The sequence below is a fragment of the Streptomyces sp. NPDC045846 genome, assembly GCF_056431605.1.
In genome coordinates, this window is the sequence record NZ_JBWKKJ010000019.1 from 57,457 (window position 1) to 111,638 (window position 54,182).

The window sequence follows — 54,182 nt, forward strand, 5'->3', positions numbered from 1 at the left end:
CGGCTCATCCCCGGGCGCCCGGGCTGGACCACGAAGTACCCAAGGCCCTGATGGTGGAAGGCGGTTCATTCCCGGACCTCCGGGCTGGACGTGGTCGCTTTGACTGTCTCTGGAGAGTGGGCCGGTGCATCCCAGGATGCCTGGACTTGACACGAGCATCTGGACGGCGGACACATACGCGTACGGTCATCCTTGGGACCCGGGGTGTACAAGCCCACCTGCATGAGTGCCAGATACGGTGCCGATCCATCTCCGGAGCACCCGGGGCCAGACCTATATGTTGCCGCACCATGGCGCGTTGCCAACGGCGATCCCCGGGCTACTCCGAGCTGTAGTGGCCTGCGGTCCACGGCGTGAACATAGTCGCGAGCTCATCCCCGGAGAAACCGGGCATCACATTTCGAACGATATCGCACCAGCCGGACCGATCGGGTCATTCCCGGACACCCGGGGTTGCACCCGAAGGTCATCGCTATTCCTGAGGTGCATGTCGGTTCATCCCCGGCCATCCGGGCTGACGCATGTCGATATGACCCATGGAGGATCGCCTCCGGTTCATCCCCGGACGCCCGGGCGGATAGCCGATGAGCCGCAGTCGCAGCGATGAAAGTTGGTTCATTCCCGGACGGCCGGGGGCTGGACGCTGCCAGCATGGCGGCCGCGCCCTTCGACAGGGTTCTTCCCGGACGCCCGAGCTGCACAGGAGTAGCTGGTCGGCGGGCACGTACGCGTACGGTTCATCCCCGGACACCGGGGCTTGCCCTAACCGCTGGCGCAGACCTGAAGACGTGGATCGGTTCATCCCCGGTCGCCCGGGCTCGACCACGCAGTGAGCTTCTTGTTGAGCTCTTCGTAGGGTTCATCCCCGGTCGCCCGGGCTGGACGTCTCAGCGGGCCGCCACAGCTCGATGCCATCCGGTTCATACCCGGGCGCCCGGTCTGCACGAGCGCATGGAGCAGTCGCCGCGCAACCAGAATGGCTCATCCCCGGGCGCCCGGTCTGCACTGGACGAAGGGCAGTGGCGGCGACGCCACCGGCGGCTCATCCCCGGGCGCCCGGGCAGCACATCATTCTGGCGATCGTGGCATCGGGCATGATCGGCTCATCCCCGGGCGCCCGGGCTGCACTCTTTCTGGCCTGCGGTGTTGTGGGGGCTTTGCTCTTTGTTGGTGTGGCGGGCGAGGACGAATCCCGCTCCCCAGGCTCGGTTGTGGCCGAGGCCGGTGGCGAGCATGGTGGTGAACGCGTGGGGGTTGGTGATGGTTACGGTGGCGTGGAATTGGCGAAGTTGGACGGGTTCGTAGTGGTGTGTGGGGGTGTTGTTGCGGGTGTGGCTGTGGTAGGTCCATTCGCCGACGTGCAGGGTGATGTCGTGGGGTTGGAGGGTGCAGCCGGCTTTGGTGAGGCGTTGGTGGAGCCAGCGGGCGGAGTCTTCGGGGGTGGTGAGGTGGCTGCGGTGTTTTCCCTGGCCGTTGCGGGTGATCTGGGGGCTGGCGATGGTGCGGATCTGGGCGGTGTCGCCGGTGGTCCAGGTTTGTTCGACGAGTTGGGTTCGAGCGGTGGTGATGTCGCCGTGGTGTTGGAGGGGGGTCCAGTTGGGGGGTGAGAGGGTTTGGACGAGGAGGGCGTAGGGGCGTTGGGCGGTGAGGCGGCCGGGGCGCCTGCGGTCGGTGGTGGCGGGTTGGCGGGCTGCGGCGTAGAGGGTGCGGCCGTGGCGGTTGCCGGTGGTGGTGACGGTGCCGAGGCCGCGTTCGACGAGTTGGTGGAGGCGGTGGGCGTCGCGGCCGGCGTCGGAGGCGGTGTCGGTGAGGGTGAGGGCGCTGCGATAGACGTGGAGTTGGGCTCGTTCGGGGTGGGGCATGCCGAAGTCGAGCAGGTCGTGGGCGGTGAGGGTCACCAGTTCTCCTGGGGTGCGGGGGGTGGGGTGGTGGTGTGGCTGGTCATGGCGAGGGTGCGGTGGCCGCGGTCGGCGTAGCGGGTGGGGGGCTGTTCGGGCAGGGCCGGGGCGGTGGGGTCGAGGGTCTCCTGCCAGTACTGGGGGTGGTGGGTGGTGGCTTCGTGGAGCAGGGGGATGTGGTGGGGCCACTCGGTGTCCCAGGTGGTGGTGCCGTGGGGGATGAGGCGGGCGGGTGGGCAGCAGCGCCGTCCCAGGTGCAGGAGCCGGGCGGGCCGCAGGAGGGCTTCGTGGACGGTGTCGGTGAGCTGTTGCGGGCCGGTGAGGCCGGCGAGGAACGCGCCGTCCACGATGTAGGTCTTGTGGCCTTTGGTGGTTTTGCGTGTTGCGGGGGCCCATGAGGCTTTGGGGGGTGTTCCGGGGGTGGCTTCGCGGGGGGCTGCGTAGATGAACCGGTCGGGTTGCTGGGCCAGTTCGGGGTGGGTGTGGAGGGTGAGGGTGTCGAGGGGGAAGGTGCCGGCGCCGGCGGTGTAGTCGTCGTGTTCGAGGTGGCCGGGCCGGTCGGCGCGCACGGTGAAGTGCAGTGCGGCCAGGTGGCTGGTGTCGTCGGTGCGGTCGTGGCCCAGGGCGTTGGCGACGAGGCCGATAACGCCGGATTTGGTGGGGCGGGTCAAGGTGTCGTGGTGGGACTCGAAGGGGGTGTGGGCGGCCCAAGCCTGCATGGGGCCGGACAAGCGGAGCAGGACGGTCGGCATGGGCTCAGTCGTCCTCGGGGGCGAGGGTGGGCGGGAGCTCCGGGCAGGATTCGCCGGCGGGGGAGAGCCAGCGGGCCGTGCCGCCCAGGAGCGGGGTGTGGCGCTGGGCTCGGCGGAGGTATCCGGCCAGGCGTTCGGCTCCGGCGACGGCGGCAGGGGGCTGGATGGACTGCTCGAAGTAGGCGGCGGCGGTGAGCGGGTGGTCGGTGGTGGCGGCGATGACCAGGCCGGGCGGTACGGCTGACCCGGTGCGGGAGCGGGCGGAGGAGGGGATGGCGTAGGCGAGGGCGGTCAGGAAGAGCTGTTCGCCGAGCCGGGCCAGGTGTTCGGCTTCTTCTGCCGGGGCGCTCTGGGCGAGTTGCCGGCGCAGGGCACGGCGGTCGAGGGCTGCGTACTGGTAGAGGGTTCCGGAGGCGAGGAAGGTGGTGCCCTTGCCGGCGGCTCCGAATACGCCGAGGTCCTGCCAGTCGTCCTTGGCGGTCCAGTCGTCGCTGACCATGGCGATCGGGTCGATGCTGAGGGCGTGGGCGACCTGGGCGGCGGAGTAGAGGGCGCCGTCGGGGAGTTCGGCGAGCATGCGGCCGAAGATGGCGAGTTCGACGGTGATGCCAGGGGCGAGGGCGGCCTGGGCCCGCTTGCGCAGGGTTGCGGGGGTGCCGTCGGGGGCCTTGAGGCCCTTGTCGGTGGATCGCCTGCCGCCGCTGGAGCCCTCCTCCTCCGCTTCGGTGTCCGCGTTGCTGCCGTTCCTGGCGCTCTTGGCGCGGGCCTTGTCGATGGCTTTTTGCATGAGGCCGCGCAGGTCGGTGGTGTCGTCCCAGGTTTCGGCGCCCAGCTCGCCGAGGCGAGCGGGGGCCTGTGCGGGAACGTAGGCGATGGCCCGGGTGCGGTTGGGGGCGGTGTCGTCGACGAGCATGCCGGAGGCGGTGACCATGAGCGCGGCCTGGGCTGCGGCCTCGACTTCGTCGTAGCCGAGCTGGGTGAGGCGGCGGGCGATCTCCTGGGGCAGGAGGCGGGAGCGGGCGGCGTGTTGGGCGGTTTCTTCGGTGTAGGTGCGGAAGAAGTCGCGGGCGGCGCGGACCTTGGACTGGGCGGAGACCCGCATACGCAGCGCGTTCCCGTACTGCAGGGTCTTGGGCAGGTTGGAGAAGTCGCGGTTGAGGCTGACGCCGGCGAAGGTGGTCTGGGTGTGCAGGACGGCGAAGTTGCCGGGCTGGTCGGTGATGTCGATGAGCCGGGAGTCGGTGGTGATGTCGGTGAGGGCCATCAGGCGTGGTGTCCGATCTCGGTGAGGGGCTGGCTGGTGTAGAAGAGGGCCGCCCACCGCTCGCGGGTGGCGGGGCTCCAGGCGGTGAGGTCGTCGGCGAGCGCGGCCCAGGCGGGCGTCATGTCGTGGGCTGCGGCGTAGCGGACCAGCGTGGTCAGGGCCGGGAGCAGCAGGCGGGGGCGGGTTGCGGCGAGCATGTGCTGCATGAGGGTTTCGGTCTGCGGGTGGCGGGGTCCGTAGGAGGTACCGCTGCCGAAGGCGCGCATCAGGCGCGGCAGCGGGGCGTTGCCGTAGGGCGGGGCGTGGTGCTGGGCGTGGACCGCATACAGCGCGGCGGTGATCATCGCCGGGTCGCGCTGCTCGGCCGTGAGGCTGCGGGTGATGGTGTCGACGGCCTGGTTGGCAGGGGTGGGTGAAGCCGCCCACAGGCGCAGGCTGTTCATCAGGCCGCGCCCGTGTTCGCCGGCCCGGATGCCGTGCAGGCGCCGCTCCAGGAGCTGGCCGGGAGTGGCCTCGGTCGGGTCGAGGGAATCGGCGGTGACGAACAACGACATGGGCGGGCTTCCCTTGGGGATGAGGGCACGGTGGAAGTCGGCGCGCGCTGCGGCACGCTGCTGCGGGATGGCGGCATCGATGCGGAAGGCGCGCGCGGCGAGGCGGGCGCGCTCAGCCTGGTCGCCCTCCAGGAAGGCGGGATCGGTCAGCAAGGCCGCGCCGCACCCGTCCTCCCACGTACCGGCGCTGCCTCGGGTCTTCCAGCGCAGTGCCGAGATCCACGCGGCGGCCTCGCCCGCTGCCGGTACAGCGAGGACCTCGGAGGGAAGCGGGACGTCCCGCAGGACCAGGACCTTCTTCTTGTCGGTGGCCAGGCCCACGGCGCGCATGGCCGGCGGCGCGCATCCCGTCGGGGCGCAGGCGTCGCGGATGAGGTGCGGCAGGGTGCCCGGCCCGGCATGCCACCAGCGCTCCACCATCGAGACGGTGTCGAGGGGGGTGAGCGGGGCGGTGGCGGGCAGTTTCTTGCCCGTTGCGGTGAAGATGCGGTCGGCGGTGCCGGGCTGCCCCGGCTCCTCGGCGGTCCGCTTCCATCCCTGTACGCAGTGGGCGCGCTCGACCAGGCCGTCCGGGGTGGGCAGGAGCAGGATCCGGCGCGGCAACCAGGTCAGCGCATCCAACTCGCCCCGTGGCGCAGGGGGTCGAGTCGCGGTGCCGCGCGGGCGGTGGGTCCAGTTCGCCTCGCCGAGCTCGGTGACCGGGATGGTGCGCCAGGCGAGCTGTGTGGCGAGTGTGCCGTGCGGCTGCCAAACCAGCCCGCCGCAGGCCGGCGCCTGGCTGCCGTAGTTCGAGCCCGGCCCGTAGTCGGCACCCGATGCGCGCAGCCGGCCGCCGACCACCCACATCTGCTGGGTGAGCAGCAGCCGGGCGGCCCGGTCGGGCGGCAGCGCGGGCAGGCGAACATGGAGGTGGCGGTGGTCGGCGAGCAGCGGCCGGCCCAGCGCGGCCGCAGCCGTGAGGTCCAGATAGTGCACCGGCACCGTGCACTGCACGTTCACCTGGTGCAGCGAAGCGTCCTGGAACAGCGGACGTTCGGGATGGAACAGCGCGGCGCCCTCGGCGTGCTCCTCCAGCCAGACTCCGGCCTTCGACCAGTTGGTGGAGGCAGCCTCGACGCATCGCCACGCGTACTCGCCAGGATCGGCGGGAGCCAAGCCCGCTGCGTACGCGACGGCGGTCAGGAAACGGAGTACGGCCGCGGACTGCAGCGGGTCGGCGATGTCGAGCACCAGCTGCTCAGCACGGCCCAACGCCTCTGGGCCGCTGACGAGTTCACGGATACCCGCCAGATCACGCACCGGCAGCCACGGGTCGCGGCCAAGGGAGAAGGACAGGTCGTTCACGAGGCATCCCCGGTGATCTTCTGGGCGAGGTAGTCGAACATCGCCGCGTCACGGTCGTTCGTGTTCAGGCTCGCGGTGTTGGACAGCGACCGGAACGTCGCCGCCGTCCACTCCTCCTCACCGGTCCCTGCCGCGTACGCATAGATCACGGGAGCGATCTGGCCGTCGCGCTGCGTCCGCCCCTCCGCCTGCAGGGCACGCTTCCCGCCGGTGAGGACATCGGCGATGACGCACACCCGGGGCGTGAGCGTGGCCGAGGTGCCCTGGCCGTCGACGTTCTCCTCACCGGCCTGGGCGTTGATCCCTTCCAGCGCGTTGAGGACCATCACCAGCGCCTGACCCGTCTGGAACGCGATGCGTTTGTGTTCCCGCAGGTGCGGCTCGCGCCCGGTGATCGCCACGACCTGCTGGTTGAGACCTGCGGCTTTCAGGGCGCGGGCGATGTGGACGGCGACCTTGTCGATCGACTCCCTGAACCACATCGGCACCACCACCTGCCGGCCCTGGCGCACCTGCTCGACCACGAGCCGCGCCACGTACGGCGCCTTTACCAGCGATGCCTTCTGTACCCGCCGCAGCGCCGCGACCCGGTAGGAGCCCGGCTCGCTCCCTTCAAAGACCGTCAAGCCCTCGCTGCGCCGGAACTCCTGCCAGCTCAGGTCGTAGGAGGCACGGTCCTGCGCGGACAGCTCCAGGGGCAGCACGTCACGCTGCTGGACCGGCAGGTTGAGCTCGGACACGGTGGCTGCGGCTCCCACGCCCCCCTCGTACAGCAGGGAGCGCAGGGTGGTGACATCGAGGCGGTTGAGGCGCTGGTACCAGCGGCCCGAACGGTCCGCATTGAGCTTGAGGCCCAGGTCCATGAGCCACAACCGGTAGTCCGCACCTTCCGGCGGTGGATCGACCTTGGCGGCGTAGGCGATCAGGTCTGCCGCATAGGCGCTCTCCAGCGGGGCGGAGAACGGGGTGGCCGAGGCCCACAGCGTGAACGTGCGCCCGCCATCAGGGCGTTGCTGCAGGCGGCGCACGATGCGCGAGCGCCGGGCATCGGCGTTCACGAGCATGTGGCACTCATCCACGATGATCACGTCCCACTCCACCCGGGAGTGACCTTCCGCCGCGGCCAGGCGGGCGGCGTCCTCGACGGGCATCGCATCCAGGTTCACGCGGGGATGATCCAGCAGCCGCCACAGACGCTCCGGGTTGGTCACTACCCACCGAGGAGTACTGGTGGCGAATCGGCCAATGGCGGCGCGCCAGGCGGGGATCACCGACAATTTCGTGACCACCAGGATGCGCCGCGCGCTGCGCGTCAGCATTGCCTCGGCGCCCCGGATGGCCAGCGGAGTCTTACCCGACCCCGTAGGCAGGACCCAGATGTATCCCGGCGCACCGACCCGCCGCGCCTCCACCGGACCGCGGACAAGCTCGCGTTGATAGTCCCGTAGGGGAACAGGCCGCACGACGCGGGAAGGAGAAACCATCCCGTTGAGCTCGTCCTGGACGAAGGCCTCCCAGGAATAGGGCGGTGCCGCGTACGGTGCGAGGCCGCGGGGCAGGCCGCGCCCGTGCTTGTCCCCGAACACGTTCACCAGCCACCCGGAATCCCGCCGCACTCCCGGGTAGTAACCGCCCCCAAAGCTGGACAGGACAAACTGAGAGGGGCCGGCCGCGGGCGTCGGCAGCGTGTCGCGGCGGGTGACGGTATTCGCTCCCCGGTACCGCTGGCCGCTCTCCAGGGCATGGGCGCGGGCATGGCTTTTCCGGGCGTGGTTGGCAGTCATCGCAACGTCTCCAGGACAGAAGGGCAGTACGCGATCCTGTGAATCCGCGCGGCCATCTGCTGTCGGCACGATGCGGCAAAGGTCAAGACACGCTGATGCGAGGCACCTTGGGGAATTCCTGCATGCGCGCCATGTTCACAGGCCATGACGCTTGGAATTCGGTAGCTGCGTGAAGCCGTGCAGCAGCCTACACCCGGCGAGGCACACAGCGTGAGTTGTAGTTACACCATGTAATGATCTCTGCTGATGGTCGGGCTCCCGCACTCTGCGCCGCGGCGAGCCGAAGGCGGCGACAAGAAGCCCTGTCATAGCGGGGTCGGGCCCGCAAGAACCTCCCCATCCACGCCGCCCGCCCCTGCGTGGCGCTTCCTGGTTAACCCTCACCCGGACGCCTATGAAGGCACCGGGGTCCAGGCGGTCCACCTGGACCAGTAGCTACTCCTGCACTGCTCCCCGGGCGCCGGCGCTGGGGTTGGGTGCTGGACGCGACGGCGTCGCGTCCGCCAGGGAGAGGTACCGCGACCTGGAGATATGCGACGTCTGCGCGCCCTGGGGGAGTCTTGGCATCAGCGCCGCGCCCCCGCCCGGCCGCGACCGACACCGATGACCCGTGAACCACACCGACGAGGGGCCCCTGGCGGGCGGTGATTCCCCGAGATCAACCACGCGCGAAGGGCGCGACCAGTGAATGCGGATGCGCTCGGCCTTCTTACCGGAACTCCGGACTCGCGGAGGCAGTGCTGTACGCCCGCGCCGCACGATGCTCCGCTCACCACCTCGCTCCCGGGGTAGCGGCCTGCCGCACGACCAGGGCACATCAACGGCGGCTGGAACCTGCGCCTGTCCCCGTAGCGCGTCACAGCCCGGCTGGAGGCTCGTCCAGGACAACGGTCCGCAGGGGCCGGTGTGCGGTGCCGGTCTCGCATCCGCGTGCGTGGTCGGCCTGGGCGTCCTTCAACTCGGCTTCGTGTGTGGCGGGCTGGTGGAGGTTGGCGCTGTCGGGGAGGTTGCTGCCGCGGCCCGGGTCTTGAAGTCTTCGATGAGGTCGCGGTGTTGGTAGACGATGTCGCGGCGCAGCCGGCTCTCGGTGATGAGTCTGGTCACGGTGAGCTTGCCGGGTGCGGAGTGCAGTGCGGTGCCGGTCAGCAGCCGCTTGGCGGCGGCTTGGATGGCGGAGCGTTCAGCCGCCCGGTCACGGGGTTTGCGATCCACAGCACCCTCCCTCCGAACCAGCCCCGACAGGATAGTTGGCCTGTCCTGGCCGTCGATGGTAGTCCGCCTGGCTTGGATGCGACTGATCGGATTGCGACTGGCGGCTACGCCCCCAATAGGGAAGCCCGCACCAGCACCGTCAATGACGGTGTCGACGACCCGGCCGATGACGTCGAAGGCGACCTTCATGGTCTTCTGCATCGCCTTCGATTTGGTCGCCATGGCGACGACCTTCTCGATGAGTGGGGCGAAGAGTTCGAGCAGCATCGCGATGACGTTGCCCTTCATGGCCTTGTTGAGGCCCTTGAACTCGCCGTCGGCCTTCTTGAGCCCGCCCTGGAGCTTCCCCATGGAGACCCCGCCGGTCCCGGCGTCCTTGCCGACCTTCCCGATGGACTTGGCCGCCTGGTCGGCGGCGGTCTTCATCCCCTTGAGTTCCTTGGCGGACTGCTGGGCGGCCCCCTTGATCCGCCCCACATTGGTGTTGGCCGTACCGGCCTGCTTACCAAGCGCGCCGGCGGAGCGGCCGGCGCCGTCGATGCCTGTTTTGAATCCCTTGAGCGAGCCTGAGGCTCTGGTTAGGGATTGGACTGGTGACATGGTTCACCTTGTATGGCTCGGTGGACGGTATTTATCTGACCGATCTCAGCCCAATGCTCGTGCGAGATTGGTGACCCGCGTCTCCAAATCGCGGATGCGTGCCGCCTCGTTTCCCATCACAAGAGTGGCCGGGCGACGCGTTGCCTCGCCCGATCGGACCTGATTGCGGACCGCTTGTTCATTCCTTTCGAGTTGACTCACTCGTGGGATGACGCTGTCGTTCACGATGCGGAAAAGGCTAAGAAAGTGATTGTTTCCCTGGCGCTGGAGGTCCTCAAGTCGGTCGATCCGAATTATTTGGGCATCAAGAGGATTGGCTGCCTTCTTCCACAGGAATCCCCATTTGTTCCGCTCAAGATTGAATCGTTTTTCTAGCACGCTGTCGAAGTTGAAGAGCTTGGGCAGCCCGAACGAGAGAATGCTGGTCACTTTGGTGACGGCGATGATCGCGACCCACTTGGTCCAGTTCACCTTCCGGTCGGTCCAGTTGACCGACGGTTCGTTCGGTGTCTCGGGCGGTTTGGCGGCCTTCTTGGCCAGCTCCTTCTCGACCTTGTCGAGCCGCTCCTCGAGCTCTTTTGTGGTCATGACTGACGGTGTCCTCCTTCGGTCGGAGGGTTTGACGGGCGGAGGCTTGCGGCCTTAGTGTGAGCGTTCGCTAATTGCCGAGTCTTTAACCTAATGAGGGGGTTTCTTGTGGGTCTCGGGTGGGTGGTTCTGGCCGTTGGGTCGATCTGGCTGTTCTTTGGGGTTGTACTCGCCGTTTCGGATCTGTTTGCCTGGCAGAGGAGGGTGGTCGTGCCAGCTCGCTGTACATCGTTGAATGGGGAAGAGGGCGGCGTGGTGAGGCATCTGTTGGAACGGAGCCCGATCGGAGGTGAGGAGCCCCTCGTGCTTCTGCGAACCAAGGGGGCGCGGGTCGACGCTGGGGCTCCCGTAAAGATTTCGTACGACCCGAAAAGGCCGCATAGGGTGTTCATTGCCGATGAGCATCCACGCCTTGAGCACATCTCTGCCGTCGCCTGGTCGGCAGTTATCGGCCTGCTACTGATCCTCGCCGTGCTCATAAGCCAGGTTGCCTGAGGCGCGGTCACCGAAAGAACTCGAACAGCTGCGTCGCGGAGGGGAGGCCGACGGCATGTACGGCGTTTTCTTCCGGTGCAGGTTCACCGGACGGAGTTGACGGCGCAAGCCCCGGCCGGGGCACAGCCTCCGGATATTCCAAAGACTCCGCGTCCTCGCCCGAATTGATCGTCGCCGTCATCCAGTTGGCCACCGCCAGGTGGTCCACCGTCGCGGCGAGGAGGCGGGTGGAGGCGTTCCACTCCGCCGCCTCGCCGTGCAGGTCGCGGTTGACCGCGCTGTCGCGTGGCAGGTGCTTGACCAGGACGGCGAGGCGGCGGGACGTCAGGGTGCCGCGGTGCCAGTCGAGGAGGTCGACGGCGTAGTGGCGCAGCAGATCGGCTTCGAGAGCCTCGGCGTGTTCTTCGACGAACGCGTCGAGGCTCAGTCTTCCCCCAGGCCGAGCCCGGTCTCCTTGCCGTACGCCTCCAGGATCGCGGCGATGTCCTGCATCGTCACGTCGTGTTCGAGGAAGCGCTTGAACTGCTGCTCGCCCAGGAGCAGTCCGAGCAGCCCGTCGACGTCGCTGTCGTCGAGGTCGCGCAGGGCACGCGCCGTGCGACCGTTCTGGCAACCGGTCCTGGGTCGGGAAGTCCCGTGCGGCAGGGGGTTCTTGGTCATGGGCGGAGTTGTGCCGGTTTACGGGGACGGCAGGTGGCCGATGACGGTCAGGCCGACGCCGATGACGCACAGGGTGGGGGAACCGGTGGTCCAGCTGGCCGTGATGGCCAGGAGTCCCGTGCCCCACAGTCGGGGGTGGCGGACGTGGTGGTGCAGTCGGCGTCCCGGTATCCGGCCGAGCAGGAGCCCGTGGATGCCCAGCACCGCCAGCGCCGTCCACGCGGCGAGCATCGTCAACAGCGTCGCCCCCACGACCAGGCCCATGACCACGTGCAGCCTCCCGCCCTCTCTCCCCGTAATTGAACGCGTTCAACACTATAGGGGGTGCGTCGCGTGCCGGTCGGCCCCGGCGTCACCGACTGCCGGGGCCGCCCCGAATGCCCGCAGGCGTTTGCCCTCCCGATGCCCGCGGGAGGTCTACGCTGAGCACCACGGGCCCCCTTCGGGCTCCGGAACGCCCGTTCGTGGGGGCGCAGTTGTGGCAGTGCCGCTGGGTGCCGGGGGCGGATACTGTTTTGACTACCCGCCGAAGACTCTGACCCCGTCCAAGAGGCTGGTGGAACCTCCACCGCTCAAAGGAGACATGGCAGTCTCCGCCGTCGCGGTGCGGCCGCGGTTGTCCGAAGATGCTGCCCCGCCTCGACGAGATCGAAGTCGACCTTCTGGCCCGCCGAGCCCGAGCCGAAGCAGAGGGGTGGCTCGGTGAGATCGAAGGGATCGACTGTCCTTCCTGCGCCAAAAGCGAGACCAGACTCGTCTACTCGCCAGGGTCGCACCGGTTGACCTCGGCATACCCGGCATCGCACCGCGATCAGCGCCCAGGCGAGAATGAGGGCATGTATTGCGTGCAGGCGGTCATCGCTACTGAATCCGTGCTCCGCGAGCTGGCCGGCTCCACCATAGAGGCGTGCATCGTTCCTCTCGGCCAACACCTCTGGCTCCTGCCGATGACCGACTCGCTGTTCGATGCCGTCACGGCCGCCGGAGCATCTGAACTCAACGGGTTCTGGAAGGCTCCAGCGGGCTTTGATCGCCTGCTGACCGCGTGCTCGGAGACAGGACCGGTGGCCTACATCGAGGCCGACTACTTCGGCGGGGCAGGGACCCAAACCGCACAGGTCTGGGATGGAGGGAAGATAGCTCTCGGACCGTTGCACCTGGCCGAAGGGGAGTCGTTGCCGACGACCGGCACTCCGATCTCTCAGGCGCTGCGGCGACTCGGTGCTGCCAAGGGCAATCACGTCGACGAGTTCGCCGCAGTCGGACTCGGCCGCCACCGCGACACAGACGACTGGCTCTCGCCCAGGAACCGGTAAAGCTCCGACGAGCAGACCACTTGACTTGGTGCAGAGAAGGTTCCTGCACGCGGTCGAGGTGCCCTGGGATCGAGCGACGCGGGTGGACGCTCGGGATTTCAGCTGCTGGATCCAGCTGACGGTCAAGCCGCGCGCGACCGCGGCCAAGCGGCGGCCGACCCGCACCGTCGGCGCCCCGAACGAGGTGACCGGGGAAACCACCCTGGAGCCCGGCTATGCGCCGTCGACCGTCGCCCACAGCGAAACGGTGCTGCGCAGGTTCTACGACCTGCACCGTGATGCCGGATCCGGACCGCTGCTCAACCCGTTCCCGCTCGACCTGGCGCGTCGCTCCGGCCGCGCGCACGCACACCACAACCTCGCCGGCGCCGAAGATAAGCTCGCCCAGATCGACAGGCAGTCCCAGAAGGCCACCATCAGCCTCGGCATGCCTACGACCAGGAGTGGGGACCCTGAGTAGCGATGCGCATCGAGACGAACCGGCCCTCGATATGAGCACGTGGACGCTCGACCAGCTGCAAACGTTCATCCATGACGCCCACGGCCAGCAACTCAAGACGGCACGCTTCGCCGCGCAGGGACAGGCCTACAACTCCAGCCATCCCCTGGAAGCCCGTCGCCAGTGGACGAAGCTGTCGCTGCTCGCGAACCGGCGCATGCTCGACAACGCCGAAGGGCGCTCTGCGCGGGTGGCCCAGCAGGACTTCATGCTCCGGACGTGGGTGATCGACCGACTGGGCCCCGACGACACGGACCTCGACTGGAGTCCCGAGGCGCTGGCGTCCGACACGCTCGACACACTGACCTTCACGCCCACACAGGCCGCCGGTCTCGCCGAGGGCTGGCGCGACCTTCCCATCGAGCAGATCCGCGAGCTGAGGCGGCACAAGAACCTGACAGCCCATCTGGAAAGCCTGGTCGGCCACCTGACTCCCGGCCCGGTCCGTGAGCGACTTGTCGCCTGGGCCGCGACCCGACCGCTCCTGCCTTGACCAGCCCCCAGCAATCAGGTCGCCTGAACTGCCTGGCTTCCAAGCGAAGTTCGGATAAGCAGGCGTGCTCGTGCTAGCGGGGAGTGCTGTGGGGCCAGCCGCAGGAACCGAGCTCGACCTTGCGGCGGTCGAAGTGCCGTGCCCCTCGAACTCGGTCCACTCGTCCGAGGTGGTGTCCCGGTATTCGTCTGTGGGACGGATCTGGCGCCGGTCCGGAGCCAGATGAGGGTTGCTGCGACGGTGACGGTGCCCAGGTAGACGTATGCGCGCTTGTCGTACCTCGTGGACACAGCTCGGTAGTTCTTGGGCTTGTTGATCGCCCGTTCCACGGTGTTGCGCTTCTTGTACAGCTCCTTGTCGAAGCCGGGTGGGCGACCTCCCGCCCGGCTCCGGCGTACGCGGTTCACGGCCTGATCGCTCTTCTCCGGGATGACGTGGCGGATGCCTCGTTGCCGCAGGTAGCGGCGGGTCCGGCAATTGCTGTATGCCTTATCGGCGCTCACGCTGTCTGGTGTAGTGCGCGGGCGGCCCGGCCCGAGTCGAGGCACCCGAATGCGTTCCATGACTGGCTCGAACTGAGTGCAGTCCGCCCGCTGGCCTGCCGTCAGCAACAACGAAAGCACGCGGCAACGCCCGTCGGCACTCAGGTGCATCTTGGTGGTGAAGCCTCCTCGGGAGCGACCGAGCGCCTCGCCTCCTGCACCATCTCCGCCAGGCGGGCGCACAGTCTCACCCACGGTCTTTCGCTCTGGTGTGCCATCGCGACCGCCCCTTTTGATGCGGCAGGCGGCGGAGTTTTCCGCGCGCCGACCGCATGCTGGTGGGCACGGATCGAGGTGGAATCAACCGAGACGTCCCAGTCGGTCCCGCCCTCGGCATCGGCCTGGGCCTGCGCCTGCTGGAGTAGTCGTTCCCAGGTTCCGTCGGCCGACCAGCGCCGGTGTCGCTCGTAGACGGTCTTCCAGGGCCCATAGCGTTCAGGCAGGTCACGCCACTGCACCCCGGTTCGCACCCGGTGCAGGATGCCGTTGACTACCTGACGGTGATCGCGCCACCGCCCACAGCGGTTGTTGCCCGTGGGCAGGAGCGGCTCCAGAAGTCGCCCCTCCGCCTCTGTCAGATCCCCCCGACCAGTCACGCAAGATTCAACGAACCAGTGGGCGACATGGCTACGGTCAGCACCTGCGATACCACCACGCCAACTCCGGGTCCTCTGTCGGCTCGTGATGCGTTCGCCCGAGAAGTACCGTGTCCAGGCGCTCCACCTGCACCCGGAGTTCGCCAGCGGCCCTGGGCGGAAGCATGAACAGCGCATCCTGCAGCTTGTCCCGGGCCCAACCCTCGCCGCAGCAGGGGCAGGTGAACTCAGCCTCCCACCGCCTCCACCGGCGCCTCTTGCCGTGGACATGCACGGACCACACGCTCAGCGCCACTGCCACGGTGCCCGGAGACAATCGCTCCCGTTCGAGCACACGGACAGCGGCATTCGCCGCTCCCGACAGACCTGGGACATCGCGATACCGCACCCAGGGTCTACTCCGGCCACGTTCCCGCGGCCGGAGTGAAGCTGGTGTTCTACGAGGCACGGCCCCTTCGTATGCAAGTCATGGACGGCATCTTCCCACAATCCAAGATCGGCCGGACAGAACCCTACGCACCCGAGTTCTATGCCCTGCTCACCGACCGCTTCGGCCTGGACGGCACCCAGCACGTTCTCGACCTCGGCGCAGGCCCCGGCATCATCGCCCTCGACCTCGCCCCGCTGGTCGGTGAAGTCATCGCCGTCGACCCCGAGAAGGGCATGCTGGACGAGGGCCGCTGTCTGGCCGCCAAGCACCACATCACCAACATCACCTGGCGCGAAGGCGACTCCACCACCCTGCCGGCGATGAACACCGGCCCCGTGCTGCTCACCGTCATGGGCGCGGCCTACCACTGGATGGACCGTGCCCAGGTCGCCCGGGACCTCGACCAGATCATCGAGCCGGGCGGAGCGATCGTCCTCGCCTCCGGCGGCGCCCCCGGCGACCTCGAACCCACCCCCTGGCGCAACATCGTCGACGAAGTCCGCACCCGCTACCTCGGGCCCGAACGCCGGGCCGGCTCCGGCACCTACTCCCACCCCACCGAGCGCCACCAGGACGTCCTCGCGCGCTCCCCGTTCTCCCAGATCGACACCGCGAGATGGGATCACACCCTGACCCGCACCCTGAACGAAGTCATCGGGCTGCAGTTCTCCTACAGCTGCTCCAGCACCGTCCAACTCGGCGACCACAAGGACGCCTTCGAACGCGACCTACGGCAGGCGCTCAGCGAGCTCAACCCCGAGGGAATCTTCGACGAAGTCGTACGCACCGAAGCCATCATCGCCACCCGCCCCTGACCGTCGCGCGCTGCTCCGGCCCGCGGCTCCTCGTCACTGCCGGGCAGCAAGCAAGAACCCGTCCCGAGAACTCGGGAGCACATCACCTCGGGCCCATCACTGGCCCGAGGTTCGCCGGCCTGATCGAGCACGTCCACCGGATCGCCGGAAGACCCCCGCGCACGCACTGGTCACCTTCCATGCGTGCGACCTGAACGTCCTGTGTATCGAGGACTACCTGGTCAAGCGGGACTGACATCTCCGCCAGACTGAACCCAAGAGTGCTTTGCCCCTGCGGGAGGCGGCCAGCGCCGTGGTGCTCGACACTGACCGGCGCGTCCTGCTGCTGCGGTACGACGAGAACGGCGGCTTCTGAGCCACCCCCGGCGGCAGCCTGGAACCCGGCGAGACACATCGCGAGGCGGCCCGCAAGGGCTAGGGCGCTTCGTTTGGATCACTGATGGCGGTGGTGTCCTTGAGTCCTGCGGGTAGCCGCGCTGTCAGCACCATGGTCTACGGTGCGACCATGTCGTTTGCCCTGCCCGATGGTCTGCCTCCCGGCCGCTTCCTGTCTTCCGGCCTTGCACACGTATGGGTCTCTGACGAATTTCCTCAAGACGTCGATCAGCTGTGGCCTCGCCTGCTGAGCGAGCAAAAAGCCTGCGGCCTGGTTCCACTCCTGTGCCAGCCCGACGCCATGGGGAGGCCGCTCGGCCTGGACCACGTCGATGCCGTCCTTCTGGAGGAGGCGCTGGCCACGGACTTTGCCGAGTACCGGCGCAGGAGGCTGCCCTTCTGGATGGACCCGACACCGGCCCCGGCGCCGCAGGGAGTCGAGCCATGGCCACACGACCCCGGGCCGCCCTTCGAACAGTGGCCGGGCCTGGCACCTCAGATGCCAGCTGCGTCCGCAGGCCCGATGCCCGAGGAGGCGGCGGCAAGCCTGCTGACCTGGTTCAGCGAGACGGAAGTGTTTGGGCTGGACGAGTGTCGCCTCGTGCTCGTCCCTGCCCGTCGCGGTAGCGATGCTCTGGCGTCGATCGGCTGGTCTGCGGAGGCACCGTTGCCACTGCTGTGTGCACTCTTGCGGAGCTGGGAGGACCGCTTCGGTGCCCAGGTCGTGGTGGTGTTCGGCAGCGAGCTGCACGTGTCGGTCGCGAGGCCGCCCGCTGAAGCAGAGCACGCGAACTTGCTCGCCTTGGAGCACGTGCTCTCGACTGCGAACAACATCGTCGATGATCCGCCCACCCCGTTCCCCGAGTACGCAATGGACCTCGTGGGACGGACTTGCTGGTCGTTCTGGTGGGACTAGGCATGACGGCCGGGCTGCCCCCTCGTTGGTCCGGGCGTGCCGTTGACTGATGCGCAGTGGACGCGGATCGAGCCGTTGCTCCCGGACCAGACACCGAAACGCGGGGGCCGGTGGAGAGACCGCCGTGAAGTGATCGACGCGATCGCCTGGAAGTTTCAGACCGGCTCGCAGTGGGTGCACCTGCCGGAGAAGTACGGCAACTGGCGAGGCGTCTATAACCGGCTGCGAATGTGGGCCCGTTGACGGTACGTGGGAGCGGGTTTTCACATGCTCATCGCGCAGGCCGATGCCGAAGAAGACTTCCGCCGGGGTTGGGCGCGGGTACCCGCGAGGCGCTCCCTTCGGAAACCTGGTGGCCCCGAGGGGCCTGGGGCGAGAAGAATCTCTGGTCATGACCTTGCTCTCTCATTGGCCGCTTGCGGGCTTGCGGTTGACCACGCCGCGGCTGGAGCTGCGGTTGCCGGACCTCGATGATCTCGCAGCGTTGGCTTCGTTGGCCGTCGATGGGGTGCATGACCCGGCGGTGCAGCCGTTCACTGTGGCGTGGACCGATGTCACGCCCGAGGAGCGTGCCCGGAGTGTCCTGCAGTATCACTGGCGCTGCTGGGGCGAGTGGCAGCCGGAGAACTGGGAGCTGAACCTGGTGGCCGTGCGCGACGGCGTCGTCGTGGGCACGCAGGGCATCGGTGGCCGGGACTTTTCGGTCCGCCGTGAAGTAGGCACTGGGTCCTGGCTGGGCATGGCCCATCACGGCCACGGGCTGGGGACCGAGATGCGTGCGGCTGTCCTCCACCTGGCCTTCGCCGGGCTCGGTGCACAGCATGCCGTTTCGGCGGCATACACCGACAATGCGGCCTCGCTGAAGGTGTCGCACAAGCTGGGCTATCGCGAGGACGGCATTGAGCGTCATGCCGTACGCGCCGAGCCCGCCGTGCTGCGCAGGCTCCGCCTGACCGCGGAACAGTGGCAGCAACACCAGCTGATTTCCGTAGAGATGGAAGGGCTGACCGAGTGCCTACCCTGGTTCGGCCTGACGTGATCGTAGAGCGCCATCACCGCAGCGTCGCGGTGCCCAATCCGGGGCTATCTCCACGCCGCTCAGCAAGGCGCAGAAGCTCCTTGGCGGAACAGCCAGAGTCAAGGTCTTCTACCAGGCACAGATTGAGTCCGTGCTCGTCCCGCCGGACCTGAACGGAGAGGAGACAGGAATCCTTCGGGTCGTCGATGCTCGCGGAGATAGTGTCGCCGGTGGTGAACCTGTCATCGGCGAACATGGAACCCGCCTTGTCAGGCGAGCTGTAGAAGCTCCAGTGTCCGGTCGCGGTGTCCGGGCATGACGTGCCTCCCAACATCGCACTGTGCAGGCGTTCCCCTGTCATGGCGAGGTCCTTTCCCAGGTGAAGACGAGCGCCGCCCGGACTGCTCCACTCGCCCGTAAGCGCCGACCGGTCAACCCGCGCTAGGTCTCCACCTGCATCGGCGCAAGCAACGCAGGCCCACGCCAACACGGCGGCCAGAGCTGTCCATCGGCTCACTGAAGTGCTTATCCACATCCTGCCCCACCCCGACTGAACGCGTTCAGAATAGACACCAGGTATAGACGCTCGCACAGCGAGGTCCCTGTCGCAGGGTCAGGAGCCCAGAAGTATGCGCTGGCATAACAGGCTCTGCCGCGCACTCCCTCATGTTCATCCCGTTTACAAGGCCTACCAGCAGTACAGGCGTCAACGCCCAGAGCTGGTACGGTCTGCCAACCCGGACAGCAGGACCAGCCCCTTCAGCCGGTGTCCTGGATGTCAGTGGTCTCATCGAGACTGTCGTCCATGATCAATGCACATGAGGTCGACTGGATGACCGGACACCTGCCCGGACAGGTCTGCGGGGTCCCGGACCATCTCGAGAACATGCTCTGCCCGGACCCCGCCGTACGGGCCACGGCGTTCGAGGAGTTCTACGCAGAGGCCCATGACCAAGGAGCCGTCGACCCGTGCACCGCGATGAGCCTGCCGTTCCTGTTCGCCATGGCCGACGACCCCGCCACCCCCGACCGGGGCAGCGTCGTAAGGCTGCTCCTCAGCATCGGGCGCGAAGCCCTGGGCTGTGACCCTGACACCGTCTATTTCACGGTGAACGGAGTCGAGTCGACGGCTCACGTCGGCATCACCGCCGTGATGTCCGAGCGGGCGGATGCCTTCGTCCGCTACGCGGCGGACCCAGACCCGTTGGTGCGGCGCCCGGCCATCGAGGCCGTCGGTCTCTTCCTCGCCGACGGCGGGCGCGCCGCACGCGTCCTGGCCGAGCGCCTGCCGGCCGAAGACGGCCTCCTCGAGCGGCTGCTCGTCGTGCGAACGATGGCGCGCCTGGCCCTGCGGCTACCGGAGACGAAGACGACCGTGGCAACCTGGCTGGACGAGCTGATCGACGGCCTTCACCACGCCCCCACCGACGCGCCCGTCCAGCTCTCAGCGCTCACGCACCGGGCCCTGATCGATCCAGACCGGCACCCGGCCCATCTCGTGCCCCGCGCGATCACCCTCCTGCGGGACATCACCGCGACCCCGACCGCCGAAAAACCCTGTTCCGGATGCCGAAGATGCACAGCAACGATGCACATCCAGGGACACGAAGCAACCACCACGGAGCGCCCCGTCCACCTGGCTGTCGAGCGGTTCGATCCCGACCACCCGTGGGAGGAGCACTCCCCAATCAGCAGCGTCCTGCGTACCCTCCACACCATCCTGGGCGACCGGCTCACGGACCGCACAACGCTCCTCGTCGCCCAACTGACCAGCCCCGATGCCGCCACCCGGTACGACGCCATCGCCATGGCAAAAGACCTCCCCGGCCCCCTTCCCCGCCCCGTGCTGACCTCACTCCTCGACCTGCTTCCGGACGACTGGGCCGCGGCCCGCATCATCCAGGACGGATTCAGCGCGTGGTTGGGCGGCCGCCTCACCACCGCCCCCGAAGACACCGAACTCCTCCTCAACACCCTCCACAGCCACATGGCCGTCCTGCGCGCCGCCCACGGGCCCAATGTGTGGGCGAGCGACAACGCCGTGGTTCGCGAGGCCTACCAAGAGGCGGTCATGACCCTGGCTGACCATCGCGACCCCCGCGCGCTGCCCGACCTGATCCGCTCTCTCGAAACTCGAGTCGACGACTGGCGGGTCCTCTCGGCGTCGGCAGCTACCCGCAGGCCGCCGACCGACTTGTGCCCCTCCTCGCGAACGGTCTGCGCTGCATCGACTGGGACCGTCCGCACGCCCCCATCCCGGCGAGCCTCTACCTGTCCTGCCTGGCCGAGCTGCAGGACCCCATCGCCATCCCCGTGATCACCGACGCCCTCAGGCGGGCCGCCCGGCACCAGAAGTGGACCGTAGCCATCGACGCCCTCAACGCCCTGGCCACCTTCGGACTCGACGCACAACCCGCCCACACCTTCGTCCGCCCCCTGACCACCGCCCCCGACCACGCAGTGCGCGCCGCGGCCCAAGCCGCACTCGACGCGCTCACCTGCCCCCAAGCACCCCGGCCCGCCGGGCCGAAGCCCGCGAACAGGTATGGACAGGAACCGCCCAGCTGAACCCGCGCGACGCCACTTGCGTGTGCAGGGCATCCCAGTTGTCACTTCGGACCATCCGGCGTGCTTCGTCATATCCGGTCTCGGCACTGGTAGGCCCGCATGTTGAGGTGTCGCGTATCCTCCGGCGGTTTCCAGTTGATCATCCTGAGTGGTCGGTGGTGGGCGCGTAGGGCGGGATCGTCCAGCGCATCGTTGTCTGGCCCGTGGGACCAGGCTGAAGAGTCACGGGATAGACCTGTCCGAAGGTTCGTTCGCCGCGATGTCTCATCGAGTGGTCGCCGCTGCTCCAGTTGATCCCCAGGACGCGGCAGGCAGCGACCTCGACGGCGCCGATCCGAAGTGGGTGGGTCCAACTCGCGCGCTTGCAGCGGTGGAAGTCGGTGTGCTCATCGACTGCAACCATGACGCCCCGGCCCTGTTCATCGCCTTCCCAGTTGGTGAGGGCTTCGCCGAGTTTCTTGGCGTCACCGAGCGGGAGATCGAGCCACCCTCGCACTTGACCGGCGTGTCGCAAGATCAGGTCTCCGCCGAACTGACGATGGGCGGCCTCGGCGTAGGCTCCCCAGTAGGCGACATCGGCAAGGCCGTCGGTTGACGGATGGCCATCTCCCGTCCAGGAGTCCAAGGCAAGCGCGTCGCCGAGCACCATGCCGCAACGGTCGACCGGTAGCTCGCCAAGGATGATGGGCTCGTCCCCTGCCGTGCCGGCCCATGGCAGACCGAGATCGATCTCAAGGACCGCGATGGTCGGTCCTCCGTCGAAGGGCGACGCCGCCGTGCTGGCCCTCACCATCAACGGCCTGTCAGCGGCGGCGCGAACTGCGGCCATCTCACACATCCAGTCGTGGACGTGTCCGCCACCGATCGATGCCGCGGCACTTGCGCGCTCGGACAGCGGCCGGCCCAGCTGCGGCCAGTAGTCGATCCACGACGCCATCCCCAACACGAGGACTCCCGACGGCGCCGTCACGACTTCCAGGTCAATGTCAGTCTCAGCCATCCGGCGATTGAACCTTCCTGCTGCTCTCAGGATCAAGGTCCGGCCGGGTCAGCGCCTGTGGTCACCCGGGGCATACCGGCTGCAGGTTCCGCCAGCCTCGGTGACCAGGCGGGTGGCTGTCTGACCCAGCTTCGGAGGCGGTGACCGCGAGCGGCTGGGTCTGCTCAGCACTGGCAGAGACCACTTGTTCCTGGTGTGCGCTATTCCCCAGCATCCGGCTCTCGATCGGGGAACGCACGCAGCCTCAGCTGTGGCGCTCTGTGGTTGGCGAGCCACCGCATCCGCTTGTCATCCGCCTTGAACCCGGTGCGTGCGGTCTGGGTCCATTCCTCTCGGTCGAGGACTTCGAGGTACGTGGCCCGGAGCGCTTCCTGCTGGGCCGCAGTGCATCCCGCAGCCTCGGGAGGTTTCGTGGTCAGGTGCTGGGTGAGCGCCGCGATCGTGAAGTAGCGCTCGATGGTTGGGCTAAGCGAGCCCACATGGCGCGCATGAGCTTCCAGGACCACTGCCGAGTGGGGGTAATGAGCGAGGGTGAGTCCCATTCCCCCGCAGTCGCTCATGAGATGAAGTAGCCGACCGAGGTGGTCGACCATTTCGCTGTCGGTGTCGAGATCTGCAAGTGCCTCATGGAGTCTCGTGACTTTGGCGACCTTGCCGGCGAAGTAGCTGTTGAGGAAGTCGCCGTCGCAGGCCCTGCGGAGGAGCCAAGGCCGGGCAGCTGGGTCGTCGAGTCTGCAGAGAGCTTCGACGACATAGACACGGCCCCATCCGGTGACTCGCTCGGCGAGCCAGAGGAGGGCTTCCACTCCTGCGGGCTGACTCTCGAAAGCGTGCGCCGCCAGTGGCCCGAAGCGGTTGGACAGCAGCCCGATCGTTTGGATCAACGGTATGTCGTCAGCCGTTCCCACAGCAGCGACCAAGGCCAGTCCAACGGCGACCGAGCATCGGTCGCTGCCGTGCCGGACCAGCCAGCGGCCCGTCCGGCGGACGCGTTCTGTGTCCGCCCGCTCAGCCGCGGCGGCGATGTGCTCGTTGGGATGAATCGGGATGTGGACGTCGTGGAAGGCATCAGCCAATTCGCTGGGATGGGCTGAGGCGCTCGCGAAATGCGCGTCCAGGATGAGCGCCGCGTCCTTGCCGGCCAAGTGCCGGTCCTCAGGTGTGCGCGGGCCTTTGCGATGACGATGCAGGCCGTCATCGGGGTACGGCTCCCCGTCGCGATGAAGCGGCTTCCCGGGAGCCAGCTGATGCAGCCGGAGGGCGTGGTCGAACAGTGTCGTCGGTGGTCCGGGCAGTCCTGTCCCGGTCGTCTCGCTCATCGGCGGACGGAGGACTCGATTCTCTTGATCATGGCAGGGAGCATGCCACGACAGAAGTCGCAGCGACAAGCCCTTGACACGGCGGCGCATTGCACCAAACGCAACAGCCAGGCGTCATGCTCGCCCAGGGCGGGTGACGTCGCGTAAACCGACTGCACCCGCTTTGAACAGGCAATCCATGCCTCAGCGGCACCCAGAAAGCCCTGGACCGGGCGATCGTGCTGCATGCCATGCGGCGGGACGACAAGGTCGGCAGCCTCGACGCTTTGGCGTCCAAGCCCGTCGACCTGACGGGCGAAGAGGTCGCCGCGGCCATGCAGCTGCTGGAGTCGACGGTGAGTCCGCGATCTTGCCCATGGCGTTTCTGACCGGCAGGCTGGGCGGGCCCGCGCTGAGCTTGCCCCAACTGGCCTGGGGAGGCGCGCCCACGCGAGTAGGCCTGCGCCGCCCGGCAGTTCCCATTGCGGAGGCTCAAGTGAGTTACGACGTCTTTGTGTTCCGGTTCGTCAACGCCGAGCAAGTGAGTCTTGAGAAGGAAGCAATCCTTGATGTTCTCGGACCCTATGTGACGACGTGTGACCCGGCGCACCACTTTCTTCAGTTGACGACTCCAGGGGGTGGAGGTGGGGCAGACGTCTACCTCCGTTCTGAGGACAGTGTCATGATCAGTCATTTTGGCGGTGACGAGATCATGAGCGTTATCTACGCGTTGCTCCAGCGCCTGGAGGCTGTTCTGGTACTTCCCGGCGGGACCGTCGTCCTGAGCAGCGAAGCCGGCCGCGCCCACCTGCCCGAGGAATTCAACAACGACTGGTCTGTTGTCGTGGTCTCAACCGGTCCGGAGCTCACCCACGCGATCCGGGCATCATGAACTGACAACGCCTAAAGAGTACTTCGTGGTGAGGGAGGTCCCTGAAATGAGTTGCGGCCTGGGTCTGTACAGGTTCGTCGACGGCGATCTGGCCCAACCGGACATGGACACGGTGCGCGCGATCCTCGCCCCGTACCTGGCCGCTCCCGAAAAGGCGGACGGGGAGGACACGGGGTTCTGGATCCGTGCCGCTGACGGCAGCGAAGCCGAAGTGGATGTCGTCGGCGGTGTCATCTGCGTCGAGCGGCCGCAGGTGGGAGAAGTGTGGAAGACCATCATTGAACTGGCTGACAAGGCCGCTGGAGCAATCTTTGCCCCCGGCACGTTCCTGTGCCGGGAAGAGATGCGGGGGCACCTCCCGGACGGCATGGACAGCGAGTGTGTCTTCGTACCGAGGATCACCCTCGAAGCATTTGAGGAGATCGCGGGACCGTTCGTCCATCCCCTAACCTCGGCTTTTCGCTTGGGTGGGGACGGTCACCCGTGCTGTGAACGCGAAAGTGCCTTCTGAGCAGGGACGATGAACCTTGTCTAGGGGTTCTGTTGGTCCAAGCGGAAGGCACTTTCTACGTGCAGGCTATCGGTTCGCGTCCCAAGGTCCTGGTTACGGCGGACGGTTCGGGGGTGGTCGGGCATGCCGGCGCCCGCCTGCTCGCGGATCTCGCCGATGCGACGGGGCTGACGTCCGCGTACTCGAGCGTGCTGGGGCCGCTGCGGCCGCGTGGGACGGGGCATGATCCGGGCCGGATCGCGGCGGATCTCGCGGTGATGATCGCCGACGGCGGTGAGACGATCACTGATCTCGCGGGGCTGCGGGATCAAGGCGAGGTGTTCGGGCCGGTGGCGTCCACGGCCACCGCCTGGCGGCTGCTCGCCCAGATCGACGAAAAGGTGCTCGCCCGGCTGCGCTCAGCCCGCGCCAGGGCGAGGGAAATCGCCTGGCTGCAGGCCGCCGACAAAGGCGAGGGCATACCCGCGGTGACCGCCGGCGGACGGGAACTGCCGGGCCTGGTGCTGGACCTCGACGCCACCCTGGTGACCTGCCACTCCCAGAAGCAGCACGCCGCACCCACCTACAAGGGCGGCTTCGGCTACCACCCGCTACTGTGCTTCCTGGCCAACACCGGCGGCGCCCTGGCCGGACGGCTGCGGCCGGGCAACGCTGGCGCGAACACCGCGAGCGACCACATCGCCGTCCTCGACGACGCACTCGCCCAACTCCCCGACACCCACCGCCACGGCACCGACATCCTCATCCGCACCGACAGCGCCGGCTGCTCGAAAGCCTTCCTCGCACACATCCGCAACCTGCGCGAGCGCGGCATCCGCACGTTCTTCTCGGTCGGCCACGCGGTCACCGAACCGATCCGACGGGCCATCCGCACGGTCCCCAGCCCGTTGTGGCATCCGGCCCTCGACCAGGACGGCAGCCTCCGTGACGGCGCCGAAGTCGCCGAGCTGACCGGCATGCTCGACCTGCCGGGCTACCCGGCCGGAACCCGGATCATCGTCCGCCGTGAACGCCCCCACCCCGGCGCCCAGCTTTCGTTGTTCGATACCGTCGAGGGCCTGCGCCACCAGATCTTCCTCACCGACACCCCGATCGCCGACGGCGGCACCGCGCAGTTCCTGGAAGTACGCCACCGCGGCCACGCGACCGTCGAAGACCGAATCCGCTGCGGCAAGGACACCGGCATCGGCCGCTTCCCCTCCCGGCAGTTCAACATCAACACCGCCTGGCTCGAATTCTCCCTGGCCGCCACCGACCTGCTCGCCTGGACCAGGCTTCTGCTACTCGACGGCGAACTCGCCGCAGCCGAACCGAAGAAGCTCCGCTACCGGCTTCTGCACACCGCCGCCCGCCTCACCCGAGGCGGCCGCCGCCTGCACCTGCGCATCTCCGCGACCTGGCCATGGAGACAGCAACTGGTCACGGCCTTCCACCGGCTCGCAGCACTGCCCCGACCCGCTGACTGACCACCGCGCCCCTGACGCCCACGACCTCAAGGATTCGGAGACACCGGCCAGCGCGTCGGACCTTCAGCCTGCCCACACCACGAAGCAGCCGGAGGCACTCGCAAATTGACGTTCAGCAGCATCCAGCCGCCCCAAGCGAAAGAGCGAGGCTAATGGGACACAGCGGGCCTTCCAGTACCGGCCTGGCATCCTCGACGGCTTCATAGCCGGAATCGGCCCCTCACAGGACGTTCCGAGATTCGGCCAGGGGCAGGAGCTCGCCTCGCCCGCGGCCTCGTCATCAACTTCGTGACGCGTGGCCTGCTCCGCCGCCCGTCATGGCGGGGCGGCAGCCGGCGGGGTCGGTTCCCCGGACTGTGGCGTGCCCCTTTTACGTGCGGGGTGGCGATATCCGGTGACGCTGCCGAATGGAACGTGCCAGCGGAGCAGTCGACCACCAACGTCCTGGACACATACCGTGCTGAGGTGGACCGATCACGGGCCTTGGAAGCCGATGCCATCCTGACGGACTCAGCCCGCATTGGCGGCCGCTTCCAGCGGCCCGAAGACGCACCTACCCTCGGGCGAATCCTGTTTCACCTGCTCCAGGAGTACGCGCGGCACGTCGGCCAGCTCGATGTCGCCCGGGAACTGATCGACGGTCAGACCGGCGAGTAACCCACGTCGGGTATTGAAACTGTGCGAATGCCCCACCTTTAGTTCAGGAAGTACGCCTGCGTGAAGCGGTCGAGCGCGTCACCGGGGAGAGCGACCAGCTCACCGAGGACGAACGCGCCGAGGTTCAGCGGGTGTCGGCGTACGAACGGATGGGGCCCTGGCACGGTACGAATGAGCGTCCCCAGTTCGGTGGCTCGAATCGGAGCCGTGCGAGGATGCGCGCATGGGGACCCTCAGCGCTTTCGACCGCTGGCAGCGCCTGATCGCTGCGCTCGCCCTTCTTGGTGCGGACTCGACCGATCAGCTGGCCTGGATCGACAAGTACCAGGTCGTGACCGACGAACTGGCCTTGGAATTCGACGACGCCCTTCGCCTGGTGGCTGGCTTCCAGCAGGAAATGCCTCTGAATGAGGACGCCATGGGCAAGCTGCGGCTGATCGACTCGGTCCTCGACGAAATGAGCGGGAGGGAGAACGCCGGGCATTGGTCAAGGGAAGCACTGGCGACAGACGGCGGATGGTGCCAGGTGCGGACCCTCGCGCGTGACGCGCTCGTCGGCCTGCAGGGCGACGAGCACCTGCCGCTTCCTGACATCGTGGTTGTTCGGTGATGACTCAGGGGTTGTTCAGGCGACGTCTGACTGCTCCCTCGACGATTCCGCCGGCGATCGGCCAGCCGGCTGCCAACGCCCGGCCGTAGTGGACGTGGTCGGCATTGTTGGCCACGTAGCGGCAGGCGGTGTCCGCGGCCGCGCGTTGCTCGTCGGCGAGACGGCGGCGGTCGGAGTAAGCCCTCGAGGCCCTATGGCGGCGGCTGGAGTGCGCAGCTCGTCGTAGCGGTCGTAGCGGTCGTAGCGGTCGTAGTGGTCGTCGAGGAAGCGAGCAGGCGGCAGAGCAGCGGGCCGTCGGGGGGACACCTCCTTTTGAACACCCTCGCGGCGAGCGCCGCCACGAGCTACCTGGTCGGCCGCCAGCTCACCCCCGCGGCACGGGTCCAGGCCCAGCTCCCCAGCTAGTCAACGGCGTACTGGTGGTCGGCGGCCTTCTTCGCCCTCGGCCTCCTGGTGTCGGTGATCCTGTACCGCAAAGCCCGCCGCGCCCGGCGGTCGGACCTCGGAGGGACCCGTCCACATGTGAGAGCGCACTCTCATATGGGGCTGCCCTCACGTGGCCACCGCCCTCACGCTGCCGGCCTCACAAGGCCGAAGGCCCGCGCGTGGCCGCCCTCACGTGGCCGCCGTCGCAAGGGTCTTGTCGACGAGAGAGCCCAGATAGTGCGCGTCCAGGGTCGGAATGTGGAAGAGGGTGCGCAGGTAGATGGGCGCGAGGATGCCGTCCAGGACGTCGAGGAGGTCGAGGCGGGGCTCGCCGCGGGACACCGCACGGTCCAGCATGCTCTGGATTTCCTTACCGCGTGCGGGGAGGGGGTGCGGGATGCCGCCCGCCTCAGCGCCTGCGGTACCCCCAGCCCCTTCCGCGGCCCCTGCCTTCCCGGCGCCGCCGGTGGGCACCCCGCCACCGTCGGGCACCGAGGCGATGAGCGCGCGTAGGAGTACGGCCGCGTCCGGCCCGGTCATCGACTCGGCCGCCCGTTGCGCGTACGCGAGGAGGTCCCCGCGCAGGCTGCCGGTGTCGGGAACGGCCCACAGGGACGTCAGCCGCTCCTGCGAGAGGTCGAGAACGATGGCGTTGGTGGTGCGCCAGCGCCGGTAGATGGACGTCTGGTGGACGCCGGAGCGTTCCGCGATCTCAGCGATCGGGATGCGCTCGTGGCCCTGTTCGGCGATGAGTTCCGCCGTCGCCCCGAGGACGGCCTCCCGCACGCGGGCACTCCGGCCGCCGGTGCGTCGGCGCGGGCGACTCTCCCGCTCCGCCCTGTTCTCCCGGCCGGGCTCGTGCGCGTCGCTGGCGTCGCCGTTTTCGGTCACGTCATGGTTTCCGGTCACATCAAGAAGGTTAACGCAAGAGCACTTGCGTTAGATCTCTCGATCGCGCTACGTTCTTAACGCAAGGAAAACTTGCGTTAAGGGATGAGGGAGACCGGTCATGAAGCCGATGCTGTTCGAGGACGACCCGCAGTTCTGGTACGAGACCCTGCGCGCGCTGGGCCACGCCGCCTATGGCGGCTCCGACTTCGGCGAGGTCGTCGCGACCGCCGAGAAGATCACCGCAGGGGACTACGACAGCTGGTACGAGCAGTGGGCCGCCACCGCCGAGCGCACCGAGGCCGAGGCGCAGGCCGCGTACGACGGAGGCCACGAGATCTCGGCGCGGGACGGGTTCCTCCGGGCGAGCAACTACTTCCGCTCGGCCGAGTTCTTCCTCCACGGCAACCCCGGCGACCCGCGCATCGCCGCCTCCTATGAGCGTGCCGTCAGCGCCTTCCATGCCGCCGCCCGGCTCTTCGAGCCGAAGATCGAGCCAGTGGAGATCCCGTTCGAGGGCACGGTACTGCGCGGCTACTTCTACCGGGCCCCGGGCGAGGGGCCCGCGCCGACGATCGTCCTACACAACGGATTCGACGGCTCGGCCGAGGAGATGCACTTCTTCGGCGGCGCGGCCGGTGCGGAGCGCGGCTACCACGTCCTGACCTTCGACGGCCCCGGGCAGCCCGCCGCCCGCTTCCGCGACGGGCTGCCCTTCCGCCCCAACTGGGAGAGCGTGATCACCCCGGTCCTCGACTGGCTGATCGAAACCCGCCCCGAGGTCGACCCAGAGCGGATCGGCCTGCTCGGCCTGAGCATGGGCGGCCTGCTCGCCCCCCGCGCCGCCGCCTTCGAGCACCGCCTCGCCGCCGTCATCGCGGTCGACGGCGTCTACGACCTCGGTGATCTTGCCACGCGGAACATGCCGATGCCACGCGCCGAGGCCGAGGCTCTGCTGCGGGCCGAGCACGCCCCCGAGATCGACGCCTCGATCGAGGCCCTGATGAAGACGAACTCGACGATGCGCTGGGCGATTACGCACGGCTCGTACGTCATGGACGTCTCGACCCCTCGCCAGTTCCTGGCCTCCTACCTCGACTACACCCTCGCCGACGGCGTGGCCGAGAAGATCACTTGCCCGACGCTGGTCTGCGAGGCCGAGGACGACCTGTTCTTCGACGGCCAGCCGCAGCAGCTCTACGACCACCTCACCTGCCCCAAGACCCTCATGCGCTTCACCGTCGCGGAAGGTGCCGGCGCCCACTGCCACACCGGCGCCCAGCGCCTGGCCATGGGCCGCATCCTCGACTGGCTCGACGACACCTTGAAGCACTGACGCGGCCTCGGCATCGTGGGCAGGGCCGGCGAGAACCCGCACTCGTCCAGGGTGTGTCCCGGTGCGGGCTCAGGTGTAGCCGGTGGGCCGGGTGGTGGTGAAGCGGGAGGACACGAAGAACCTCCGGGTCAACGTGCTCGGCGCGTTAAACGACACCGGCCCCCGGCCCGAGCTCGTGTGGACCACTGTCCAGGGGAAGATCGACGCGGAGATGGTCCTCGACTTCGTCTGCACTCACATCGCTTGGCTGCCGGCGCCGACAGCCTCGGCGCACTGTCCGGCTTCCAGCGGCACCGCCCCTGCACCATCGTGCTGGACAACGCTTTCATCCACCACGCCCAGCTCTTCAAGGGGCACCGCGAGGAACTCGCGGGCATCGGGACCCATCTGTTCTACCTCCCTCCGAGATCACCGGAGTTGAACCGCATCGAATGCGTGTGGCGCTCGGTCAAGTACCAGGACACGCTCATCCGCGCCTATACCAGCCCCCGAACTGCACTCCGCCATCGACACCGCCCTGACGCGGCGAGCAGCCACGATGACCCCCGCACGCAACTCAAATACCCAGGGACCGCTTAGTGCTGAGAAGCGTCTTCGCAGGAAGGAAGACACTGCCAAGTACAGGCAAGAAAGGCATGTAGTGAGGCCGGACACGGGCACAGAGGCTGGGAATGCCCGACCGGCCTATGCTTGGCCCCGGTCGCCGGGCAGTTGGCTGTGGCTCGCACAGCAACTCCTCGCGACAGTGGCCCAAGAGCTGGCATTCCGCGCAGGTATCCCGCCTCTGCAACTCGCGGAAACGCGCGAGGACGTTGTGCGCGTCGCGATCCGCATGGCCGTGGAGCACTGCGCGAGTATCGAGGGCTCGCGCTCGTGGCATGACGCGCTCGGTCGGTAGCCAGGGCCCCGGCACTGCACCGTTCCGACCGGTCGGCGGCACAAGGGAATTGGCGGAGCGGAGCCGCTGACTCAGCCCCCGTTCGTCCCGTGCAACTCTGGCGCCCCCTGGCCAACTGCCGTGTGCCTTTGTTAGGTTGCGGCGGAACCGACCTTCGGCCACTCCCCCCTTCGGGCGTAGCGGTCATCTCTGTGATCCGCTTTCATCGTTTGGGGGAGTCATGCGCAAATTCAGAGTGTGGCACGCTGCGATCACGGGCGTCGTCGCCTTCGCTGTCGCCGCCGTGCCGACTGTCGCGTCCGGCGTTCAGGAGCGGCCCTCGTCGGCGACTGCCGGGAGCGACGCGTTCTACGCGTACGACGGCAGCAAGCCGTTGTCTTCGTACAGTCCCGGGGACGTGCTCAAGGTCCGGACGCTGCCGTACCACGTCCTGGGTATCTCGATTCCTCTCCAGGCGACGCAGCTGCTCTACCGCACCACTGACGCGCAGGGCCACCCGTCCGCAGGCGTGACTTCCGTGCTGCGCAGCCCTGGTGGCGACGGCCGCAAGGTCGTGTCGTACCAGTCGTTCTACGACTCGCTCGACCCCGAAGACGGTCCGTCCCGGGCGGTCGCGGGCGACGTCAAGCTGCCCGGCGGTTTGATCGCGAACGGCGAGTCCACGCTCGTGGCGCCGCTCCTGCTGTCCGGCTACGACGTTGTCCTCCCTGACACCGAGGGGCAGGCCGCCCACCTCGCGGCTTCCCGCGAGTACGGGTACAACACGCTGGACTCCCTGCGTGCCGCTTCCAGCGCGGCGTCGAGGACCGGCATCAGCCCCGATGCGCGCGTCGGCCTCATGGGCTACTCCGGCGGCGCCGTCGCGACCAACTGGGCCGCTTCCCTCGCGCCCACGTACGCCCCTGACGTCAACCAGCGGCTGGTGGGATACGCCGAGGGCGGGCTGCTCGTGAAGCCCTCGCACATCCTCAGGTACATCGAAGGCAGCCAGGTGTGGTCCGGGCTCATCCCGGAGTTGCTCATCGGGCAAGCGCGTTCGTACGACTTCGACCTCAAGAAGTACCTGAACGACTACGGCAAGCAGCTGGTCGACGAGCACCAGCACTCCTCGATCGCCGACGCGCTGGGCCACTACCCCGGTCTGACGTGGAAGAAGATGGCGAAGCCGGAGTACGCGAACCCGAACTCCGTACCCGAGCTCGTCGAGGCGGTCAACAAGTCCAACCTCGGCCTGGCACCGGCCCCGACCGTCCCCGGCTACATCGGTCAGGGCAACGCCGGCTTCCTGGAGGGAACCACGAGCAACATCGCGGGCATCGGCTCGGGCGACGGCATCACCGTCGCCGGGGACACACGGGCGCTGGCGCGGAAGTACTGCGCCGAGGGCGACGCCGCGGTCTGGTACCAGCAGTACGACGTCCTCAGCCACTTGACGGCGCCCACGGCCACGGTGCCCACCGCGCTCGCCTGGCTGCGCGCCCGGTTCGCCGGCAAGGAGGCCCCGTCCTCCTGCGGCAGCATCGCCGAAGGCAACTCACTTGCGGCTGACGAGACGGTGGCCGCCGGATGAGGACCTGAAGGGGGCCGCAGCGAACTTCGCCAAGACCGCTTGGTTCGACTTCGGCACCGGCGCGCATCCGCTCCATCCGACCACCGTCGGCGGTAAGCCCCCTGCGCATATCGAGACTGTGGCCTATGCGCTTGACCTTCTCTGCACCAGTGGGTAGCGCGGGCAGGCGTGTGCCTCAGGCGTGGGCGGGCTCGAAGTCGACCACGACCACCTGCTCCAGCTGGTAGCTCTCAAGGTCCGGATAGTTCCAGAGCTCACCGGGACGGATCTGGTGGAACCTGCACGTTGCGTTGGTCTCGTTCGTGGCGACGATGCAGCGGACTAGGCTGGGCTGGTTGCGCGCGCGGACGAGCCGGTCGAACTCCATGGCGAATGCGATGCCGTGGAGGAGCAGGATCCGTTGATTGTCCTCCGTGATCTGCGGAGCGTGATCGACGATAGCCACAGGAATGATCTTCCTCTTCGTCATTGGATCCGGTCCGCTCCGTGACCAAGTGGATCTTCGAGGCGCGCTTGCCCCGGTCCACAGGATTCGGACCCATCAGGTCCCCCTTTTCAACGCCCGCCTGTTCGCCGAGTCGATGGCACACCGCGACCAGTCCAACTCCCCACGGGCACTGAGCTCATCGAGGACCAGACGGTGCAACTTCGCCCACACCCTGGTCTTCGACCACTCGGCGAACCGCCGATGGAGGGAGAACAAGTGGTACGCCCCACATGAGCTGTTGACCCATGCGGTCCTGGTGACCGGAGGTGACTTCTCCGACAACCCGTACGCGGATGACACCATCATCCGCTGGACGGACGGCGAGCTGTCCCTCTACACCGACGGCGATGAGAAGAGTTTGGGCAAGGACAACCCGCTCGCCACCCCCAAGAGGTAGCGCACACGGCGCCCGGGCGAAACCTCCCGGGCACTGTGGCCCATGTTCTGATTGGACAGTCATGCACAGCCGAAGGCTCACTCTGCCGGGCGCCGTCCTGGTGTGTCTGGTGGCGCTGGACGCCTGTGACGGCGGCAACGGCGGTCACCCTGCGCAATCCGGCTCGGCGACAGCGCAGCCGCAGCCCTCCGGGGGGCCGGGTACCTGCGACGAGACGAAGCCGAGCGGGGCCGGCCCCTGGAAGACCGTACTGACGGAGTTCCGCGACCACTTGAAGGCCTCGGGGGCTACCGAGCTGACCGACCACGTCAAGGACGCCAAGCTCCGCGACTGCCCGGGCGGCGACAGGGAGGCGAACGTCCTCACGGACTACGACCCCCACCTCGAAGCACCCAACGTGGACACGGAGACGAAGAAGAGCGCGGACCGAGTCGCGCACGCATTCACATCGTGGCGGGACGAGAAGTTCCACGACGAGGGATGGGTGTACGTCATCAACGGCGCGGTGGAGACCGTCACCAAGCAGCTTTGGTGACGACGAGGACACCCCTCAGGGGGAAGTGCCCACATGCTCAGACGAAGGCCGCTCTGACGTATGCCGATTACCGAACCGAGTAATGAAGTTCATGGCGCCATGCGACCCCGGCCGTCAAAGATCAAGCGTTCGTGTGGGCGCCTGGGCGCCGGACGGGTGTGAAGACACAGGCCGCGGTCGCCATGCGCTTGCGGTTCGGCTTCTCGCCTGGCGCGAGCCGGCCGTGGTGGCCTCCAGCTGTCTTGGCGGCGGCCCGGCGGGTGGATTCCCGCGGTGCCTCCGGGCGCATGACCATGCCGTTGCCGTCCACCTGGATCACCAGCGGCATCTCGCGGTTGCACGGGACCGGGATCCTGTCCGGTAGAAGCCGTCGATGTCGACCGCGGCAGCGACCACGAGCTCTTCCAGCCTGCGCTTGCCGAGCACGTTCCCGCAGCGGCGTGTCACCGCGTCGTGGGCCTGGTCGAAAGAGCCGCGGACGGCCTGGACTCCTCCAAGCCCGCCGGATCATCGACTTGATGCTCGCGGAGCTGGCGGTGGGGAGTCGGGGCTGCCCTGACGTGCGGGTGTGGTGATCGTCTGGGAATGTGCCACAGCTCCAATATGCAAGAGCGCTTAGGGTGACGGGCATGGATGATCATCGTTTCCCGTACGTCCAGGTTGACGGGTGCGCCGTTGCTCCGGATCCGCTGCCCACGGTGTTGATGGGCGGATTCGGTCACATGACCGCGATGCAGGTCAGGTCTGGTCGGGTGCGTGGGCTCGACCTCCACCTGGCCCGTCTGGACATGGCCACCCGGGAGCTCTTTGGTCAAGGGCTGGACGGTGGCCTGGTAACCGGCCGGCTTCGCCAAGCCCTGGAGGAAGCAGCAGTCACCGACGCATCAGCGCGCATCTACGTCTACCCACCACAGGCCGGACCGCTCCCGGTGACGGTGGTCGTTGTCCGTCCTCCCGCGCCCGAGCTCGCTGGACAGCGTCTGCGGAGTGTGTCCTACCTTCGTCCCTTGGCCCACCTCAAGCACGTGGGGGTGTTTGGCCAGGCCTACCACTTGAAGCGGGTGGCCGCTGAAGGATTCGACGAGGCGCTGCTGGTGGGGCCGGACGGCATGGTGGTCGAGGGGGCCGTCACGAACGTGGGCTTCCTGAAGGGCGGCACGGTGGTATGGCCCCAAGGGCCTTCCCTGGACGGCATCACGATGCTGTTGCTGCGGCGGGAACTGGACCAGGCGGGAACCGCCTGGTGTGAGGAACCGGTGCCGTTGGCGGACATAGACCACTTCGATGCAGCCATCGTCTGCAACTCCCAGGGCATCGCCGCGGTGACCCGGATCGATGACATCCGGTATCCGCCGGACACGGCACTTGTGGGTACGCTGCAGAAGATGTACCAGGCCGTCCCATGGGACGAGCTGCACTGAGCTTGAGTCTGTCGGGGATCTTGGAGTTGCCGAGGTCAGGTGCCCAGTGTTCGCCAGGTCTTCGGCCGGGGCAGCTGGCGTTGGTCGAGGTGGTTCTGGAAGGCGGTTGGTCGGTGAGGGAGGGAGGCTTCGTCGGTTGGTGGCAGTCCGCTGAGGCGCTCGATGTTCACGGTGATGGCCGTCAGGACGTGCTGGATGTGGGCCTTTCCCTGACCTCGGTAGCGGCAGCGCCGCATGCCGTGTCCGTGGGCGAACTCGTTGACCGTGCCCTCGACTCCGGAGCGGACCGCATATCGGGCCTTCCACTCGGGCGTCTGTTGTTCAGCGCGGACGCGAAGCTGCAGCTCGCGGAGCTCTCGCGGAGGAAAGCCCACGGTGCGGACGTTGTCGGCGGTGCTGGTGCACTGCGCGCGGACCGGGCAGGGGCTGCACTGGCCCTTGGTGAACCTGGCCACGATCAGCGGCCGCGGTGGGTGAGGAGGTCGGGTAAGGGCCGTGCCAGCCCGCGCTGACCTGGCCCTGGGGGCAGGTGACCTGCTGCTTGGTGTAGTCGATGTGGAAGTCGTCCCGCGCGAACCCCTCGTTCTGGCGGTGCTGGCGGGCGGGGTTGCTCTTCAGCGGCCCCGCAACGGTGACCTGGTGCTCGCGGGCGGCCCGTTCCAGGTGGGGCAGGCAGGTGTAGCCGGCGTCGACCAGGTGCTCGGCAGGCGGCAGTCCGCGACGGGCCAGACGAGTGTGAATGCCGGGCAATACCTGGCTGCCGGGGATGGTGGCCGCGGTGGTGACCACGTCCGTGATCACGTTGGGGCCGTCGGGGATGACGTGCCCGTGGCGTGCGTAGCGGGCCGAGGTGGCGTAGGGAGAGACGACAGCGCGCAACGAGGGCGGCAGCACGGGCCCGCCTTCCTTCTCGGCGGTGCGCCGGCGCAGGCGGCCCGCGGTGCCACGGTCGTAGTTCTGCACCATGATCTGCCGCAGCGCCTGGATGCGGGGGCCGGACGTGCGGTCTGTTCCGTGCCGGTAGAGGTGTTCCAGGAGCCGCAGGACGTCGTTGCCGGTGTTGAGGATCCGGGTCTCGGGCTGGGTGGAGTTCTTCCCCCCAGGCGGACCGGCCGGCCGTAGCGGAGCCCCCAGTCCTCATCAACGAGCCCGTCCAGGAGGTGAGGGGGGATACCGGCGACTTCTTCGAGAGCGGCGCGGACCGCCTCGGTGATCAGCTGCAGGCGGGTCAGGTCCCGCACCGCGGCCAGGACATGGGTGGAATCGGTGCGCTGGGTGGTACGCTCGTGCACCAGGCCGGTCTCCTTGAGGCGGGCCAGTGCGAGGTCGAGGAGCCGGTCAACACGGTCTCCTTCGGCGAGACGATCGCGGAAATCTGCCAGCACACGGTGGTGGAAGCCGGGGTCGTCCAGCTCCATGGCCCTCGCGTACGTGAAGTCAATGCGGCAGCGGACCGCCTCGGCTGCCTGCCGGTCCGACAGACCGAGAACGAACTGCAGCACAAAGACAGTGGCCAGTTGAGCGGGCGAGAGACACGGACGTCCGTCACGCGGGTACCAGTCGGCGAAGTCCTCGTCGCGCCACAGTCCGTCCAGGCGGTCTCTCACCGACACCGCCGTGGTGCCACCCGGGTTGCTCGCCCGAGTGATCTGCACGGTCAGAAGCGGGACTTGCTCACCGGCACGGGCACGGAGGGACAACGGGCACCTCAACGACTGCACGGGCCAATGGAACAGCCCGAGCATCCCCGTTGATCATGCTCCCGCGCCGGCGAACCCCAAGATCCCCGACAGGGTCAAGCTGAGAGCCTGTGCAAGGTGTTGGGCCGTGGCTTCAGTCTTGCTGCACGGCGGGTGAAGAGCTCCAACAGGCTTTGAACGGGCAGGTGGGCTTCTGCCGGATGACAAAGCGTGCAGCACTTCAGGTGAAGGGCTTATTGCGTGTGTCGCCTCTGCCGAGCCCGTTGGGGGAGTGCAGCGAACAATCGGCTGATCGCCGCAGATGCTCCGAAACAAGCCCGGACGGCTACAGCCGCCCGCAAGCCGCCCGGCCCTTGAGTGGTCTTCCGCCGACCAACCTCTGACGCCGCTCAGATCAACAGATCGAAGAGTTCGAAGGCCTCGTCCCACTGGTCCGTGGAGGGGCGGCGGGTGTCGCGGGCAATGGTTTTGAGGGCGCGGGCGAGGGTGAGGCTGAGGCCGCCGACCAGGTCGGGCAGACGCTGCTGCGTTTCCTGGGCGACGTCCCTGCCGAGGGCGGGGCGGGTGGCGAGCTGGTCGAGCAGCGGGCGCAGTTCGATGCCCTCCTCCAGCTTTTTGAAGGCGTGGACGCTCTCCTGCAGGCCTTTGGTGACCGGGAGGTCCTGTGGCTCGATGACGTCCCGGCCGTTGGCCTTGGCGTTGGCCGTGCCGATGAGGAAGAGGTCGTAGAGCTTGGCGTCCACGAAGTCGTTGTAGCGCTTGAGGTCGTTCTTGTTGACGTCAAGGCCAGCGGCTGCGCGGAAGAAGCGCTCGAACTTGAGAACTCCCATGACGGGCATGTCGGTTCACCCTTTCGCGGCGGTGGATGGGCTGAGATCATCGGACAGTGGGTGGTCCCACCTCCCCGAGGTGTTCGTGTGCCAGGCGGATGGCCATGGCTCCCTCGCCAACTGCGGAAGCCACCCGCTTGACCGAGCCGCTGCGGACGTCGCCGACGGCGAAGACTCCTGGCAGATTGGTCTCAAGAGCGAGCGGGGCGCGGGCGAGGGGCTTCCAGATGTCCGCTCTCAGATGGACCACGTCCTGCCCGGTCGGAATGAAGCCGTGCGGGTCCAGGGCGACGGCGTCGGAGAGCCAGGATGTTCCGGGGCGCGCGCCGATGAAGACGAACAGGGCAGCGGCCGCCAGCACCTGCTGCTCGCGGGTGCGGTTGTCCTCGATGACGTCGGATTCGACCCGGTCCTCGCCGGTGACCTCCCGGACCTCGGTATGCAGCTGTACATGGATCCGGGGGTGCCGCTCGATCCGGTCGATCAGGTAGCGGGACATGCGGTGGCCGAGGTTTCCGCCGCGGACCAGCAGATGGACGGCGGGCGACTCGCGCGCCAGGAACAGGGCTGCCTGACCAGCGGAGTTGCCGCCGCTGACGACAGCTACCGGGTCAAGACGGCAGCTCCGTGCCTCCCAGAGGGTGGCGGTATAGTGGACGCCGAATCCCTCGAAGCGTTCGACGCCGGGAGCGGTCAGCCGCCGGTAGCGGGCGCCGGTGGCCACCACCACGTTGTTGGCGGCGAGTGTGCTGCCGTCGGTGAGCCGCACCATGTTGGTCCCGTCGCGCTGTTCGAGGCCGCTGCCCTCGGCGGGGACGGTGATCCGGGCGCCGAACCGGGTGGCCTGGACGACGGCGCGTTCGGCGAGCTCCGCACCGGAGATCCCGGCGGGGAAGCCGAGGTAGTTCTCTATCCGGGGGGATGTAGCGGCCTGGCCGCCGGTCGCCACCGCGTCCAGGACGACGGTGGAGAGCCCCTCGGAGGCTCCGTACACCGCGGCGGCCAGGCCACCGGGTCCCGCGCCGACCACCATCAGGTCGCACACGGACCTTGCGGAGATCTCGATCCGCAGCCCGATTGTTTGGGCGAGTTCGACGTTGGAAGGATCGCGCAGTACCGGGTAGTCGTGCCAGAGGACGACCGGGGTTTCCTCCGGAGCGACACCAAGACGCATCAGCAGCGCTTCGGCCTCGGTGTCCTTTTCCAGATCAGCCCAGCGGTGCGGGAGGCGGTTGCGGGCGGCGAACTCCAGCAGCCGTCGGGTGTCGGGGGAGAAGGCGGAGCCGATGATGAAGCCTGTGCCCGCGCCGGCCAGCATCGTACGGCGCAGCAGGTAGGCCCGCAGTATCACGTCGGCGAGCGCGGGCTCACCGCTGAGCAGGTCGCGGAGAGCGGCCGAACCGACTGCCAGCACCTCGCCGGGTGTACGCACCACTGCGCTGAGGAAGGCGGTCTGGCCTTCCAGCAGGCCGAGTTCGCCGAGGAAGCTGCCCGGAGCGTGCAACTGGACGACGTGCTCCTGGTCGCCGCGGCTTTCGAGCACGGCCACCGTGCCCGTGAGGACGACAAAGAACTCTTCGCTGGGTTCGCCCGCCCGGAAGAGCTCGTCCCCTTCACGGACCGGCCGTACCTGTCCGCAGGATCTCAGGATCGCGATCTGGTCGTCCGTCAGTCGCGGGTAGGCGCCATAGGCGTCGGCGACGTTCGGGGCATGGGCGGTGGTCACGGTTCACTCCTCTCGGCAGAAGCGGCGGCTAAGCAGATGCAGAGGCAACAGCGCGGGAGAAGCGCGGCCGGGCGAGTTCTCCGGGTTCAGACCATCGCCTCGTGCACGAAACACCACCGCCAGTCCTCACCCGGCTCGAACTACTGTACGATCGGGTGCCCCTCGGTCGCCGCGTGAGCACGGGCGTGCCGCATCGGCGAGGAGTCGCAGCAGCCGACGTGGCCGCAGGTTAGGCACAGGCGCAGATGTACCCACGGAGCCCCCAGACGCAGGCAGTCCTCGCAGCCGTGCGGTGTTCTGGGCGTGACGGGGCGGATCATGGACAGGTGTGGGTCGGGCAGAATCGGTGGTGGCAGGCCGGGACGACAGGGGGATGTAGGCAGTGGGACGGGCGGGAGAGCGGCGCTTGATGGTGCGGTACTGGGGAGAGTTCTGCAGGCAGTTGGAGGGCTCGCGCACGCTGTTGTTCTTCTGCATGCTCACAGCCGGCGGCCTCGGCATGGGAGTCAGCGGACTGCTGCACTGGTGGCGGATCGCGATGAGCCTGGTCGCGCTCGCTGTCGGGACCTTCGGGCTCCTGGGCATCGTCGGCTGGTTCGTACGGCTCGGGGAACTCGAACGGGAGCGCGCGGCGCGACGGTGTCGCTGAACGGGCGCCCTGGGAAGCCTTGTGACGCACCGCTCTTGTGGGCCGTCTCATCTTGACGAATCCTTGAGATCACCCCGGAGTAGGCTCGTCTGATCTGCCATTTGACGGGGTGTGAGCATGTCGTTCGATCAGGAGTGGGCGGGGCTCAAGGCGAAGGCCCAGGTGCGGCTGGACAGTGTGCCCAGCATGGATCCGGGGGGTTCGTCGCCTGGTGGTGCGTACCTGGTCCTCAGGTACGACGACCCGGCCCAGGACCCCCGGGTGACACCCATGTGGAAGCCCCGGCCAAAACGGGAAAGGTGAAGGACCAATGACACACTCCGCAGGCTCACCCACGCGCGGGCGACGCCGCCCGGACCTGCGGCACTGGCTGAAACCCCAAGGTCCACAGACGCTCGTCTTCGGCATCTTCATGTCCGTCGGCGGACTCGCCGGCGGCGTGCGCGCCGTGATGGACGGCAAGGGAATCGGGACGGTCCTGGCACTCCTCGGCCTGGGGGTCTTCGGCGTGCTCGTTGTTGTGAGTTACTTCGCCAACTACGAGGACCGACGAGGCCGACGCTGAGCCGCACTCCATCCGGCCGTCCGCGGACGCGGCACAGGTCTCCCCGTCCAGCACCACCCCGGCCGGGAGTGCAGCAGGAGACCGCTGTCGGTGCGCACCACGACAGCGCGGTAACCGTGGAGCTTGACCGGCCAGACGGCGCGTCTGCCCCAGATCACGCTCTCTCAACAGCCCAGGGGCTTCGCCCGTTCCGTCAGCAACCCATCACCCATCCCGTGGCCACTCTGAAAAGGCTCAGGGCGTCCAGGGCGACGTCTGCGTAGAGGCTGGTGACGACCTGCCAGCCGACGACCATACGGGAAAGACGTCGATGACGAAGGCGGTGTAGACCCAGCCGGAGAAGGTACGGATGTAGGTGATGTCCGCAACCCACAGCTGGTTGGGGGCAGTGGCGGTGAACTGCCGCTCGACCAGGTCCGCGGGCCGGCCCGTCTCCGGGACCGGGCGAGTGATGCGTGGGCTCTTGGCCCGGACCACGCCGCGCAACCCGGCCGCTCGCATGATGCGTTCGACGGTGCAGCGGGCCACCTCGCGTCCTTCGCGTACCAGGGCCGCGTGGATCTTGCGGGCGCCGTAGACGCCGCAGTTGTCGGCGTGGATGCGGTGTATCTCCTCGGTGAGGTGCTCGTCGCGCAGGCTGCGGAACGAAGGCGGGGGGCGTGGGCGGCGTAGTAGGTGCTCGACGCGATCGGGGCGTCCGTCTCGGCGAGGACGTCGCAGATCGGCTGGACGCCGAACGTCTCCTTGTACTGGTCGATGGAGGCGACCTTCACCGCAGTGGACGGTCCAGCTCCGCCGCGAAGAAAGCCAAGGCGGACTTCATATCGCGTTCGCCCGCCGCAGTTCCTTCACCTCCCGTTCCAACTCGGCGATCCGGGCAACCTCCGCGCTGGTGGTGCCGGGCACGATGCCTTCGTCGGTCTCGGCCCGCTTGACCCAGCCGCGCAGGGCCTCGGGGTGCACGTCGAGTTGGTCACCGATGCGCTTGATCGCGCCGACCCGGCCGATCGGGTCCTTACGGGCCTCGACGGCCAGACGCGTCGTACGTTCACGCAGTTCGTCGGGTACGTACGGGGCGCAGCCATGATCGGCATCCTTCCGGGTCTTGATGATCTCCATCAAACCCGGGGCGATTCATCCGAAGGCCGCCCCACCTCCACGGATTCCAGACGGTCGTGCAGGCACCCGATGCTGATCATCAGGCCGCTCGGCCGGAAGATGTGCTGCCCCCGCTCGTCGGCCGAAGACAGCTCGCTCACATCACGCATCGAGTCCAATGCGCTGCTCGCAGCCTCGTGTGACATCCCGATCTGCAGGAGGCCGATACCCATCGGCGGAACGAGCTCGAAGTGCATGCGCGCATGCTGTCACGACAGCCCCACGACATCATCGACGGCGAGCTTGTCCTCCCAAGCTTCCTCGCCGGGCTCCCACACCATCCCGGCCTCCGGCGCGTCCAGCATTTGCCGAGGCCGCTCTTGGTGCCTGTGCGGCGGAGGTTGGCGAGCGGGAAGTCCTTGGTGACGCCGGCCTCGGTCTCGGTGTCGTAGGGGACGGTTGTTCATCCGGCGCTGCGGGTTGAGGCAGACCTGGTCGCCGTGATTCCTCACTCGCGGGTTACTGGCCGGTGGCCGGCCGCACGGAGATTTCCGGCCGGTTTGAGCATGGAAACCCGTGTCGTCCGCTGCACACACCTGCGACCGTCGCTTGCCTGTGCGGCGAGAGGGGCCGCTCGCCGGCGCTCTTCGCTTTGCGAGTACTCAGCCCTGCTGTCCGCTCGCATGGCGGGCGGACGGGCTCTCCCCGTTTGGGTCGTCATCACTCCCGGCCTCGCCGGCCCATCCTCCCCAACAGCCCTACTGACCAGGCGAGAAGAGCTGGCGGGAAGGCGCTGTCCAGTATTGCCCGGTTTCGATGCGCACCCATTGGATCAACACGCCACGCACCTGAATGATTACGGAAGGCTTGCTTCCGCTCGCTTGTCCGCGTGACCTCCGACGAAAGGGCACAACCATGCCTACGGCCATGCGTAAGACGACGACCACTCCAGGGGCACGGCGGCTGGCCGCTGCGGCCGCCGCGCTGGGCATCTGCCTGGCACTCGGCGTCCCGGCGGCAACCGTCCACGCCGCGCCCGCCGCCCCGGTGCCGACCGTCTTCTTCGGCGACTCCTACACCGCCAACTTCGGCATCGCCCCCGTGAACCACCAGGACAGCGAGAGGGGCTGGTGCTTCCAGGCGAAGCAGAACTATCCCGCCGTCGCCACCCGGCGCCTGGCAGCCAAGGGCATCACGCTCAACGTCCAGGCAGACGTCTCCTGCTCAGGCGCACTCATCCACCACTTCTGGCAGCAGCAGGAGGTGCTGCCCGGTAGCGGCATGAGGGTCCCGGCGCAGCAGGACGCGCTCAAGGACGACACGCGGCTGGTCGTGGGCAGCATCGGCGGCAACACGCTGGGCTTCAACAGCATCCTCAAGCAGTGCTCCGCCAAACTCCGGGACCAGGCCCTGCTGCCCGGAGCGCCGGTGGACGCGGACTCACCGGCTGGCGAGTGCCGGGACTTCTTCACCTCCAGTGACGGAAAGGCATGGCTGGACTACAAGTTCGAGCAGGTCGGATACGAGCTGGAGGAGATGCTCCAGCGCGCGGGCTACCGCTCCCCGGCCGCCGAGCGTGTCTTGGTCGGCTACCCCAGGCTCGTGCCCAAGGACACGGCCAAGTGCCTGAAGGCGGCCCCCGGCCAGACGGAATTGCCCTTCGCTGACGTCCCCCAGGACGCCCTGCCCGTCCTGGACCAGGTCCAGAAGCGGCTGGACGACGTCATGAAGAAGGCCGCCGAGGACGACGGTGCCGACTTCGTGGGCCTCTACGACCACACCGGCAGCAACACGGCCTGCGACGGCGCCAACCGGGGCATCGGCGGCCTCCTGGAGAACTCCCAGCTCGAACTCGGTCAGCCGATCCCCTGGTACGTACACCCCAACGAGAAGGGCCGTGACATCCAGGCCGAGCGTGTGGCCGCCACAATCAAAACGGTCCTCAACCGATAGGAGCCGCATAGCCGCCGGCTAGAAACCGCCCCGCACCGTCACCACACACGGATGTGGTTTCCGTCTGAACGAAGCCCCAGGAACCCACCATCGACCTGGGGCTTCGCGGGCTCGGCACCCGACCGGGTCATCGATCCTGTAAGGCGCGGTCAGACCGTCCCACCCGTCCCAACCAAGACCGTTTGGGTGAACTGCCTGACCGTCCCCTGCCTGCTCCGTGCGTGCCGTGCGAGTGTCAAGTGCCGATGCCAGTACTGATTCGCGCCGGGAGCCCGGCGCGATTCATCGAAGGAGCACCTCCCTATGCTCACCAAAGACTTTGTCACCGGCTCGCCGAACTGGCTCGACCTGGGCAGCCCCGACGCTGATGCGGCCGCCGCCTTCTACACGGCGGTCTTCGGCTGGGAGTTCCAGTCCGCGGGTCCGGACTCCGGGGGCTACGGGTTCTTCCAGAAGGAGGGCAGAACCGTCGCGGCGCTCGGGGCCCCTCACGGAGGAGGGGGCGAGTCCGGCCTGGACGCTGTACTTCCAGACACCGGACGCGGACGCCACGGCCAAGGCCGTGGAGCAGAGCGGCGGGCGGGTGCGCAGCGCGCCGTTCGACGTCTTCGAGGCCGGGCGCATGGCTCAGTTCACCGACCCGGCCGGCGCGGACTTCGCCGTGTGGCAGCCGGCCGCGGTCAAGAGCCTGGAGAAGGCATCGGAGGCCGATGCCCTGTGCTGGGCAGAACTCCACACCGAAGACCCGGCGGGCGCCTTCGGCTCCTACACGGCGGTGTTCGGCTGGCGCTCGCAGGCGATGGACATGCCGGGCATGACCTACACGGTGCTCTCCACGGGCGAGGGCGACCAGCAGGACGCGTCCTTCGGCGGCCTCGCCGGGCTGCAGAGCGACGAGGAGGAGACCCGCTGGATCCCCTACTTCTCGGTGGACGACGTGGACGCGACCGTCACCAGGGCGCAGGGCACCGGCGGCACGGTCTTGATGCCGGCGTCCGACGTCCCCGACGTCGGACGGATGTGCTGGCTGGCTGATCCGTTCGGGGCACCGTTCGCCGTACTCAGGCCGGAGCCGCCACAGAAGTAGCCGTCTGGCGCCGGAGGCCGGGTGCCCTGCAAGCCTCCCCAGTCATGCGTCCCAGCGGACACTCTTTACGACCTGGGCGGTCACCCAGGACCGGTATCACTTCGCAGAGGTACGAAACCCGTTTGATCGTTTGACATCCAACTTAGTCGCCCCAGCTCAAGGCGCTGCGCCGGACTGGGCCGGCTGTCAAAGGACAGCCGGCCCCGTCGACATTCGCTCTCCGCTCGCACCCGCGAAGCCTCCGGGGATACCGCAACTTCCCGGGCAGCCCGGTAGCCAGTCGGTCTTGAGGGCTGTTGAGCGACCTTGAAGGCGTGCGCAAAGGCGGCATGAACGCGGTGGACGAGGCAGTGTGAAATGCCCTGGCTGACGGCGGTCCCGTCAGGTCTCCGGGGCATGGTGAACACGGTGCCGGTTTCATGCTCACGATGTCGTGCGGGTCTCGGCGGCGGCCGTCACCGATCGGAGCCGTCCGCCGGGCCACGCCTCGGGTGTGTCAGAGCCGTCTCGTGGTGAACAGGGTTGTCCCGTGCGCGGCGTCGACTTCTCTCCGCTCGGTCTCGGTGAACCCGAGCTTGGCGAGCACGCGGCGAGAAGCGGTGTTCCAGTCCCAGACCGTGGCCCACAGGCGTTCGTGCCCCGATGATCTCGCCCAGTCCAGAACTGCCGACGACGCTTCAGTCGCGTATCCCTGACGCCAAACGCGACGCAGGAGCTCGAATGCCAGTTCTGGTTCCCCTTCCGGTCCTCGCCCGCTATCAACCAGCCCGCAGTAGCCAATGACGTCGTGAGAAGCCTTCCGCTCGATGGCGAGCAACCCGGTCGACCAGACCTGGTTGGTCCGGATCGAATCCTCGAGCTCCGCAACCGTGGGGTGACCGTCCGCGTCGATTCGGCGGTGCGGCGGCACTCGTGGATCGCGTTCACTCCACAGCTCACGTTGGACGACAGCCTCGGCAACCCGCCAAGGTCTGAGTAGCAGGCGGCTCGTCTCGAGTGCGACTTCGGTGCCCGGGCTCTCGCCACCTGTCATGACGGACTCCTTCTCACATGTGAAAGCGAGCTGAGCCGGTCGCCCCAGGAGGACAGCGGATGCCGGAGTTACTGCCCGACTGCGCCTTGTACTAGCCAGTCACAGTTTGCCGGAGATTACTCTGCGCCATGTCCATCCCGCTTTGAGGACCGTGTTTTGCAGGGGGTTCTTCATGTCCGAGCTGTCGAGGTGGAATGTCTCTGTGGTCTCCAGACCGCCCTGTGGTCCTCGGCCGAGCGTCCAGCGTCGGGAAACCGTCTGGACCTGCCCGCGGGAGTGCTCAGCCGATACTGCCAGTCGGGGTGTACCTCCGACCCATGTGACATCCCACTGCCGGTCGAGAGCACGGACCTCATGGTGCGCTGGGACCAAACGCATTCGGATCTCCAGGACTCGGTTGGTCTGGGTCCGGGCGAAGAAGGTGTGCCAGGCCGGTTCCCGGATACGCCACTCCGCCACCAGGTCAGCAGTCTCCGCAGAGGTGCCGGTACGAACGGTGTACGGCACGTCGGGCCCGTTGAGCGCGAGTAGTGCCGCTCTGACATCCTCGGCGGAACGTGGCGGGACGCTGCTTGGAGGGCGCTTGGTGCCGGTGAGTTTGTCGAAGAGGCCCATCGAGTCAACCTATGGATGTTCGGCTGCTGGAGGCAAGGTCTCTCGTGTCGGTGTGACGCATCAGGATCCCGCACCAGTGTCCGGGCGGACCGTGCGCAGGAATTCCTGGAAGTCTCCCAGGACGCTGTCGTGTTGCGTGGCGGTGGCGGTCAGCACTGTCCGGATCACTGCCCGTTTGCGCGGCTCCTCGACGTCCAGCATGGACAGGTAGACGTGGGACTGGACCAGGTCGCGGCGCAGGCCGTCGACGATGGCTGTGAAGGTCACCCGCTGCGTCAGGCCGGGCGCGTCTGCAGAGCCGATCTCACGGCGGGCGGCGACGGCCACGGACTCGGCGGCCTCGCGCAGGCGTTGCACCGACTTATCGGCGATGGCGTCCAGCGGCACCGCGTCCGGCCGGTACTCCCCGTCGATGGTGATGTTGGGGGTAAATCCCGCATCCGGCGTCGAGTACAGCGCGACGAAGGCCACGCCCAGAGCACCGACCTCGTCCGGAGGTGCGGGGTGCCAGTCCTCCGGCAGGCGGAATTCAATCGGCACAGGCAACGACTTGGGCATTGCGGTCCCTCCTTCTCTGGAAACGTACATCAGTCGAGCCAGCCGCCGACGGTGTGGCCCACGGTGCTGGCGAAATCGCCCACCGCGTCGGCCGCATCGCTCACGGAGTGGGTCACCTTGCCCGGGTCGATCGTGAACTCTGCGCCGACAGAGCCGCCCAGACCGAGGGCGACGCCGACTTTGCCGCCGATGTGGAACTTGCCGTCGTCCCCCTTGCCGAAGGTCACCTTGGCCTCCGCGCCCGCCCCCGCCCACCCTTCGGCTGTCCCGCCGGCGCCGATCCCTGCAATCTCCGCGCCCCCGGCGGCGGTTCCCTTCGCCCCCGCGAACGCCTTCGCGCCGGCATTGACGCCTTCCAGGCCCACTCCGGTGCTGACTTGCGCCTCGGCCCCGGCGAATCCGTCTGCCCGTTCGTAGACACCGCCGTAGTCGCCGTACTCTGCACGGCCCTCTTCCAAGGCCCGCACTCCCGCAGAAGCTTCAGCCTTGCCGGTCACGCCCTTGTCGGTGATTCCGACGTTCGCGGAGACTCTGGCTCCCGCATTGGCGTCGGCGATCCCGGACAGTTTCATTTCCCCGTCGGTCAGCGACCCCTTCGCGGTCGCGTGGAAGAGGTCGGCATACGCCTTGGCCGAGCCTTCCTTGCCGTATTTGGGACCGCTGGCGGAAACACCGGCATCGGGTCCGGTCACCGTGGCCTGGCCGACAGGCACCCACCCGTCAGTCTTTGTGGCGGTCACGGTCGCGTCAGGCTTTCCGGCCTTCGCCAAGTCGCCCTCGGCGTGCGCGTTGAACCCGCCGAAGCCGCTACCGTCCAGCGCTGTGTTGCTGGCCGCGCGGCTCAGCGCCCGCTTCACGCTCTGGTCGGCCTCATCCACGGCCCGCACCGCCTTGGCGATGTCCTCGGTCCAGCCCTTCGCCTTGTGCTGGGCATCGGCCATCAGCGTGGGGTAGTCCGGGTCATGATGCAGGGCGTATTGCTCCTGTGCGGAGAGCTTGTCGAAGCCGACATAGGTGGCCTTGCCCGAGCTGTCGACCTTGTAGTCCTTCGTCTCGGCGTCGGCCACGAGGTCCTTCACCGACTTCTGGAGTCGGCTCAGTTGGGCGTGCGCCTCCTTCAGAAGGCTCGCAATGGCCAGCGCTTCCTTCTTGGCCGCCCCGAACTCGAACGCCGTAGCCGCAGCAGTGCTCTGCTGCGCACCGAAAGCCTGCCCCTGCCAGTTGCCGTTGGCCAGGGCGCGCTGCACGTGCTTGCCATAGTCGACTTGCAGTTCGCCAAAGCGCTCGCCCATCTTCTGCCACGCCTCGGACACGTTGGACAGTGGAGAAAGATCAGCAGTCATTACATCGTGATAGGTCAGTGACATAGCCAGCCCCGATCACATCTGGTCGAAGCTGCTGAGCGGACGCTGTGCGCCCCCTGGGGGGCCGAACTGCGCCCCGATGCGGGTGTCCTGGCCCTGAAAGAGAGTCTTCGTGGCGTGCAGAGCGTTCAGCTCCTGGTGCAGTCGGCCCAGCAGCCGGTTGGCCTGCCCTTGCCAGACGGTCATCGCCTCTGACAGTCCAGCCTCCGAAGCCCAAGCGGACAGTCCCTTCAACCCGGTGTCCGGCTTCAGCAGGATTGACGGCGGGGCTACCGGACCCACTAGCGGCGGATGAACCTGACCACCGCCTTCACCCATGCGGCTAGCGGCCTGCGTATCCGGCAGCAGATGCTGCTCCATGAACGTCGCGGCACGCCCCTTGTCGTTCGCGGAACTCGCGAACGTCTCTTCCCCACCACTCGGCCCGCCGGTATCTACCCGAGCCAACTGCAGCCGCTGCTCTTCCGAGCCCCCCGAAGCCACGGCGCCATCCCCTCTTGATTACGCCTCCCCGTGATTCAGCATCGACCGGGCGCAACACCGATGCCTGCCAGGTAGCTTAACGACTCGCCTGAAGCCAGCATGACGAGGGGCTGACCGGGGAGCCAGCGCATGCCAGGCGGCGAGGACTTCCTTCCGGGGCATGGGGGATACCGCTTCTCTCAGCATTCGCCCGGCTTTGATGGTCCATGTAAGTCAAGAGATCTCCTTGGGTCGCGCCCACAGCACAAGGCTCGCCCTGCCGGGTCAAGCCCGCCGCCACGATGGGGTCCTGGCGGCCCCGCCGCAACCGTGAAAACCTCGACAGGCCGGTGAGGCTTCAGCCTCGGCTCGCCGCTCCCAGCCCCATGATTCTGCGGTTGCCTCCAGGGAAGCGGTGCCCGGCCTCACCCGGGGCCGGGTGTAAATCTGTGCGATGGACGGAGGGTCAGGGTGTCGGGCAGGCGGTGGGCGGTTGCGTCGATCCAGGCGAGCAGCACCAGGATCCGCGTCAGGAGCAGCCAGACCACCAGCTCGGTCCGGGGCCCCGTCCGCCAGGCCAGCACACCGCATGCCAGGGCGGTAGCCGCGGAGACGGCTGGGGCCGGGGGGCCCGTATCAGCGGCGGCCGCGCGCACCGGCCGGGTTCAGGGTGGTGCAGGTCGTGCAGCCGGGCAGGGCGAGCCAGGCCGGGGCGGGGTGTCCGGCCGGGCAGACGGGCCGCCGGTCCTCGCCCGCGGGGACGGCCAGTTGGAAGACGCCGCGGGGCAGGAGCAGTCCGGTCAGAGTGCCGTAGAGGAGGGCGCAGGTTACGAGCACGCGCACGCGCACGGGCTGCGGAGTGCACCGGAGGCACAGCGTCGGACTGGCCGAGGCGTGGACCTCAGCATCCCAAGAGAGCACGGTCCAGAACCAGTTGGTGCAGTACTGAGTTCTGTCGATGCGAACGGTCCGTATGCGGGGGCGGCGGGTTAGTTTCCGGGGGAAACGCGCATCGGCCTACAGCATTCCGCGCATCGTTTATGCCTGGCTGCCCACTCGCCTGTGGCAAGTGAGCCGCATAGGTTCGTCTATTCTCTGCGCACGTGTCGGCCCGCTCCCAGGAGGCTGCCGGTGACCTGTTCGGTCTCGGGGTCCAGGGGGCACTGGTTGTCGCTGCTGTTCTGCTGGATGCGGGTGGCGCCGGTTCAGCCGACCTCGGCGAGCACGTGGCCCGGTACCTCGGTGCCGGCGTCGGCGGTCCGTTCGCCGTCCGGGTCCCAGACGCCGGCGGCGCCGCAGCTCACGCCGTCCTCGTTGTTGCCGAGAACGTTGCCGAGCACCACGTGGAGACCGAACTCCCGAGCCCGCACCGGATAGACCTTCTCGAACGAGTCGTTGTCGGCGGAGAGCACCGAGCTCGCCAGATAGACCGTGCAGCCGTCGGCGGCGGCCCGCTCGGCGAGCTCCGGGAAGCGGTTGTCGAAGCACGTGGCCAGCGCGAATCGGGTGCCCTCCAGCTCGAAGCGGCCGTCCCGCCCGCCTGCTGCGAAGACCTCCTGCTCGATGCCGTACAGGTGCTGCTTGTCGTACCGGGCGAGGAGTTCGCCATCCGGACCGATGACGAGCGAGGTGACCATGGGCCGGCCCTCCGCCGAGTGCACGGGACCGTTGACGACCGCCGCCGCCGAAACGGCGCGGCACGCCTCCCGTACGGGTTCGAGGCGGGCGTCGTCCTCGGTGAGGACGAGGCCGGGCACGTCCCGGATCAGCGTCGGCTCGTAGCCGGTCACGGCGAGCTCGGCGAAGACGACCACGCGGGCGCCGTCGGCCCCGGCGGCGCGGATCAGCCCGGCGATGGCGAGGACGTTGGCGTCGATGTCCCCGGCGACCGGGGCGAACTGGGTGGCTGCGACGATCATGGCCTACATCATCGTCGCCGACCGGGCCGCAGAAAACCCCCGGTCCCAGACGGGATCCCACTGGGTATCACTGAAATTCACCACTGCGTACAGCAGCATCGACAACTCGCGACAGTTGAATACGCTAGCCCGCCAGTACCGACCCTGGGTACGCCAGGGGAGAACTCGGCACCGAGGTGCGGGACTCCGGAGGAGTCTTCCAGGTCTGGAGCGGCGAGCTGTCGGATCTGCGGGGAGGGGTGGGAATTCGTGCTCGGTGAGCACGGCAACGAAACGTCGGTGCTCACCGGCGAGGAACTCACCCTGGCCGCGAACCCGCTGAACGACGCTCATGTCTCCGGAACCGGGGGCCGCGACGCAGGGGAGCAATGGATGCACGAGGAGGAAGACTCTTCCCGGAGCTGGTGACCGACCTCGTTGGGCGTTGGAGGAGATACGCCGTACGAGGGTGGTGAGTCGGCCCGGTTCCGGCAGACGCGCATGATCGTGCGCTCCGTGCGGCGCGAGCTCGCGGGGGGTTTCCCTGTTTCCCGTTCAGAGGGGTGACGGGAAACCCGTCGACCCGGCGGCGGGCCGGGGCAAGACTCCTGGCACACGCCGGGCCGGCCGGATGCCGGGCCCGGTGCCAACGAGTTAGTCCCGCAAGTGAGGAGAGCTCCATGAAGCCGCGTACCTGGTCCCTGGCCTGTGCCCTGTCCCTGACCGCCGTGTTCATGCCGGTGACCCACGCGGTCGCGGCCCCCGCCGCCCCGGCGGCCCCTTCCTGCACGAAGGGGTCTATCTGCTTCTACACCGGCTCCCGCTTCGGCGGGCAGAGCTGGGAGTGGGTGGCCAGCGGTGGGTACCACGACATGCCCGCCGCGTTCCACGACAACGTCGGCTCCTTCGTCGCGAGCGCCGACGGCTGCTTCATCAACTGGGATCCGAAGGAGACCCGCGCGGTGCACAGCGGCGACAACCGGATCGACTACGGCTCCGACTTCGGCGGACGGATCGACGGCGTCGGCCAGACCTGCTGACCGCCCCGGCCGGACGGACCGGAGGAGGGTGTTGGTTGGTGACGCGAGGAGTGTCCGGCCAGGATGCTCCTCAGCCCGGCGCCCTGCCCCCCGAGCCCCCTGCTACCGTCCCCGCCATGAACGACCTGTTCACCGACACCGACCAGCGGCGTATCGCCGCGGCCGCCGTACGCGACGGCCAGGAAGTCGAAGCCTGGCTGCGCACCGTCGTACGGGAACGCCTCTACGTCGAGGAAGTCGCTTTCACCGGCGCACACTTCACCGTCGCCGCCCGAACCGCCGTCGGGCACTGATCCGTCCCTCCCACGGACGCTCTGCGGCGCGTCGCCCGGAGTTGGGTTGCGACAACGGGCGAGGTAAGTCTCGTTCGCGCTCGTTGGGGGACAAACTTCCCGCTTTGCGGGGTTGCATCACCAGAACCATCACCCGCCAGGCGGGATGCACCATCCGTAGGGCTCTCGCTGATCCCCGGGAGCCCTACGATGTTGTGGGCTCAGAGCGCGGCGCGGCCAAGGGCGTTCGAGTCCAGGGTTCCACGCAGGCGGCGTGGAGCAGCGCGGTGCGGTCACGATCCCGGCCTGTCGCGACCTGGTGGGCAACAGTCACCTTGCTCCGCCCGACGTTCTCCAGCAGACCCTTGTCCTCCCGGCCCTTGCGGGTGAACCGCACTCGCTGCCCGATACGCAGGCGCGCAGCGGCCCCCGCGGTGCAGCGGCCAGTTCACGCCGCTCTTCCCGCCCCTGCTCTTCGTGCAACTGAAAATAATCCGCCAGACCGGCCGCCTCTTTATCCTGCGCCTGGCGATCTGGCGTGCGCGCTCCTCGGCCAGCCAGGGAAATCGCTCAGAGATTTCTGTGCAGACGTCACCATGCCGTTCGAGGGTGGGGTCCTGGTCGGAGTTGGTGCGCTCGTGACGGAGCCAGTTGACGACGGCGCGGGCATCGTCACTGACGGTGACTCCCGGCGACTCCGGGGAGCTGTACCTGGGCGGGCCCTGCCCCGCACTTGGCTACCTGAACCGCCCCGAACTCACGCGGGAGCGGTTCGTCGACAACCCGTTCGAGCCCGATTCGGGTCAGCTCTACCGCACTGGTGACCACGTCCTGCGTTCCCGGCGCTTCTCCACAGCATCCAGGGCGGGCCGGCCGGTATCCGAAGTTGTCCGGATGGAAAATAGGATCGACCCTTGGCACCAAGCGCGGGGTGTCAGCCTGATGCGAGTTGTTCTGCTATTTCTTTGATCCAGGCGGTGGTTTTTGCTGGGTCGTTGAGGGTGTCTGCCCAGGTTTCGGGTTCGAGTTTGTGGTGGGTGGGGCCTGATTTGAGGGCGATGAGGAGGGCCCTTGCGGAGTCTCTCATCTCGGCGGTTGTGGTGCCGGCGCCTTTAATGTCGGGGCCTGCCGCGAGGGTGTAGATCTCCCGTGCCATGGCCTGGCGTTCTCCCTTCGACACTTTCTGCCAGAACTTGAGGGCATGTTTCAGTGATTCGGTGCGGGATGAGGCCTCGGCCGGGGTCTCGTTCTCCGGCGCCCAGTGCTCGGGGTGGCGGGCTTCTTCGTAGCGCTTGGTGGCGGCGCGGAGTGCTTTGTAGAGGGTGACGCCGAGGACGAGGCCGGCCCCGGCTCCGGCGAGGCCCCATCCGACCGGGTTGCTCGCCAGCCCGGCTGTCCCCGCCGCGACCGCTGTGACGACGCCGGCGGCGGCCTTGGTGGATTCGCCCAGGGCGCCACCGATGGTCTCCTTGCCGATCTTGGTGAGCTGTTTCTTCTTGGCGTATTCCTGCACCGTGTTCAGCTTTTCCACGTCTCTTTCCGCGCGCTGGAGGCTCTCGGCGGCGTCACGGGCTTCACCCGTTGCTTCCCAGGCGGCGTCGATGGCCTGGGAAACGAGCTCCAGCCGCTCCTGGCCCTCGTGGTCCCAGTAGGCATCCAGCGCGACGTAGGCCTCCGCCGCGGCCCACTCGGCCTGCTCCCGTGACTGGTTGATCCGGGCCAGTGACTGCGCGTGGACGAGATGAGGATCTCCGAGCTCCTTCACCTTCTTGTACTTGCTGGCCGCTCCGCCGACGCGGAAGGTGGCCCGTATTGCCTTGATCGCGCCGACGGAGGCGCTGGCGATACCGCTCGCCTCGGACGCCACCGCGGCATCCGCCGCCTTGTGGAGCTTGGTGACCTCCTTGGCGATTCCGGCGCTGTAACCGGCCGAACCGGCGGCTCCGATGACCGTGTCGGCCCCCTTGACCTTGGCTTTCTTCTTCGCCGTGTGGTGGTCGGCCCCGCTCTCGTGCTTCTTGGCGTCCTTCATGTTCTTGTACGCGTCCAGGCCATTGACCACCGTGCCGGTGACCTCCGTGAGGAGGTTTCCCGACGCGGCGGAGGTCCCCGAGGCGGCGGCCGTGTGCTTGAGACCTTCGTTGGCCGCGGCGGCGGCCTGCTGGGTGAAACCCGCGTTGGTGGGGGTCTGGACACTGGCTTTGTTCATGAGATTGAGCAG

The 54,182-nt window shown here is 67.8% G+C and carries 60 protein-coding genes and 3 pseudogenes (1 of these 63 running past the window's edge); 29 read left to right on the top strand and 34 right to left on the bottom strand.

Annotated elements, in window-relative coordinates:
• Positions 1-1,103: 1,103 nt before the first annotated feature.
• The 7 genes from AC07F3_RS36690 to AC07F3_RS36720 all read right to left on the bottom strand — a co-directional run bounded on the left by AC07F3_RS36690 (position 1,104) and on the right by AC07F3_RS36720 (position 9,996).
• Positions 1,104-1,898, bottom strand: coding sequence for a type I-E CRISPR-associated protein Cas6/Cse3/CasE (locus AC07F3_RS36690; protein WP_479119071.1), 795 nt, complete (start codon positions 1,896-1,898; stop codon positions 1,104-1,106).
• On the bottom strand, positions 1,895-2,650 hold the full coding sequence (cas5e, locus tag AC07F3_RS36695) for a type I-E CRISPR-associated protein Cas5/CasD (protein WP_479119073.1): 756 nt from the start codon (positions 2,648-2,650) through the stop codon (positions 1,895-1,897). Before cas5e ends, AC07F3_RS36690 begins: the two co-directional genes overlap by 4 nt.
• A gap of 4 nt (positions 2,651-2,654) precedes the next feature.
• Entirely contained in the window at positions 2,655-3,914 is a 1,260-nt protein-coding gene (locus AC07F3_RS36700) for a type I-E CRISPR-associated protein Cas7/Cse4/CasC (RefSeq protein ID WP_479119074.1), read from the bottom strand.
• Positions 3,914-5,812: a type I-E CRISPR-associated protein Cse1/CasA gene (locus AC07F3_RS36705; protein ID WP_479119076.1), complete on the bottom strand. Its 1,899-nt coding sequence runs from the start codon at positions 5,810-5,812 to the stop codon at positions 3,914-3,916. The genes AC07F3_RS36700 and AC07F3_RS36705 overlap by 1 nt, the downstream gene beginning before the upstream one ends.
• Positions 5,809-7,596: a DEAD/DEAH box helicase family protein gene (locus AC07F3_RS36710; protein WP_479119078.1), complete on the bottom strand. Its 1,788-nt coding sequence runs from the start codon at positions 7,594-7,596 to the stop codon at positions 5,809-5,811. Before AC07F3_RS36710 ends, AC07F3_RS36705 begins: the two co-directional genes overlap by 4 nt.
• A gap of 954 nt (positions 7,597-8,550) precedes the next feature.
• Entirely contained in the window at positions 8,551-9,408 is an 858-nt protein-coding gene (locus AC07F3_RS36715; RefSeq protein ID WP_479119080.1) for a hypothetical protein, read from the bottom strand.
• Between the two features lie 45 nt (positions 9,409-9,453).
• A complete protein-coding gene (locus AC07F3_RS36720; RefSeq protein ID WP_479119082.1) occupies positions 9,454-9,996 on the bottom strand; it encodes a hypothetical protein in 543 nt (180 codons plus the stop codon).
• A gap of 93 nt (positions 9,997-10,089) precedes the next feature.
• On the opposite strand from AC07F3_RS36720, the gene AC07F3_RS36725 reads away from it, so the two are divergent.
• Positions 10,090-10,491, top strand: a complete 402-nt coding sequence (locus AC07F3_RS36725) for a hypothetical protein (protein WP_479119084.1) — start codon at positions 10,090-10,092, stop codon at positions 10,489-10,491.
• A 423-nt stretch (positions 10,492-10,914) separates the two neighbouring features.
• On the opposite strand, the gene AC07F3_RS36730 is transcribed toward AC07F3_RS36725, so the two are convergent.
• Together AC07F3_RS36730 and AC07F3_RS36735 are read right to left on the bottom strand one after the other, a co-directional pair.
• Positions 10,915-11,151 (bottom strand): hypothetical protein, encoded by a 237-nt coding sequence (locus AC07F3_RS36730; protein ID WP_479119086.1) that lies wholly within the window; start codon positions 11,149-11,151, stop codon positions 10,915-10,917.
• An 18-nt stretch (positions 11,152-11,169) separates the two neighbouring features.
• Positions 11,170-11,421 (bottom strand): hypothetical protein, encoded by a 252-nt coding sequence (locus AC07F3_RS36735; protein WP_479119087.1) that lies wholly within the window; start codon positions 11,419-11,421, stop codon positions 11,170-11,172.
• 356 nt (positions 11,422-11,777) lie between these two features.
• Between AC07F3_RS36735 and AC07F3_RS36740 the strand changes: the two genes are divergently transcribed.
• Genes AC07F3_RS36740 through AC07F3_RS36750 form a run of 3 tightly spaced genes read left to right on the top strand, consistent with a single transcriptional unit; the run spans position 11,778 to position 13,459 of the window.
• Positions 11,778-12,467, top strand: a complete 690-nt coding sequence (locus AC07F3_RS36740; RefSeq protein WP_479119089.1) for a hypothetical protein — start codon at positions 11,778-11,780, stop codon at positions 12,465-12,467.
• 25 nt (positions 12,468-12,492) lie between these two features.
• Positions 12,493-12,927 (top strand): hypothetical protein, encoded by a 435-nt coding sequence (locus tag AC07F3_RS36745; protein WP_479119091.1) that lies wholly within the window; start codon positions 12,493-12,495, stop codon positions 12,925-12,927.
• Positions 12,928-12,958: 31 nt separating this feature from the next.
• Complete coding sequence (locus tag AC07F3_RS36750; RefSeq protein ID WP_479119093.1) at positions 12,959-13,459, top strand: hypothetical protein; 501 nt, start codon at positions 12,959-12,961, stop codon at positions 13,457-13,459.
• Positions 13,460-13,671: 212 nt separating this feature from the next.
• Here AC07F3_RS36750 and AC07F3_RS36755 read toward each other — a convergent pair.
• Positions 13,672-14,597: pseudogene (locus AC07F3_RS36755) on the bottom strand (IS5 family transposase); the annotation flags it as partial.
• Between the two features lie 468 nt (positions 14,598-15,065).
• Here AC07F3_RS36755 and AC07F3_RS36760 point away from each other — a divergent pair.
• The 4 genes from AC07F3_RS36760 to AC07F3_RS36775 all read left to right on the top strand — a co-directional run bounded on the left by AC07F3_RS36760 (position 15,066) and on the right by AC07F3_RS36775 (position 18,172).
• Positions 15,066-15,842, top strand: coding sequence for a class I SAM-dependent methyltransferase (locus tag AC07F3_RS36760; RefSeq protein WP_479119095.1), 777 nt, complete (start codon positions 15,066-15,068; stop codon positions 15,840-15,842).
• A gap of 505 nt (positions 15,843-16,347) precedes the next feature.
• Complete coding sequence (locus tag AC07F3_RS36765; protein WP_479119096.1) at positions 16,348-17,133, top strand: DUF4253 domain-containing protein; 786 nt, start codon at positions 16,348-16,350, stop codon at positions 17,131-17,133.
• Between the two features lie 36 nt (positions 17,134-17,169).
• Positions 17,170-17,376: a transposase gene (locus AC07F3_RS36770; protein WP_479119098.1), complete on the top strand. Its 207-nt coding sequence runs from the start codon at positions 17,170-17,172 to the stop codon at positions 17,374-17,376.
• Positions 17,377-17,524: 148 nt separating this feature from the next.
• Positions 17,525-18,172 carry a GNAT family N-acetyltransferase gene (locus AC07F3_RS36775; RefSeq protein ID WP_479119100.1) on the top strand — a complete coding sequence of 216 codons (648 nt, stop codon included), beginning with the start codon at positions 17,525-17,527 and terminating at the stop codon, positions 18,170-18,172.
• Between the two features lie 13 nt (positions 18,173-18,185).
• Here the strand turns inward: AC07F3_RS36775 and AC07F3_RS36780 are convergent, their stop codons facing one another.
• A complete protein-coding gene (locus AC07F3_RS36780; protein ID WP_479119102.1) occupies positions 18,186-18,512 on the bottom strand; it encodes a hypothetical protein in 327 nt (108 codons plus the stop codon).
• A gap of 444 nt (positions 18,513-18,956) precedes the next feature.
• Here AC07F3_RS36780 and AC07F3_RS36785 point away from each other — a divergent pair, with 444 nt between their 5' ends.
• The gene (locus AC07F3_RS36785) at positions 18,957-20,468 is read left to right on the top strand and encodes a hypothetical protein (protein ID WP_479119104.1); all 1,512 of its coding nucleotides are present in this window, start codon (positions 18,957-18,959) and stop codon (positions 20,466-20,468) included.
• On the top strand, positions 20,465-20,719 hold the full coding sequence (locus tag AC07F3_RS36790; RefSeq protein ID WP_479119106.1) for a hypothetical protein: 255 nt from the start codon (positions 20,465-20,467) through the stop codon (positions 20,717-20,719). The genes AC07F3_RS36785 and AC07F3_RS36790 overlap by 4 nt, the downstream gene beginning before the upstream one ends.
• A gap of 139 nt (positions 20,720-20,858) precedes the next feature.
• Here AC07F3_RS36790 and AC07F3_RS36795 read toward each other — a convergent pair whose 3' ends face one another.
• Entirely contained in the window at positions 20,859-21,719 is an 861-nt protein-coding gene (locus tag AC07F3_RS36795; RefSeq protein WP_479119108.1) for a hypothetical protein, read from the bottom strand.
• 200 nt (positions 21,720-21,919) lie between these two features.
• Entirely contained in the window at positions 21,920-23,038 is a 1,119-nt protein-coding gene (locus AC07F3_RS36800; protein WP_479119110.1) for a hypothetical protein, read from the bottom strand.
• A 218-nt stretch (positions 23,039-23,256) separates the two neighbouring features.
• On the opposite strand from AC07F3_RS36800, the gene AC07F3_RS36805 reads away from it, so the two are divergent.
• From AC07F3_RS36805 to AC07F3_RS36825, 5 genes are all read left to right on the top strand, one after another.
• Positions 23,257-23,406 carry a hypothetical protein gene (locus AC07F3_RS36805; RefSeq protein WP_479119112.1) on the top strand — a complete coding sequence of 50 codons (150 nt, stop codon included), beginning with the start codon at positions 23,257-23,259 and terminating at the stop codon, positions 23,404-23,406.
• A 107-nt stretch (positions 23,407-23,513) separates the two neighbouring features.
• Positions 23,514-23,909, top strand: coding sequence for a hypothetical protein (locus AC07F3_RS36810; RefSeq protein ID WP_479119114.1), 396 nt, complete (start codon positions 23,514-23,516; stop codon positions 23,907-23,909).
• Between the two features lie 46 nt (positions 23,910-23,955).
• Positions 23,956-24,420, top strand: a complete 465-nt coding sequence (locus AC07F3_RS36815; RefSeq protein ID WP_479119115.1) for a hypothetical protein — start codon at positions 23,956-23,958, stop codon at positions 24,418-24,420.
• A gap of 32 nt (positions 24,421-24,452) precedes the next feature.
• The gene (locus AC07F3_RS36820; protein WP_479119116.1) at positions 24,453-25,886 is read left to right on the top strand and encodes an IS1380 family transposase; all 1,434 of its coding nucleotides are present in this window, start codon (positions 24,453-24,455) and stop codon (positions 25,884-25,886) included.
• Between the two features lie 381 nt (positions 25,887-26,267).
• On the top strand, positions 26,268-26,543 hold the full coding sequence (locus tag AC07F3_RS36825) for a mycothiol transferase (RefSeq protein WP_479119117.1): 276 nt from the start codon (positions 26,268-26,270) through the stop codon (positions 26,541-26,543).
• 38 nt (positions 26,544-26,581) lie between these two features.
• Here the strand turns inward: AC07F3_RS36825 and AC07F3_RS36830 are convergent, their stop codons facing one another.
• Positions 26,582-26,707 carry a hypothetical protein gene (locus tag AC07F3_RS36830; RefSeq protein WP_479119119.1) on the bottom strand — a complete coding sequence of 42 codons (126 nt, stop codon included), beginning with the start codon at positions 26,705-26,707 and terminating at the stop codon, positions 26,582-26,584.
• Between the two features lie 59 nt (positions 26,708-26,766).
• Here AC07F3_RS36830 and AC07F3_RS36835 point away from each other — a divergent pair, with 59 nt between their 5' ends.
• Positions 26,767-27,153, top strand: coding sequence for a hypothetical protein (locus AC07F3_RS36835; RefSeq protein ID WP_479119121.1), 387 nt, complete (start codon positions 26,767-26,769; stop codon positions 27,151-27,153).
• Between the two features lie 615 nt (positions 27,154-27,768).
• On the opposite strand, the gene AC07F3_RS36840 is transcribed toward AC07F3_RS36835, so the two are convergent.
• On the bottom strand, positions 27,769-28,488 hold the full coding sequence (locus AC07F3_RS36840; RefSeq protein ID WP_479119123.1) for a TetR/AcrR family transcriptional regulator: 720 nt from the start codon (positions 28,486-28,488) through the stop codon (positions 27,769-27,771).
• Between the two features lie 100 nt (positions 28,489-28,588).
• Between AC07F3_RS36840 and AC07F3_RS36845 the strand changes: the two genes are divergently transcribed.
• Positions 28,589-29,803 (top strand): alpha/beta hydrolase family protein, encoded by a 1,215-nt coding sequence (locus tag AC07F3_RS36845; RefSeq protein WP_479119125.1) that lies wholly within the window; start codon positions 28,589-28,591, stop codon positions 29,801-29,803.
• Positions 29,804-30,037: 234 nt separating this feature from the next.
• On the opposite strand, the gene AC07F3_RS36850 is transcribed toward AC07F3_RS36845, so the two are convergent.
• Positions 30,038-30,190, bottom strand: a complete 153-nt coding sequence (locus AC07F3_RS36850) for a hypothetical protein (protein ID WP_479119178.1) — start codon at positions 30,188-30,190, stop codon at positions 30,038-30,040.
• Between AC07F3_RS36850 and AC07F3_RS36855 the strand changes: the two genes are divergently transcribed.
• Positions 30,131-30,382: a transposase gene (locus AC07F3_RS36855; RefSeq protein WP_479119176.1), complete on the top strand. Its 252-nt coding sequence runs from the start codon at positions 30,131-30,133 to the stop codon at positions 30,380-30,382. The genes AC07F3_RS36850 and AC07F3_RS36855 overlap by 60 nt on opposite strands.
• A gap of 539 nt (positions 30,383-30,921) precedes the next feature.
• Entirely contained in the window at positions 30,922-32,271 is a 1,350-nt protein-coding gene (locus AC07F3_RS36860) for a lipase family protein (protein WP_479119127.1), read from the top strand.
• A gap of 175 nt (positions 32,272-32,446) precedes the next feature.
• Here AC07F3_RS36860 and AC07F3_RS36865 read toward each other — a convergent pair whose 3' ends face one another.
• The gene (locus AC07F3_RS36865; RefSeq protein WP_479119128.1) at positions 32,447-32,716 is read right to left on the bottom strand and encodes a hypothetical protein; all 270 of its coding nucleotides are present in this window, start codon (positions 32,714-32,716) and stop codon (positions 32,447-32,449) included.
• A gap of 4 nt (positions 32,717-32,720) precedes the next feature.
• Between AC07F3_RS36865 and AC07F3_RS36870 the strand changes: the two genes are divergently transcribed.
• Together AC07F3_RS36870 and AC07F3_RS36875 are read left to right on the top strand one after the other, a co-directional pair.
• Entirely contained in the window at positions 32,721-33,155 is a 435-nt protein-coding gene (locus tag AC07F3_RS36870; RefSeq protein ID WP_479119129.1) for a hypothetical protein, read from the top strand.
• Positions 33,156-33,216: 61 nt separating this feature from the next.
• Positions 33,217-33,690: a hypothetical protein gene (locus AC07F3_RS36875; protein ID WP_479119131.1), complete on the top strand. Its 474-nt coding sequence runs from the start codon at positions 33,217-33,219 to the stop codon at positions 33,688-33,690.
• A gap of 128 nt (positions 33,691-33,818) precedes the next feature.
• Here the strand turns inward: AC07F3_RS36875 and AC07F3_RS36880 are convergent.
• A pseudogene (locus AC07F3_RS36880) lies at positions 33,819-34,188 on the bottom strand (ISKra4 family transposase); the annotation flags it as partial.
• 131 nt (positions 34,189-34,319) lie between these two features.
• Between AC07F3_RS36880 and AC07F3_RS36885 the strand changes: the two are divergent.
• The gene (locus AC07F3_RS36885) at positions 34,320-35,111 is read left to right on the top strand and encodes an aminotransferase class IV (RefSeq protein ID WP_479119133.1); all 792 of its coding nucleotides are present in this window, start codon (positions 34,320-34,322) and stop codon (positions 35,109-35,111) included.
• A 35-nt stretch (positions 35,112-35,146) separates the two neighbouring features.
• On the opposite strand, the gene AC07F3_RS36890 is transcribed toward AC07F3_RS36885, so the two are convergent.
• The 5 genes from AC07F3_RS36890 to AC07F3_RS36910 form a co-directional block, all read right to left on the bottom strand.
• Positions 35,147-35,566 carry a transposase gene (locus AC07F3_RS36890; protein WP_479119135.1) on the bottom strand — a complete coding sequence of 140 codons (420 nt, stop codon included), beginning with the start codon at positions 35,564-35,566 and terminating at the stop codon, positions 35,147-35,149.
• Positions 35,567-35,908: 342 nt separating this feature from the next.
• A complete protein-coding gene (locus tag AC07F3_RS36895) occupies positions 35,909-36,856 on the bottom strand; it encodes a transposase (RefSeq protein ID WP_479119136.1) in 948 nt (315 codons plus the stop codon).
• 344 nt (positions 36,857-37,200) lie between these two features.
• Positions 37,201-37,641, bottom strand: a complete 441-nt coding sequence (locus AC07F3_RS36900; protein ID WP_479119137.1) for a DUF1931 family protein — start codon at positions 37,639-37,641, stop codon at positions 37,201-37,203.
• 46 nt (positions 37,642-37,687) lie between these two features.
• Positions 37,688-39,367, bottom strand: a complete 1,680-nt coding sequence (locus AC07F3_RS36905; protein WP_479119138.1) for an FAD-dependent oxidoreductase — start codon at positions 39,365-39,367, stop codon at positions 37,688-37,690.
• Positions 39,368-39,507: 140 nt separating this feature from the next.
• Entirely contained in the window at positions 39,508-39,687 is a 180-nt protein-coding gene (locus AC07F3_RS36910; RefSeq protein WP_479119139.1) for a UBP-type zinc finger domain-containing protein, read from the bottom strand.
• 155 nt (positions 39,688-39,842) lie between these two features.
• On the opposite strand from AC07F3_RS36910, the gene AC07F3_RS36915 reads away from it, so the two are divergent.
• The gene (locus AC07F3_RS36915) at positions 39,843-40,016 is read left to right on the top strand and encodes a hypothetical protein (RefSeq protein WP_479119141.1); all 174 of its coding nucleotides are present in this window, start codon (positions 39,843-39,845) and stop codon (positions 40,014-40,016) included.
• Positions 40,017-40,326: 310 nt separating this feature from the next.
• Positions 40,327-40,581 (top strand): hypothetical protein, encoded by a 255-nt coding sequence (locus tag AC07F3_RS36920; protein ID WP_479119143.1) that lies wholly within the window; start codon positions 40,327-40,329, stop codon positions 40,579-40,581.
• Positions 40,582-40,815: 234 nt separating this feature from the next.
• On the opposite strand, the gene AC07F3_RS36925 is transcribed toward AC07F3_RS36920, so the two are convergent.
• The 3 genes from AC07F3_RS36925 to AC07F3_RS36935 all read right to left on the bottom strand — a co-directional run bounded on the left by AC07F3_RS36925 (position 40,816) and on the right by AC07F3_RS36935 (position 41,936).
• Positions 40,816-41,301, bottom strand: a complete 486-nt coding sequence (locus AC07F3_RS36925) for an IS3 family transposase (protein ID WP_479119177.1) — start codon at positions 41,299-41,301, stop codon at positions 40,816-40,818.
• 99 nt (positions 41,302-41,400) lie between these two features.
• Positions 41,401-41,700 (bottom strand): transposase, encoded by a 300-nt coding sequence (locus tag AC07F3_RS36930; protein WP_479119144.1) that lies wholly within the window; start codon positions 41,698-41,700, stop codon positions 41,401-41,403.
• Positions 41,700-41,936, bottom strand: a complete 237-nt coding sequence (locus tag AC07F3_RS36935; RefSeq protein ID WP_479119145.1) for a hypothetical protein — start codon at positions 41,934-41,936, stop codon at positions 41,700-41,702. The genes AC07F3_RS36930 and AC07F3_RS36935 overlap by 1 nt, the downstream gene beginning before the upstream one ends.
• A 670-nt stretch (positions 41,937-42,606) precedes the next feature.
• Between AC07F3_RS36935 and AC07F3_RS36940 the strand changes: the two genes are divergently transcribed.
• Positions 42,607-43,632 (top strand): SGNH/GDSL hydrolase family protein, encoded by a 1,026-nt coding sequence (locus tag AC07F3_RS36940; RefSeq protein ID WP_479119147.1) that lies wholly within the window; start codon positions 42,607-42,609, stop codon positions 43,630-43,632.
• 303 nt (positions 43,633-43,935) lie between these two features.
• Positions 43,936-44,719: pseudogene (locus AC07F3_RS36945) on the top strand (VOC family protein).
• Positions 44,720-45,215: 496 nt separating this feature from the next.
• On the opposite strand, the gene AC07F3_RS36950 reads toward AC07F3_RS36945, so the two are convergent.
• From AC07F3_RS36950 to AC07F3_RS36980, 7 genes are all read right to left on the bottom strand, one after another.
• Positions 45,216-45,752, bottom strand: coding sequence for a GNAT family N-acetyltransferase (locus AC07F3_RS36950; RefSeq protein WP_479119149.1), 537 nt, complete (start codon positions 45,750-45,752; stop codon positions 45,216-45,218).
• 99 nt (positions 45,753-45,851) lie between these two features.
• A complete protein-coding gene (locus AC07F3_RS36955) occupies positions 45,852-46,367 on the bottom strand; it encodes a hypothetical protein (RefSeq protein ID WP_479119150.1) in 516 nt (171 codons plus the stop codon).
• Between the two features lie 60 nt (positions 46,368-46,427).
• Positions 46,428-46,925, bottom strand: coding sequence for a hypothetical protein (locus tag AC07F3_RS36960; RefSeq protein ID WP_479119152.1), 498 nt, complete (start codon positions 46,923-46,925; stop codon positions 46,428-46,430).
• 29 nt (positions 46,926-46,954) lie between these two features.
• Positions 46,955-48,268: a hypothetical protein gene (locus AC07F3_RS36965; RefSeq protein ID WP_479119154.1), complete on the bottom strand. Its 1,314-nt coding sequence runs from the start codon at positions 48,266-48,268 to the stop codon at positions 46,955-46,957.
• 36 nt (positions 48,269-48,304) lie between these two features.
• Positions 48,305-48,772 carry a hypothetical protein gene (locus AC07F3_RS36970; protein WP_479119156.1) on the bottom strand — a complete coding sequence of 156 codons (468 nt, stop codon included), beginning with the start codon at positions 48,770-48,772 and terminating at the stop codon, positions 48,305-48,307.
• A gap of 615 nt (positions 48,773-49,387) precedes the next feature.
• A complete protein-coding gene (locus AC07F3_RS36975) occupies positions 49,388-49,594 on the bottom strand; it encodes a hypothetical protein (protein WP_479119158.1) in 207 nt (68 codons plus the stop codon).
• Between the two features lie 362 nt (positions 49,595-49,956).
• On the bottom strand, positions 49,957-50,670 hold the full coding sequence (locus AC07F3_RS36980) for a carbon-nitrogen hydrolase family protein (RefSeq protein ID WP_479119160.1): 714 nt from the start codon (positions 50,668-50,670) through the stop codon (positions 49,957-49,959).
• A 249-nt stretch (positions 50,671-50,919) separates the two neighbouring features.
• Here AC07F3_RS36980 and AC07F3_RS36985 point away from each other — a divergent pair, with 249 nt between their 5' ends.
• The 3 genes from AC07F3_RS36985 to AC07F3_RS36995 all read left to right on the top strand — a co-directional run bounded on the left by AC07F3_RS36985 (position 50,920) and on the right by AC07F3_RS36995 (position 51,982).
• Positions 50,920-51,078 carry a hypothetical protein gene (locus AC07F3_RS36985; RefSeq protein WP_479119161.1) on the top strand — a complete coding sequence of 53 codons (159 nt, stop codon included), beginning with the start codon at positions 50,920-50,922 and terminating at the stop codon, positions 51,076-51,078.
• Between the two features lie 251 nt (positions 51,079-51,329).
• A complete protein-coding gene (locus tag AC07F3_RS36990; protein ID WP_479119162.1) occupies positions 51,330-51,689 on the top strand; it encodes a peptidase inhibitor family I36 protein in 360 nt (119 codons plus the stop codon).
• Between the two features lie 116 nt (positions 51,690-51,805).
• On the top strand, positions 51,806-51,982 hold the full coding sequence (locus AC07F3_RS36995; RefSeq protein ID WP_479119164.1) for a hypothetical protein: 177 nt from the start codon (positions 51,806-51,808) through the stop codon (positions 51,980-51,982).
• A 913-nt stretch (positions 51,983-52,895) separates the two neighbouring features.
• Here AC07F3_RS36995 and AC07F3_RS37000 read toward each other — a convergent pair.
• Positions 52,896-54,182, bottom strand: partial view of a hypothetical protein gene (locus tag AC07F3_RS37000; protein ID WP_479119165.1) — the 3' portion only. The gene runs 138 nt beyond the window's last position; the window shows 1,287 of its 1,425 coding nt (coding positions 139-1,425); its start codon lies beyond the right edge, outside the window — the gene reads right to left on this strand; it ends in the stop codon at positions 52,896-52,898.

Coding starts and splice junctions, on each gene's coding strand:
- cas5e (WP_479119073.1), bottom strand. CDS start 2,650: ATGCCGACCGTCCTGCTCCGCTTGTCCGGCCCCATGCAGGCTTGGGCC.
- AC07F3_RS36700 (WP_479119074.1), bottom strand. CDS start 3,914: ATGGCCCTCACCGACATCACCACCGACTCCCGGCTCATCGACATCACC.
- AC07F3_RS36710 (WP_479119078.1), bottom strand. CDS start 7,596: ATGACTGCCAACCACGCCCGGAAAAGCCATGCCCGCGCCCATGCCCTG.
- AC07F3_RS36715 (WP_479119080.1), bottom strand. CDS start 9,408: ATGTCACCAGTCCAATCCCTAACCAGAGCCTCAGGCTCGCTCAAGGGA.
- AC07F3_RS36720 (WP_479119082.1), bottom strand. CDS start 9,996: ATGACCACAAAAGAGCTCGAGGAGCGGCTCGACAAGGTCGAGAAGGAG.
- AC07F3_RS36725 (WP_479119084.1), top strand. CDS start 10,090: ATGAGGGGGTTTCTTGTGGGTCTCGGGTGGGTGGTTCTGGCCGTTGGG.
- AC07F3_RS36730 (WP_479119086.1), bottom strand. CDS start 11,151: ATGACCAAGAACCCCCTGCCGCACGGGACTTCCCGACCCAGGACCGGT.
- AC07F3_RS36740 (WP_479119089.1), top strand. CDS start 11,778: ATGCTGCCCCGCCTCGACGAGATCGAAGTCGACCTTCTGGCCCGCCGA.
- AC07F3_RS36750 (WP_479119093.1), top strand. CDS start 12,959: ATGAGCACGTGGACGCTCGACCAGCTGCAAACGTTCATCCATGACGCC.
- AC07F3_RS36760 (WP_479119095.1), top strand. CDS start 15,066: ATGGACGGCATCTTCCCACAATCCAAGATCGGCCGGACAGAACCCTAC.
- AC07F3_RS36765 (WP_479119096.1), top strand. CDS start 16,348: ATGTCGTTTGCCCTGCCCGATGGTCTGCCTCCCGGCCGCTTCCTGTCT.
- AC07F3_RS36775 (WP_479119100.1), top strand. CDS start 17,525: ATGACCTTGCTCTCTCATTGGCCGCTTGCGGGCTTGCGGTTGACCACG.
- AC07F3_RS36780 (WP_479119102.1), bottom strand. CDS start 18,512: ATGACAGGGGAACGCCTGCACAGTGCGATGTTGGGAGGCACGTCATGC.
- AC07F3_RS36785 (WP_479119104.1), top strand. CDS start 18,957: ATGATCAATGCACATGAGGTCGACTGGATGACCGGACACCTGCCCGGA.
- AC07F3_RS36795 (WP_479119108.1), bottom strand. CDS start 21,719: ATGGCTGAGACTGACATTGACCTGGAAGTCGTGACGGCGCCGTCGGGA.
- AC07F3_RS36800 (WP_479119110.1), bottom strand. CDS start 23,038: ATGAGCGAGACGACCGGGACAGGACTGCCCGGACCACCGACGACACTG.
- AC07F3_RS36815 (WP_479119115.1), top strand. CDS start 23,956: ATGAGTTGCGGCCTGGGTCTGTACAGGTTCGTCGACGGCGATCTGGCC.
- AC07F3_RS36835 (WP_479119121.1), top strand. CDS start 26,767: ATGGGGACCCTCAGCGCTTTCGACCGCTGGCAGCGCCTGATCGCTGCG.
- AC07F3_RS36845 (WP_479119125.1), top strand. CDS start 28,589: ATGAAGCCGATGCTGTTCGAGGACGACCCGCAGTTCTGGTACGAGACC.
- AC07F3_RS36850 (WP_479119178.1), bottom strand. CDS start 30,190: ATGGGTCCCGATGCCCGCGAGTTCCTCGCGGTGCCCCTTGAAGAGCTG.
- AC07F3_RS36860 (WP_479119127.1), top strand. CDS start 30,922: ATGCGCAAATTCAGAGTGTGGCACGCTGCGATCACGGGCGTCGTCGCC.
- AC07F3_RS36870 (WP_479119129.1), top strand. CDS start 32,721: ATGATCTTCCTCTTCGTCATTGGATCCGGTCCGCTCCGTGACCAAGTG.
- AC07F3_RS36875 (WP_479119131.1), top strand. CDS start 33,217: ATGCACAGCCGAAGGCTCACTCTGCCGGGCGCCGTCCTGGTGTGTCTG.
- AC07F3_RS36885 (WP_479119133.1), top strand. CDS start 34,320: ATGGATGATCATCGTTTCCCGTACGTCCAGGTTGACGGGTGCGCCGTT.
- AC07F3_RS36895 (WP_479119136.1), bottom strand. CDS start 36,856: ATGCTCGGGCTGTTCCATTGGCCCGTGCAGTCGTTGAGGTGCCCGTTG.
- AC07F3_RS36900 (WP_479119137.1), bottom strand. CDS start 37,641: ATGGGAGTTCTCAAGTTCGAGCGCTTCTTCCGCGCAGCCGCTGGCCTT.
- AC07F3_RS36910 (WP_479119139.1), bottom strand. CDS start 39,687: ATGATCCGCCCCGTCACGCCCAGAACACCGCACGGCTGCGAGGACTGC.
- AC07F3_RS36915 (WP_479119141.1), top strand. CDS start 39,843: ATGCTCACAGCCGGCGGCCTCGGCATGGGAGTCAGCGGACTGCTGCAC.
- AC07F3_RS36920 (WP_479119143.1), top strand. CDS start 40,327: ATGACACACTCCGCAGGCTCACCCACGCGCGGGCGACGCCGCCCGGAC.
- AC07F3_RS36930 (WP_479119144.1), bottom strand. CDS start 41,700: ATGGAGATCATCAAGACCCGGAAGGATGCCGATCATGGCTGCGCCCCG.
- AC07F3_RS36935 (WP_479119145.1), bottom strand. CDS start 41,936: ATGCACTTCGAGCTCGTTCCGCCGATGGGTATCGGCCTCCTGCAGATC.
- AC07F3_RS36940 (WP_479119147.1), top strand. CDS start 42,607: ATGCGTAAGACGACGACCACTCCAGGGGCACGGCGGCTGGCCGCTGCG.
- AC07F3_RS36950 (WP_479119149.1), bottom strand. CDS start 45,752: ATGACAGGTGGCGAGAGCCCGGGCACCGAAGTCGCACTCGAGACGAGC.
- AC07F3_RS36955 (WP_479119150.1), bottom strand. CDS start 46,367: ATGGGCCTCTTCGACAAACTCACCGGCACCAAGCGCCCTCCAAGCAGC.
- AC07F3_RS36960 (WP_479119152.1), bottom strand. CDS start 46,925: ATGCCCAAGTCGTTGCCTGTGCCGATTGAATTCCGCCTGCCGGAGGAC.
- AC07F3_RS36965 (WP_479119154.1), bottom strand. CDS start 48,268: ATGACTGCTGATCTTTCTCCACTGTCCAACGTGTCCGAGGCGTGGCAG.
- AC07F3_RS36980 (WP_479119160.1), bottom strand. CDS start 50,670: ATGATCGTCGCAGCCACCCAGTTCGCCCCGGTCGCCGGGGACATCGAC.
- AC07F3_RS36990 (WP_479119162.1), top strand. CDS start 51,330: ATGAAGCCGCGTACCTGGTCCCTGGCCTGTGCCCTGTCCCTGACCGCC.
- AC07F3_RS36995 (WP_479119164.1), top strand. CDS start 51,806: ATGAACGACCTGTTCACCGACACCGACCAGCGGCGTATCGCCGCGGCC.